Source organism: Emcibacteraceae bacterium (genome assembly GCA_041396985.1).
Classification (GTDB): domain Bacteria; phylum Pseudomonadota; class Alphaproteobacteria; order Sphingomonadales; family Emcibacteraceae; genus Pseudemcibacter.
Genome location: JAWKXO010000001.1, coordinates 692058 through 749728, shown reverse-complemented (window position 1 = coordinate 749728; position 57671 = coordinate 692058). Strand labels below are relative to the sequence as shown.

At 44.8% G+C, this 57671-nt stretch carries 53 protein-coding genes and 1 riboswitch (2 of these 54 cut by a window edge); of the genes, 28 read left to right on the top strand and 25 right to left on the bottom strand.

The genetic code is table 11. From position 1 onward, the window contains the following. On the bottom strand, positions 1–368 hold the beginning of the coding sequence (locus tag R3D86_03565; GenBank protein ID MEZ5757282.1) for a glucosaminidase domain-containing protein. The gene continues 598 nt to the left of window position 1, outside the view; the window shows 368 of its 966 coding nt (coding positions 1–368); the start codon lies at positions 366–368; its stop codon lies beyond the left edge, outside the window. 131 nt (positions 369–499) lie between these two features. On the opposite strand from R3D86_03565, the gene R3D86_03560 reads away from it, so the two are divergent. The 7 genes from R3D86_03560 (at position 500) to R3D86_03530 (ending at position 7052) form a co-directional block, all read left to right on the top strand. Further along, positions 500–1354, top strand: a complete 855-nt coding sequence (locus tag R3D86_03560) for a division plane positioning ATPase MipZ (protein MEZ5757281.1) — start codon at positions 500–502, stop codon at positions 1352–1354. Between the two features lie 89 nt (positions 1355–1443). Further along, positions 1444–1800: a hypothetical protein gene (locus tag R3D86_03555; GenBank protein ID MEZ5757280.1), complete on the top strand. Its 357-nt coding sequence runs from the start codon at positions 1444–1446 to the stop codon at positions 1798–1800. A gap of 14 nt (positions 1801–1814) precedes the next feature. Then, positions 1815–3212 carry a phosphomannomutase/phosphoglucomutase gene (locus R3D86_03550; protein ID MEZ5757279.1) on the top strand — a complete coding sequence of 466 codons (1398 nt, stop codon included), beginning with the start codon at positions 1815–1817 and terminating at the stop codon, positions 3210–3212. A gap of 179 nt (positions 3213–3391) precedes the next feature. Then, complete coding sequence (gene clpS / locus R3D86_03545; protein MEZ5757278.1) at positions 3392–3718, top strand: ATP-dependent Clp protease adapter ClpS; 327 nt, start codon at positions 3392–3394, stop codon at positions 3716–3718. Positions 3719–3733: 15 nt separating this feature from the next. Then, a complete protein-coding gene (clpA, locus tag R3D86_03540) occupies positions 3734–6052 on the top strand; it encodes an ATP-dependent Clp protease ATP-binding subunit ClpA (protein MEZ5757277.1) in 2319 nt (772 codons plus the stop codon). A gap of 92 nt (positions 6053–6144) precedes the next feature. Continuing rightward, positions 6145–6540, top strand: a complete 396-nt coding sequence (locus R3D86_03535) for a DUF6491 family protein (GenBank protein MEZ5757276.1) — start codon at positions 6145–6147, stop codon at positions 6538–6540. Positions 6541–6680: 140 nt separating this feature from the next. Further along, positions 6681–7052: a hypothetical protein gene (locus R3D86_03530; GenBank protein MEZ5757275.1), complete on the top strand. Its 372-nt coding sequence runs from the start codon at positions 6681–6683 to the stop codon at positions 7050–7052. Between the two features lie 5 nt (positions 7053–7057). On the opposite strand, the gene R3D86_03525 is transcribed toward R3D86_03530, so the two are convergent. From R3D86_03525 to R3D86_03500, 6 genes are all read right to left on the bottom strand, one after another. Beyond that, positions 7058–8200, bottom strand: a complete 1143-nt coding sequence (locus R3D86_03525) for a GNAT family N-acetyltransferase (protein ID MEZ5757274.1) — start codon at positions 8198–8200, stop codon at positions 7058–7060. Positions 8201–8204: 4 nt separating this feature from the next. Continuing rightward, positions 8205–8924 (bottom strand): glycerophosphodiester phosphodiesterase family protein, encoded by a 720-nt coding sequence (locus tag R3D86_03520; protein ID MEZ5757273.1) that lies wholly within the window; start codon positions 8922–8924, stop codon positions 8205–8207. Beyond that, a complete protein-coding gene (locus R3D86_03515; GenBank protein MEZ5757272.1) occupies positions 8921–9391 on the bottom strand; it encodes a RidA family protein in 471 nt (156 codons plus the stop codon). Before R3D86_03515 ends, R3D86_03520 begins: the two co-directional genes overlap by 4 nt. Positions 9392–9465: 74 nt before the next feature. Continuing rightward, positions 9466–10176 (bottom strand): GGDEF domain-containing protein, encoded by a 711-nt coding sequence (locus R3D86_03510; protein MEZ5757271.1) that lies wholly within the window; start codon positions 10174–10176, stop codon positions 9466–9468. A gap of 182 nt (positions 10177–10358) precedes the next feature. Next, the gene (locus R3D86_03505) at positions 10359–11642 is read right to left on the bottom strand and encodes a DNA polymerase IV (protein ID MEZ5757270.1); all 1284 of its coding nucleotides are present in this window, start codon (positions 11640–11642) and stop codon (positions 10359–10361) included. 2 nt (positions 11643–11644) lie between these two features. Beyond that, complete coding sequence (locus R3D86_03500) at positions 11645–11926, bottom strand: DUF3572 family protein (protein ID MEZ5757269.1); 282 nt, start codon at positions 11924–11926, stop codon at positions 11645–11647. A gap of 183 nt (positions 11927–12109) precedes the next feature. On the opposite strand from R3D86_03500, the gene R3D86_03495 reads away from it, so the two are divergent. Both R3D86_03495 and R3D86_03490 read left to right on the top strand, forming a co-directional pair. Then, positions 12110–12475, top strand: a complete 366-nt coding sequence (locus tag R3D86_03495; protein MEZ5757268.1) for a response regulator — start codon at positions 12110–12112, stop codon at positions 12473–12475. 9 nt (positions 12476–12484) lie between these two features. Continuing rightward, the gene (locus tag R3D86_03490) at positions 12485–13873 is read left to right on the top strand and encodes a PleD family two-component system response regulator (GenBank protein MEZ5757267.1); all 1389 of its coding nucleotides are present in this window, start codon (positions 12485–12487) and stop codon (positions 13871–13873) included. Positions 13874–13938: 65 nt separating this feature from the next. On the opposite strand, the gene rpmG is transcribed toward R3D86_03490, so the two are convergent. From rpmG to ruvX, 8 genes are all read right to left on the bottom strand, one after another. After that, positions 13939–14106 (bottom strand): 50S ribosomal protein L33, encoded by a 168-nt coding sequence (gene rpmG, locus R3D86_03485; GenBank protein MEZ5757266.1) that lies wholly within the window; start codon positions 14104–14106, stop codon positions 13939–13941. A gap of 96 nt (positions 14107–14202) precedes the next feature. Then, positions 14203–16440, bottom strand: a complete 2238-nt coding sequence (gene rnr, locus R3D86_03480) for a ribonuclease R (protein ID MEZ5757265.1) — start codon at positions 16438–16440, stop codon at positions 14203–14205. A gap of 8 nt (positions 16441–16448) precedes the next feature. Beyond that, positions 16449–19037, bottom strand: coding sequence for a type I DNA topoisomerase (gene topA / locus R3D86_03475; protein ID MEZ5757264.1), 2589 nt, complete (start codon positions 19035–19037; stop codon positions 16449–16451). A 63-nt stretch (positions 19038–19100) separates the two neighbouring features. Continuing rightward, positions 19101–20234, bottom strand: coding sequence for a DNA-processing protein DprA (gene dprA / locus R3D86_03470; protein ID MEZ5757263.1), 1134 nt, complete (start codon positions 20232–20234; stop codon positions 19101–19103). A gap of 14 nt (positions 20235–20248) precedes the next feature. Then, positions 20249–20860, bottom strand: a complete 612-nt coding sequence (gene plsY / locus R3D86_03465) for a glycerol-3-phosphate 1-O-acyltransferase PlsY (GenBank protein MEZ5757262.1) — start codon at positions 20858–20860, stop codon at positions 20249–20251. Beyond that, the gene (gene pyrC / locus R3D86_03460; GenBank protein ID MEZ5757261.1) at positions 20838–22121 is read right to left on the bottom strand and encodes a dihydroorotase; all 1284 of its coding nucleotides are present in this window, start codon (positions 22119–22121) and stop codon (positions 20838–20840) included. The genes plsY and pyrC overlap by 23 nt, the downstream gene beginning before the upstream one ends. Beyond that, positions 22118–23071 (bottom strand): aspartate carbamoyltransferase catalytic subunit, encoded by a 954-nt coding sequence (locus tag R3D86_03455; GenBank protein MEZ5757260.1) that lies wholly within the window; start codon positions 23069–23071, stop codon positions 22118–22120. Before R3D86_03455 ends, pyrC begins: the two co-directional genes overlap by 4 nt. 90 nt (positions 23072–23161) lie before the next feature. Beyond that, complete coding sequence (gene ruvX, locus R3D86_03450) at positions 23162–23623, bottom strand: Holliday junction resolvase RuvX (GenBank protein MEZ5757259.1); 462 nt, start codon at positions 23621–23623, stop codon at positions 23162–23164. Positions 23624–23703: 80 nt separating this feature from the next. Next, positions 23704–23812, top strand: a riboswitch (TPP riboswitch). Between the two features lie 55 nt (positions 23813–23867). Between ruvX and thiC the strand changes: the two genes are divergently transcribed. After that, on the top strand, positions 23868–25715 hold the full coding sequence (gene thiC / locus R3D86_03445) for a phosphomethylpyrimidine synthase ThiC (protein ID MEZ5757258.1): 1848 nt from the start codon (positions 23868–23870) through the stop codon (positions 25713–25715). Positions 25716–25827: 112 nt separating this feature from the next. Continuing rightward, positions 25828–26151: a hypothetical protein gene (locus tag R3D86_03440; protein ID MEZ5757257.1), complete on the top strand. Its 324-nt coding sequence runs from the start codon at positions 25828–25830 to the stop codon at positions 26149–26151. A 12-nt stretch (positions 26152–26163) separates the two neighbouring features. Here R3D86_03440 and R3D86_03435 read toward each other — a convergent pair whose 3' ends face one another. Next, the gene (locus R3D86_03435; protein ID MEZ5757256.1) at positions 26164–26943 is read right to left on the bottom strand and encodes a DUF817 domain-containing protein; all 780 of its coding nucleotides are present in this window, start codon (positions 26941–26943) and stop codon (positions 26164–26166) included. A 171-nt stretch (positions 26944–27114) separates the two neighbouring features. Here R3D86_03435 and R3D86_03430 point away from each other — a divergent pair, with 171 nt between their 5' ends. Then, the gene (locus R3D86_03430) at positions 27115–28065 is read left to right on the top strand and encodes a serine hydrolase (GenBank protein MEZ5757255.1); all 951 of its coding nucleotides are present in this window, start codon (positions 27115–27117) and stop codon (positions 28063–28065) included. Between the two features lie 168 nt (positions 28066–28233). Continuing rightward, positions 28234–29433 (top strand): argininosuccinate synthase, encoded by a 1200-nt coding sequence (locus tag R3D86_03425; protein ID MEZ5757254.1) that lies wholly within the window; start codon positions 28234–28236, stop codon positions 29431–29433. On the opposite strand, the gene R3D86_03420 is transcribed toward R3D86_03425, so the two are convergent. Then, positions 29434–30468: a metal-dependent hydrolase gene (locus tag R3D86_03420; GenBank protein ID MEZ5757253.1), complete on the bottom strand. Its 1035-nt coding sequence runs from the start codon at positions 30466–30468 to the stop codon at positions 29434–29436. 122 nt (positions 30469–30590) lie between these two features. Between R3D86_03420 and R3D86_03415 the strand changes: the two genes are divergently transcribed. Genes R3D86_03415 through R3D86_03400 form a run of 4 tightly spaced genes read left to right on the top strand, consistent with a single transcriptional unit; the run spans position 30591 to position 34000 of the window. Next, positions 30591–31502 (top strand): XdhC family protein, encoded by a 912-nt coding sequence (locus tag R3D86_03415; GenBank protein ID MEZ5757252.1) that lies wholly within the window; start codon positions 30591–30593, stop codon positions 31500–31502. Continuing rightward, positions 31499–32086, top strand: a complete 588-nt coding sequence (locus tag R3D86_03410) for a nucleotidyltransferase family protein (GenBank protein ID MEZ5757251.1) — start codon at positions 31499–31501, stop codon at positions 32084–32086. Before R3D86_03415 ends, R3D86_03410 begins: the two co-directional genes overlap by 4 nt. 56 nt (positions 32087–32142) lie before the next feature. Next, a complete protein-coding gene (soxC, locus tag R3D86_03405; GenBank protein MEZ5757250.1) occupies positions 32143–33444 on the top strand; it encodes a sulfite dehydrogenase in 1302 nt (433 codons plus the stop codon). Continuing rightward, a complete protein-coding gene (locus tag R3D86_03400; GenBank protein MEZ5757249.1) occupies positions 33431–34000 on the top strand; it encodes a hypothetical protein in 570 nt (189 codons plus the stop codon). The genes soxC and R3D86_03400 overlap by 14 nt, the downstream gene beginning before the upstream one ends. A 64-nt stretch (positions 34001–34064) precedes the next feature. On the opposite strand, the gene R3D86_03395 is transcribed toward R3D86_03400, so the two are convergent. Both R3D86_03395 and R3D86_03390 read right to left on the bottom strand, forming a co-directional pair. Beyond that, positions 34065–36038, bottom strand: coding sequence for a prolyl oligopeptidase family serine peptidase (locus tag R3D86_03395; GenBank protein MEZ5757248.1), 1974 nt, complete (start codon positions 36036–36038; stop codon positions 34065–34067). 84 nt (positions 36039–36122) lie between these two features. Next, a complete protein-coding gene (locus R3D86_03390) occupies positions 36123–36599 on the bottom strand; it encodes an Lrp/AsnC family transcriptional regulator (protein MEZ5757247.1) in 477 nt (158 codons plus the stop codon). A gap of 135 nt (positions 36600–36734) precedes the next feature. Between R3D86_03390 and R3D86_03385 the strand changes: the two genes are divergently transcribed. Continuing rightward, complete coding sequence (locus tag R3D86_03385) at positions 36735–40190, top strand: indolepyruvate ferredoxin oxidoreductase family protein (protein ID MEZ5757246.1); 3456 nt, start codon at positions 36735–36737, stop codon at positions 40188–40190. A gap of 17 nt (positions 40191–40207) precedes the next feature. Next, positions 40208–41269, top strand: coding sequence for a Glu/Leu/Phe/Val dehydrogenase dimerization domain-containing protein (locus R3D86_03380; GenBank protein ID MEZ5757245.1), 1062 nt, complete (start codon positions 40208–40210; stop codon positions 41267–41269). A 1-nt stretch (position 41270) separates the two neighbouring features. Here the strand turns inward: R3D86_03380 and R3D86_03375 are convergent, their stop codons facing one another. Then, a complete protein-coding gene (locus tag R3D86_03375) occupies positions 41271–42134 on the bottom strand; it encodes an alpha/beta hydrolase (GenBank protein MEZ5757244.1) in 864 nt (287 codons plus the stop codon). 107 nt (positions 42135–42241) lie between these two features. On the opposite strand from R3D86_03375, the gene kynU reads away from it, so the two are divergent. The 3 genes from kynU to R3D86_03360 all read left to right on the top strand — a co-directional run bounded on the left by kynU (position 42242) and on the right by R3D86_03360 (position 45926). Next, complete coding sequence (gene kynU / locus R3D86_03370; GenBank protein ID MEZ5757243.1) at positions 42242–43480, top strand: kynureninase; 1239 nt, start codon at positions 42242–42244, stop codon at positions 43478–43480. A 65-nt stretch (positions 43481–43545) separates the two neighbouring features. Then, positions 43546–45219, top strand: a complete 1674-nt coding sequence (locus R3D86_03365) for a hypothetical protein (GenBank protein ID MEZ5757242.1) — start codon at positions 43546–43548, stop codon at positions 45217–45219. A gap of 5 nt (positions 45220–45224) precedes the next feature. Then, the gene (locus R3D86_03360) at positions 45225–45926 is read left to right on the top strand and encodes a queuosine precursor transporter (protein ID MEZ5757241.1); all 702 of its coding nucleotides are present in this window, start codon (positions 45225–45227) and stop codon (positions 45924–45926) included. A gap of 7 nt (positions 45927–45933) precedes the next feature. On the opposite strand, the gene R3D86_03355 is transcribed toward R3D86_03360, so the two are convergent. The 3 genes from R3D86_03355 to R3D86_03345 all read right to left on the bottom strand — a co-directional run bounded on the left by R3D86_03355 (position 45934) and on the right by R3D86_03345 (position 49106). Beyond that, on the bottom strand, positions 45934–47058 hold the full coding sequence (locus R3D86_03355) for a DSD1 family PLP-dependent enzyme (protein MEZ5757240.1): 1125 nt from the start codon (positions 47056–47058) through the stop codon (positions 45934–45936). A gap of 40 nt (positions 47059–47098) precedes the next feature. Then, the gene (locus R3D86_03350) at positions 47099–48142 is read right to left on the bottom strand and encodes an acyltransferase (protein MEZ5757239.1); all 1044 of its coding nucleotides are present in this window, start codon (positions 48140–48142) and stop codon (positions 47099–47101) included. 73 nt (positions 48143–48215) lie between these two features. Next, a complete protein-coding gene (locus R3D86_03345; GenBank protein ID MEZ5757238.1) occupies positions 48216–49106 on the bottom strand; it encodes a hydrogen peroxide-inducible genes activator in 891 nt (296 codons plus the stop codon). A 115-nt stretch (positions 49107–49221) separates the two neighbouring features. On the opposite strand from R3D86_03345, the gene R3D86_03340 reads away from it, so the two are divergent. The 4 genes from R3D86_03340 to R3D86_03325 are packed head-to-tail and all read left to right on the top strand — an operon-like array spanning position 49222 to position 53510. Next, the gene (locus tag R3D86_03340; GenBank protein MEZ5757237.1) at positions 49222–49695 is read left to right on the top strand and encodes a Dps family protein; all 474 of its coding nucleotides are present in this window, start codon (positions 49222–49224) and stop codon (positions 49693–49695) included. 36 nt (positions 49696–49731) lie between these two features. Beyond that, positions 49732–51939 carry a catalase/peroxidase HPI gene (gene katG / locus R3D86_03335; GenBank protein ID MEZ5757236.1) on the top strand — a complete coding sequence of 736 codons (2208 nt, stop codon included), beginning with the start codon at positions 49732–49734 and terminating at the stop codon, positions 51937–51939. Positions 51940–51976: 37 nt separating this feature from the next. Continuing rightward, positions 51977–52606: a CGNR zinc finger domain-containing protein gene (locus R3D86_03330; protein MEZ5757235.1), complete on the top strand. Its 630-nt coding sequence runs from the start codon at positions 51977–51979 to the stop codon at positions 52604–52606. Between the two features lies 1 nt (position 52607). Beyond that, positions 52608–53510: a cyclase family protein gene (locus R3D86_03325; GenBank protein MEZ5757234.1), complete on the top strand. Its 903-nt coding sequence runs from the start codon at positions 52608–52610 to the stop codon at positions 53508–53510. Between the two features lie 2 nt (positions 53511–53512). Here the strand turns inward: R3D86_03325 and xth are convergent, their stop codons facing one another. Then, entirely contained in the window at positions 53513–54283 is a 771-nt protein-coding gene (xth, locus tag R3D86_03320) for an exodeoxyribonuclease III (protein ID MEZ5757233.1), read from the bottom strand. Positions 54284–54288: 5 nt separating this feature from the next. Further along, positions 54289–54630 (bottom strand): iron-sulfur cluster insertion protein ErpA, encoded by a 342-nt coding sequence (gene erpA / locus R3D86_03315; GenBank protein ID MEZ5757232.1) that lies wholly within the window; start codon positions 54628–54630, stop codon positions 54289–54291. Positions 54631–54767: 137 nt separating this feature from the next. On the opposite strand from erpA, the gene R3D86_03310 reads away from it, so the two are divergent. After that, positions 54768–55967, top strand: coding sequence for a deoxyguanosinetriphosphate triphosphohydrolase (locus R3D86_03310; protein MEZ5757231.1), 1200 nt, complete (start codon positions 54768–54770; stop codon positions 55965–55967). A 47-nt stretch (positions 55968–56014) separates the two neighbouring features. Next, a protein-coding gene (argS, locus tag R3D86_03305; protein ID MEZ5757230.1) for an arginine--tRNA ligase crosses the window boundary here: on the top strand, positions 56015–57671 show its 5' portion. It continues 44 nt past the right edge of the window; only the first 1657 of its 1701 coding nucleotides appear in the window; it begins with the start codon at positions 56015–56017; its stop codon lies off the right edge, out of view.

Genomic DNA, 57671 nt, shown 5'->3' with positions numbered 1-57671 from the left:
ATAAACTGATTTACTTTCAAAATTGGGGGCAAAAGTGATTCAATGAACAATCTTTTTTTATCTTTAAGGTCATCTAATTTCGTCAGTTCACGGGGCAATTTTTTCAAAAATAAATTGGGAACAGTTGATTTCCCTTTTCTAATTTCATCCAGATTATAACCATAGGCTGCGAATCTCTTTATGACATTCTCACCGTCTTCAATGTTAATTTGATCGACCAAAGAGACCGTGGAGAAGCTTTTTCTGCTCTGATTCACCTCATATACCGAAATATACACAGGTAAATAGACAAAAGCGGCAATCAAAAACAAAAAAAATAATGCTTTTTTGCCAAAAGATGAAGATTCTCGTCGTAAGCTACTAGCCATATATATCCTAAACGGGTAAATTGATGCCCTTGCGGATGTATAATAATATAGTGAGTTTCCAATTGCCAGATTTTTAGATATTTGGGATTTAGGTCTAAAAAACAATACCTGGCAGGGGAGTGGAGAAGGAAATGCCGAAAAATAATAACAGGGCACATATAATTGTTGTTGGCAATGAGAAGGGTGGCTCAGGAAAATCAACAACAGCAATGCATATAGTTGTCAGTTTGATGAAAAGAAATTTTAATGTTTCTGTTGTCGACCTTGATGCACGACAAAAATCTTTGTCGCGTTATCTGGAAAACAGATTAAATTATGCCACGAAACATGATCTGAAGTTATCAATTCCGGATGTATATATATTGTCGCGCTCAATGCAGGGCGATATTGACAATATGATGTTTGAAGATACGAAAAACTTTTCAGAACTGATGGAAGAATTGCATAAAGACTCTGATTTTATTCTTATTGATTGTCCGGGAACGGATTCTAACCTTTCACGTTTGGCCCATAGTGTCGCCGATACCCTGATTACCCCGATTAATGACAGTTTTGTCGATCTAGACCTTCTGGCAAGTGTCAACCCTGATACGTTTAAAGTCGACAAGCTTAGTCATTACAGTGAGATGGTATGGGACGCCCGTAAGCATAGGGCTATGACGGACCGGGGGACGATTGACTGGGTTGTGATGCGAAACAGAACATCATCACTGGATGCCATCAATAAAAGACGTGTTAATAATGCACTGAAAGAACTCCAAAAAAGAATTTCATTCAGATATATTCAGGGGCTTGGAGAGAGGGTTATATACCGTGAGTTGTTTCCAAGAGGCTTAACCCTTGTTGATATGCGTGATACTGATGAAAAAGTGACGATGTCTCATATAGCCGCCAGACAGGAAATAAGACGATTGATGAATGATTTGAAACTTCCTGGCTGGCAGGAAGAGGTTGTCGAGAAAAAGAGACAGGGTGTTGGGTTTTAATGCCTTATTTGATAATAATTATAGGCGCAGTTATCTTATATTTTGCGCTTTCTAATTACCTGAAGAACCAACCTGAAAAATTTAATGAAATGTTCGGCAAAATTCTTGCCATAGCATTGGGTGTTGCCGGTTTTCTTATTCTGATTAAGGGAAATATTGCCGTGGGTGGTGTATTGGCGACAGCTGCCGTTCTATCATGGCAGGGATCTTTATGGTCATATTTACGCTCGAAGGCAGATGAACAGGTTGCTGCACCGAAGCAGCCCATGAATAGTATGACCCGTCAACAAGCACTTGAAATTCTTGAACTGTCAGGTGATCCGAGCGATGAAGAAATCAAAGCAGCACATCATAGAATAATGAAAAAAATACATCCTGATCAGGGTGGATCTGGTTATTTTGCAGCGCAGCTTAATCAGGCGAAAGACTTCCTGCTGAAAAAATAAAATAAGGACGAATTATGCCAGTCAAGCATCAATTTAATAATACAATTTTACGCGAATATGACATCAGAGGTGTTGTAGGGGACACTTTAAAAGAGAGCGATGCAGAAGCTCTTGGTCGTGCATTCGGTACATTAATTATCCGTAATGGCGGACAGAAAATTTGCTTGGGCTATGATGGCAGACTGAGTTCACCAAGTATGGAAAAGGCAATTTTGAAAGGGCTTCTTTCAACGGGTCTGGATGTCATTAAAATTGGCCTTGGTCCTTCACCAATGCTTTATTTTTCTGTTTATGAGCTTGATGCAGATGGCGGCATTATGATTACCGGATCTCACAATCCACCCGATTATAATGGGTTTAAAATGATGATTGGGAAAGGGGGATGCTATGGTGAGACAATTAAGCAATTAGGGCGTCTCAGTGCAGAGGGGGACCTGGAAGAAGGACAGGGAACAGCAAAGGAAGTTGATATATTTGATCGTTATATTAATCGCATGCTCAAAGATGTCGATATGGATGCCATGAAACGGGCCAATTTAACAATCGGCTGGGATGCCGGTAATGGTGCCGCAGGCAATGTCATTGCGGCATTAACCAAAAAAATTCCGGGTAAGCATATCCTGCTGAATGAAAAGGTGGATGGGACGTTTCCGGCACATCACCCTGACCCGACCGTTGCTGAAAACCTGGTGCAGCTGCAGGAGGCGATTGCCGCAGAGAAAATGGACGCTGGGCTGGCTTTTGACGGGGATGGTGATCGGATCGGGGCACTTGATCAGGACGGTGAAATCGTATGGGGCGATCAGATGCTTGCCATATTGGCAGAAGATGTGCTTCTAGATTTGCCTGGGTCGAAAATAATTGCCGATGTAAAATGCAGCCAGGTATTGTTTGACCAGATTAAGTCTTTGGGCGGTGTTCCGGTCATGTGGAAAACTGGACATTCACTGATAAAAAGCAAAATGGTTGAGCTAAATGCCCCACTTGCCGGTGAAATGAGCGGGCATATTTTCTTCAAACACAAATATTATGGTTTTGATGATGCCGTCTATGTGGGATTAAGACTGCTGAATAAAATCGTAAATACGAAAGGTGGTCTAGGCGCGCTTAGAAGAAAGCTTCCGGCCGTTGTTAATACACCTGAGCTCAGAATTGAATGCGAAGAAGGAAGACCATTTGCCGTCGTCGCTGAAATACTGGAGCGGCTTAAGAAAACCGATGCCAATGTTAACGATCTTGATGGTGCCAGAGTGCTGACAGATGATGGATGGTGGCTGATCAGGGCGTCCAATACCCAAAGTGTCATTGTTGCCCGTTGTGAAGCAAAGGATAGTGAAGCTCTCGCGCGGGTTTTTGCGGCACTGTCTGAGCAGCTCGTTTTAAGTGGGGTTCAGCCTCCTGCATTTCCATAAACCAATATATTCACTGTTATATTTTTATTATTAATGAATTATGATATGATTAATTCAAATGGAATATACTTGGTTTTTAGAAGAAAATTTTTAAAGAAAATGTAAGGTTACCCCTTTAAAATTGAAATAAAAATTTTATCTTAAGAAGGTAAAATTATTTTAGATTATATGGCATGGAAATGAGTAAACAGGACAAGGATAATAATGGTGATGTGGACGGGGCAGTCATCACCCAGACCAGATCCAAAACCAAAAAACCGTCGATGTATAAGGTTCTCATGCTTAATGATGATTATACGCCGATGGATTTTGTTGTTCATGTCTTACAGAAATTTTTTAAAATGCCTGAACCGCAAGCAATGAGAGTTATGTTGCAGGTTCATCAGCAGGGAATTGGTGTTTGTGGTGTTTTCAGTTTTGAAATCGCTGAAAGTAAAGTTCGTCAGGTCGTTGACTATGCACGAAAATATGAACATCCGCTCCAATGTACCCTGGAAAAAGATTAAGCCAAGGAGAGTTAAGTGCCTACATTTTCGCCAAATTTGGAACATACTCTGCACCGAAGTGTAGCGGAGGCTAATAAAAGAAACCATGAGTTTGCTACTCTGGAGCATCTGCTGCTCGGCTTGCTGGATGATCAGGATGCTGTTGCCGTGCTTCGGGCATGTGATGTAAATATTGCACAACTCCGTGCCGAGCTTAAGGCGTATCTGGATCAGGAACTGGAGAATATCACGGATGACACCAGTCTTGATGCTACGCCTACCGCAGGTTTCCAGCGTGTGATCCAACGGTCCATCCTTCATGTACAAAGCAGCGGACGTGAAGAAGTCAACGGCAGTAATGTTTTGGTGGCTCTGTTTTCAGAACGTGAAAGTCATGCCGTATATTATCTGCAGCAACATGAAGTATCACGACTTGATGTTGTAAATTATATATCGCACGGGCTGGCAAAGTCGGATGCACCATCGTCAAATGAAAATAATGAGGCAGGAGCCGAGGGTGAAGAAAGTGAAGGCCGGGAAGGTGGTACTAAATCTGCCCTTGAGAAATACTGTATAAATCTTAATGAAAGAGCGCGCGAAGGAAAGATAGATCCATTGATTGGCAGAGTTTCTGAAGTTGAAAGAACAATTCAGATATTATGCCGCCGTTCAAAAAATAATCCTCTTTATGTGGGCGATCCCGGTGTTGGTAAGACAGCGATTGCCGAAGGGCTTGCCTTGCGGATTGTGAAAAAAGAAGTGCCGGAAGTTCTCCATAATGCAACAATTTACAGCCTTGAAATGGGAACTATTTTGGCGGGCACACGCTTCCGAGGTGACTTTGAGGAACGCATTAAAGCTGTGATTAAGGAAATAGAGGAGAAAGAAGGCTCCATTCTTTTCATTGATGAGCTGCATACAATTATCGGTGCAGGGGCAACCGGGGGCGGCGCAATGGATGCGTCTAACCTGTTAAAACCGGCCCTTTCCAAAGGGGCACTGCGCTGTATCGGCTCGACCACCTATAAAGAATACAGATCCTATATAGAAAAAGACCGGGCTTTGCTACGTCGTTTCCAGAAAATCGACGTTGTTGAGCCTACAGCACAGGAAACTAAGGATATTCTTAAAGGTCTTAGAAAATATTTCGAAGAGCATCATAACGTTAAATATAGTGATGAAGTGATAGAAGCGGCAGTAGATTTATCCGTGCGCCATATTAATGAAAGAAAATTGCCTGATAAAGCAATTGATGTCATTGATGAAGTTGGTGCTTCGCAGATGCTTCTTCCCGAAGCGGACAGGTCAGAAAATATTACAGTTGCCGATGTTGAAAATGTCGTCTCGAAAATGGCAAGAATACCGCCTAAAAGTGTTTCAAAAGATGACAAATCAATTCTTAAAACACTTTCAAAAGATCTGAAACGGGTAGTATTCGGTCAGGATAAGGCTATTGAAGTCCTTGCCGATGCCATTAAGTTATCCCGTGCCGGACTTCGCGAGACGGACAAACCGATTGGCTGTTATCTGTTCAGCGGCCCGACAGGCGTTGGTAAGACAGAAGTTGCCAAGCAACTTGCAAGTCTGCTGGGGGTTGAAATCGAACGATTTGATATGTCTGAATATATGGAGAGACATACTATATCCCGTCTGATTGGCGCGCCTCCAGGATATGTAGGATATGATCAGGGTGGCCTTTTGACCGACGCCATTGATAAAACACCACATTGCGTATTATTGCTTGATGAGATCGAAAAGGCTCATCAGGATATCTATAATATTCTGCTGCAGGTTATGGATCATGGAACATTAACGGACAGCAACGGTAAAAAAATTGATTTCAGAAATGTTATCCTGATTATGACAACCAATGCAGGAGCGGCAGAACTCAGCAAGGAAGTTATCGGCTTCGGGCGATCAGATCAGTCAGGTGCCGATGAAGAAGCGATTAAAAAACTTTTCACGCCTGAATTTAGAAACAGGCTGGATGCCATTGTGCCCTTTTCTTCACTTCCTCCTGCCGTTATCGAAAAAGTGGTTGAGAAATTTATACTTGAACTTGAAATGCAGCTTGAGGATCGCGGTGTTCATATCAGGATTTCTCCCGCTGCCAAAGCTTTTATCGCCGATAAGGGATATGACAAGCATTTCGGTGCAAGACCGCTTAAGCGGGTAATACAGGAAGAAATTAAGAGACCTCTGGCGGATGAGCTATTATTCGGTCGTCTGGTAGAAGGTGGTGAAGTTAAGATCGGTTTTAAAGATAAGAAAATCACCCTTGATATTGAGCCGGGAAAAAGTCTTCCTAAACCTAAAGCAAAGAAGAGTAAAAAGGAAAAACAGCCAGTAAAGTAATTATGTTTATTTAACGTATTTTCTTAAATTCAGCTTAAATTCATCTGCCCTATTGTATAATTCGTCAATAGCAATAATTTACAGGTGATAAAATGTTGAAAAAATTACTTTTTACTGGAATTGTTTTCGCGATTGGTACCTCCGTTGCCGTTTCTGAAACCAACGAAGAACGTTTCGCCAAAGAAATGGAAAAATATAAGCAGACTGGTGAATTTAAGAACTGTATAATAAATAGCCAAATTAGAAGAACCCGCGTACTTGATGATATTCACATCATTTTTGAAATGGATGGTAACAAGGTCTATTTGAATACATTGGATAGCAAATGTCCAAATCTTGGATTTGAAAGAAGTATAAAATATACTTCTCATGGTAATCAATTATGCAGCACAGATGTCATAAATGTATTGAGGCCACATGATACAGGTGCACCTTGCTTTTTGGGCAAATTTGAAACATTAGAAAAGTTGCCAAGAAAAGATGACTAAGCCATAAAACAACCATACTTTTTCTTATAATTGAAGATTGTAATAAGTGCGCAGAAAAATCATTTAGTGTGAATGATTGGTTATGGAAAACAGTTTATGTATTGCTTAGTTAAACAGGAAAGGAAAATAGCATGAAAAAAATGTTACTCCCATTAGTTACAACTTTTGTCCTGACTACTACATGGGCTTTGGCAGGTGAGATCACCGCGATTGAGGCGGCAAAAGAAAAGCTTGATAAATATATTCCGACGGGTGAGTTCGAGAAATGTATAAATCAAAGCGAAATTAAGAATGCGACAATTATTGATGACACGAGAATTCTTTTTGAACTTCGCAATAATAAAACCTATCTGAATACTTTGGATGGTGTTTGTAGTCGTCTTGGTACAAACCGTCAGTTTTCATATCCTTCTAACAGAGGGAAAATCTGCAATACAGATTTTATAACTACGGAGCGGGGTCCTTGCGGGCTGGGCGAATTTGAACTACTCAATGAAAAGCCAGCTTCCTGAGCTGACTAATCGTTCACTCTTTTAAAGGGTGTAAATTCACGTAAAAATTCTATTTCTCGGCCGACAGCTTTTCGCTCCTGGTCGAGAAATTTTTTTACGGCAACCCGGAATGATGGATTTTCGATCCAATGCATGCTGTTGGTCGGGCAAGGAATATAACCGCGGGCAATTTTATGTTCTCCTTGTGCCCCTGCTTCTACTTTTGAAAGTTTGTTTTCTATGGCAAAGTCTATTGCCTGATAATAGCAAAGCTCAAAATGTAGAAATTTGTGATATTCTGTCGCTCCCCAATAGCGGCCATAAAGTGTATTTTTTCCCATAAGGTTTAAGGCGCCAGCGATATATCTCCCATTTCTTTTGGCCATTATAAGAAGAAGATTATTTGGTATTTTTTCGCTTAGTAGTGAAAAGAATTTTCTATTGAGATATGGTCTTCCCCATTTTCTGTTCGCGGTATTCATATAAAATTCAAAATAATAGTCCCAGTGATGCTCAGCAATCTGATCGCCGCTTATCCATTCAATTTCAAGGCCGGCATCAAGCGCTTTTAGTCTTTCTTTCTGAATATTTTTGCGTTTGCGTGACGATAAGTTCGACAAAAAATCATCAAAATTTTTATAACCATCATTAAGCCAGTGAAATTGTTGATCCTGCCGATGAAGCAGCTGACGTGCCGTCATGACGTCAAAATCCACATCATTGATAAAAGTAAAGTGAATTGATGAAATATGATGATTTTGTGCATGATTAATAGCGGCATCAAGCAGCATTAATTTATGCTCGAAATTTTGACTAAGCAGGCGAGGGCCGGTAACCGGACTAAACGGGATTGAGGATTGCAGCTTGGGGTAATAATGGCCACCGGCCTGCTCAAAAGCATTGGCCCAGCCGTGGTCAAAAACATATTCCCCTTGTGAATGACTTTTAAGGTAAAGGGGCATGGTTCCGTGAATTTTGCCTTTTTCTTCCAATATTACATGCTGTGGCAGCCAACCGGTTTCGGCGGTCACACAACCACTTTTCTCCAGTGCTGAAAGAAAGCCGTGTGAGCAAAATGGGTTAAGTCCGTCATCTGCCGAGGTTGCACATCTATTCCAGTCTTTTTCTGAAACATCATTAATTGATTCAATTATTCGACTTCTCAACATCTGGCTATAATTCAAAAATGATATTGTCCGTATTGTCTTTTGCCTTGATACGCTCTTCTTCGGATCTAACCGTCCATGTGAGAACAGGAATATTATGTTCCCGACAATAACGGGTCACTTTATTGGGCAGGATACGTATATCGTAGGCAATAAAGTCAACGTCCAGGCTTTTAATCAGACGTAATTGTTTGTCTGGGTTTAAATACTCTTTTGGCAATTCCCCATCATCAATCGTTGTTGCTACCAATCCTCTTGGGACACCGGGATAATAGGCCTTAAAATATTTTATAATTTCGGGATAAAAAGACATAATGGCAATGTCATCAGGGTAGAATTTGATATCGTTCCAGACGGCTTCGGCTATTTCATGAAAATGTCCCTGATCACCTTTTATTTCAATTAGAATTCGGGTTTTGGCACCAATTTGCGAAAGCACATACTGTAATGTTAGAATGATATCATTGCTATTGGATAACTTAATTTTTGAAAGCTCATCCGCGCTATAGTCAATGGTGTTCCCGGCATGGGTTGTCAATCGGCCTAATTCAGTATCATGGAACACCATGGCAATATTATCACGGCTGAGCAGCACATCGAGTTCTATTCCAAACCCCCGTTCTGCTGCTTCTTTAAATGCAGATAAACTATTTTCCACATAACCGGTCCTAGAGCCATGGAGTCCTCTATGGGCATATGATGTTTTTGCGAGCCAGCTTTCCGTCATGAAATTTCGACAAGCGCATCAATTTCAACCGGGACGTTAAGCGGAAGGGCATTGGTGCCAACGGCGGAGCGGGAATGTTTTCCCTTATCACCGAACACTTCCACCATAAGGTCTGATGCGCCGTTAATAATAGCTGGCTGACCTGGGAAACTGTCAGTGCAATTTACGAAACCACCTAATTTTACAATACGCTTAACTCTGTTTAAATCACCACCAACAGCAGCATTAATCTGAGATATAATATTTATGGCACATAAACGGGCGGCTTTTGCCGCATCTTCTGCTGTTACTTCCTGGCCGACTTTTCCCACATAGGGAAGTTTGCCATTTCCATCAAGTGGCAATTGTCCTGAAACAGAAAGCAGGTTTCCTGCCTGTACGAATGTTACATAATTTGCAACAGGAGCCACGGGCGTTGGTAAAGTAATCCCCAGTTTTTCTAAATTTTCTTTTGGTGAAGTGCTCATAATCTCTCCGACATTTAATTAGTAATATTGACAAGAGACTACGACTTTTTGACCCATAAGAAAAGGAGATTGATTTAACTTATCCGATATTTATTCTGACTTTGACGGCGTTTGCGCTTATTTAAATACATAGCCTTGTCAGCTTTTTCCAGGACGTCTTCAAGCATACTTGTTTCATCAATTACTGAAAAACCTATACTAGCGGATGTCTGAATCTTTTCTCCGTTATGATTTACAGTAATTTTTCTTAAATTATGTCGAATATGACCCACTCGTTCCTTACCCTTTTTAATGTCACAATTGGTCAGTAATAAGCCAAATTCATCACCTGCCAGACGAGCCGCATAATCGGTTTGGCGGATTGATACATTTAGTACTTCACTAACCTGCTTCAGCATAATATCGCCTGTATTATGTCCAAATGTGTCATTAATTGATTTAAAGCGGTCCAGATCGATATAGGCAAATAGACTTTTTTCCCCATATCTTTTCGCTCTGGCAATAGCATGACTAATTTCATTTTCAAAACCGTGTCGGTTTAAAAGACCGGTCAGAAGGTCCGTGGCCGCCATAGATTCAAGATTTGAAATATATTGTTTTTGCTCGGCAATTGTTTGTTCTGCCGCTGCGGCATAATCAAGGATTTCAGAAAGTGCTTTCCAGTTTTTTAAAGTCAGTCCGTCAGCAGACTGATGAAATTTTTTGATCAGTTCTGATGCTTTTTCGCTTACCTTAAATGTTGAATGCTCAAGCTGATAGCCCTGTTTATAAGTCAATATATTCATGTTACGTCCTTTATTAATAAACTAACTTATTCACTATGAAGCAAAATTTATGCCACGATGTAACATATTGAAATATAAAGATAAAATGTCAAATTTCCTGATGATTTAATAATAGTGGAAATTCTTGCCTGCCTTTGCCGGGCAAAATAATCTGAAACATGGTAAATGAATGGTAAATGGTATCAGGTAAACTTACGGCCTTTGTTAATAATATCATTGCCAAAACGCTGCCTTATTTTATCAATGGCGCGTTCGGTTTTAATTTTATTTTCCTTAGCTGGATCAAGGAGGTCCGGAAGATCGGAAAATTCTTCATTGGCAAAGTTGGAAACACCAATTCCGATCAGTCTGTATTCAAGCCCGTTACATTCAGGCTTTAACAAATATTTCCCATGTGTATAAAGAATTTCTGCCATTTGCGTCGGAACATCCAGCGTTACTGAGCGGCTGACTGTTCTGAAATTGGCTGTTTTTAATTTCAGATGAATTGTTTTTGCTGATAAATGCTGGTTTTTCAGTCGTGCGGAGAGTTTTTCACAAAGTGACCACAGATATTTTTTAAGTATATCATAGTCAGAAATATCCTTTTCAAGCGTTGTCTCATTTGAAACGCTTTTGATTTTTTGCGATGGGGTTACAGTTCTTGTATCTTCCCCCCTAGAAAAATAATAAAGCCGTTCTCCCATCGCCCCATAGTCATTTATCAGTTTTTTCAGATCCATATTTTGTAACTGACCAATCTGGCTGATACCCGCACGATTCATTTTATTATTTAGCACCTTACCAACGCCCCAAATTTTACTTATCGGCTGTTTGGCAAGAAATGATTTTGCCTCCCTTCTGCCAATAACTGAAAAGCCGCTCGGCTTATCAAGATCGGAAGCAAGTTTAGCCAGAAATTTATTATAACTGAGCCCGACCGAAACAGTGATGCCAATTTCATCTGCTATTCTGGTTGCTGTTCTGCTTAATAATTTTGCAGCGGACAGGCCATGAAGTTTCTCAGTTCCGCCAAGATCTAGAAATGCTTCATCAATGGAAATCGGCTCAATGGCAGGAGTAAGTTCATCAAATATTTCCCTGACCTGACGGCTTACATCTGAATATTTCTTCATATTAGGGGGGAGTATAATGGCGTTTGGACAGAGTTTCTTTGCCTGAAACATTGGCATCGCGGATTTTACCCCATATGTCCTGGCTATGTAACAGCATGTTGAAACGACTCCTCTTTTGCCACCACCGATAATCAGCGGTTTGGCGCTGAGAGTAGGATCGTCCCTTTTTTCAATGCTGGCATAAAATGCATCGCAGTCTATGTGGGCAATTGTTAAATTATGAAGTTCGGAATGGGTGATAAGTCGTGGGCTTGAACATTTTGGACATTTGGTGATCTTGGCATCAATGGAAATATCGCTCAGGCAATCGCGGCAAAAGCAGGAAATTGAATTGGTGCCGGTATTGTCCATTTTTAAAACAAATCTGCCCCCGGGAATAACCTGCGTGCTTTTTGAATGTCTGTTGGGTCAACTTCGTAAACTTCGGAGAATTCAAGTAGATATTTTTCATTTTGCATCAGATAGTCGAGGACACTTCCCAAAATTGAGGGCATTTCATCAGGATTTTCAGTGTTTTTTTTGAGCTGGTAAATATCAGTACCCGTTAAGTTCAGATAGCCGGCAAGATATTTTTCATCGGCAGCAATGAACGAGAGGCAGTTAATGGCAATAATTTCGGCTCTATCTTTATCCATGCTTCTGAAATCGTTAATTATAAAAAAATGGGTATTTACTATATCAATTCTTCTCAAAAAAAGATATTGCTACATATATATAAAAATTAACCGCTTTTTCATATCCTTAAGATACAACAAATAAGGGATTATGAGCAGTGGAAGGACACATTCCATAAATTAAAACAAAATAAGAGATCATTTATGCCAAAGAAAATACTCGTTGTTGAAGATAATGACCTAAATATGAAGCTCTTCTGTGACTTACTGGATGCTCATGGCTATGAGACAGTACAGACACAGGAAGGCATGAAGGCGCTGGAACTCGCGAGAAACGAAAAACCGGACCTTATTTTGATGGATATCCAGCTTCCGGAGGTTTCCGGTCTTGAAGTGACCAAATGGATTAAAGAGGATGATGAACTAAAATCCATACCTGTCATTGCCGTTACAGCATTTGCCATGAAGGGGGATGAGGAAAAAATCAGGGAAGGTGGATGTGAAGCGTATATAGCGAAGCCAATTTCCGTTAGTCACTTTATCGAAACAGTAAGAAAATTCGTAGGATAATTTCTTAATATGACGGCCAGAGTTCTAGTAGTTGATGATGTACTTCACAACGTGAAGCTGCTTGAGGCGAAGCTTCGCAGTGAATATTTTGATGTACTTACGGCTATGAACGGTTTGGACGCACTGGAAATTATAGAGAAAGAACAGCCTGATATTATTTTGCTAGATGTTATGATGCCAGGGATGGATGGCTTTGAAGTCTGTCGTCGGGTAAAGCAAAATCCGGCTGTTGCCCATATACCGATCATAATGGTAACGGCACTCGACCAGCCTAAAGACAGGGTGATGGGCCTTGAAGCAGGAGCAGATGATTTTCTGACCAAACCAATTCAGGATCTGCCCCTGTTTGCCCGTGTAAAATCACTTGTCCGTCTGAAAGTTTTGATGGATGAGCTCCGAATGAGAAATTCAACCGGTGCTGCATTTGGCAGTGTTGGAACGAATGATATTAATACCCCACTTAAATTTGACGATTCAAAAATATTACTCATTGAAGATTATGAAAGAGTTGCCAACAGGATCATCAGTTATCTTGAAAATACTGTAGGATCCATAGATTTGGATAATGTTAGTGGTGGAAAAATTGTAACCCAGAATCTGGAACAATATGATCTGTTTATTATTAGCTTGAGTTTAAGGGAGGCAGACGGTCTTAGACTTTGTTCGTCTTTACGCTCAGCAGAGGTAACAAGGCATACGCCCATACTTGTCCTGATCGATGATGGGGATAATAAGAATTTAATACAGGCAATGGAACTTGGTGTTACAGATTATGTGACCAGACCAATTGACGGAAATGAACTTGTTGCGCGTGTTAAGTCGCAAATCAGGCACAAGAGATATGCAGATTATCTGCGCGGGAAAATGAAAAAGAATATGGAAATGGCCGTGACAGATGCCGTCACAAATCTTTATAATCGCCATTTTTTGGATACTCATCTTGAAAATATTTTCTCTGTGGCGAATGACAAACAGACGAATGTTTCCCTTCTTATGCTGGATATTGACCATTTTAAGAAAATTAATGACACATATGGCCATGCATCCGGTGATGAAGTTTTGGAAGAATTTTCTAAACGGATTTCAAGTAATATCCGCAGTATAGATCTTGCTGCCAGATATGGGGGCGAAGAGTTTGTTGTTGTTATGCCGGAAACAGATGCGGGGTTTGCACTATTTATCGCAGAACGACTACGAAAAACCATTAGTGATGAACCTTTCCGAATTTCTGGCTCTGATCATCCAATTAACGTTACAGTCAGTATCGGTGTCTCAATAGTCAGTGAAAGCTGTAACACGAAAGAAAAACTGTTCGCAGAAGCTGATAAAGGGCTATACAAGGCTAAAGAAACCGGCCGAAACAAAGTGTGTGGCCTTTCCTGTCTTGATGAAGTGTAATCTATAAAAAAGGCCGCTTAAATAGCAGCCATTCTTTATTTTAGTTAGGTCGATTAAGAGTAAAATTATTTAATTTTTGCTTCTTTAAATTCGACATGCTTGCGTGCAACCGGGTCATATTTGCGCATTACCATTTTTTCGGTAATATTGCGTGGGTTTTTCTTTGTTACATAATAAAAACCTGTGTCCGCAGTGCTGACAAGTTTAATTTTAACGCTTGCTGGTTTGGCCATCGCTAGCCTCCGTTTAAAAAATTGATAATTTACGTTTGCGGAAAATACAGGGATTATGGCTTAAGTCAAGTAAAAGTCTGTGTTTTTTCTTATAATTTATTTTCTTTTTCTTTTTCGAGGCCTTCGGCTGTTTTTCCCTGTCTTTTTTGACGCAGCATTTTTTAAAAGTCTATCATCAATCAGTTCAAAAATTAATCCACCGGAAATCGGATTCGCTTCGCGCAGTCGAACAGTGACAGAATCACCCAGCTGAAAAATTAATCCGCTATGCTCCCCTTCAATTAACTGATGATCCTTGTCATAGTGAAAATAGTCCCCGACCAAGGACGAGATCGGAATAAAACCTTCTCCCCCAGTTTCTGTCAGGCTTATAAAAAGACCGGCTTTCAGGACGCCATTAATTTTACCCTGAAATTCCTCATCAATTTTTCGGCTCATATAATGTGCAATATATCGTTCTGTAGAGTTACGCTCTGCAATCATGGAATTACGTTCGGTCGTACTGATATGATCGGCTGTTTCAAATAAGTTGTCAGAATCATACTGGCTTAATCCGTCATCCCCAAATCTTAAAGCCCTGATCAACGATCTATGAACAAGAACATCGGCATATCGTCTGATGGGGGAGGTGAAATGGGCGTATCTTGTCAGGGATAAGCCAAAATGACCATGATTTTCAGGGCTATATTTTGCCTGCATCTGTGTTCTTAATATTATGGTGTTGACGACTTCTTCATGGGGGCTTCCGGCAACGATATTAATTAAATTATTAAAAATTTTGGGCTTGATAACCTGACCTTTTGAAAATTTATAATCAAGTCCAGCCATGAAAAGCCGAAGCGTTTCTATTTTATCCAGACTGGGTTGCTCGTGAATACGGTACATGCATGGGGTATTTTTACGTTCCAGTTCTTCTGCTGCCGCGACATTGGCCTGGATCATGAATTCTTCGATCAGTTTATGGGCATCAAGACTGACTTTATTTTCAATCCGGATCACTTCACCATTATCATCTAATATAATCTTTTTTTCAGGCGCCGTAATATTCAGTGGTTCACGGTGGTTGCGCCCTTTTAATAAAACCTCGTACGCCTGATAAAGAGGATTGATCACGAGGTCGATAAGACCTGAGGTGTGTTCAGAGTTTATGCCATCCCGGGCGTTCTGGAATTCTTCGTATGACAGACTTGCATAGCTTCTCATCAGGCCGCGGACAAATTTATGTTTGATTTTTTTGCCCCTTTTATCAAACCAGATATGAACCGCCATTGTATAACGGTCTTCCCCTTCATGAAGGGAACATAGGCCATTTGAAAGTTGTTCGGGCAGCATGGGGACGACACGGTCCGGGAAATATGTTGAATTCCCGCGCTTTCTTGCTTCCCGGTCAAGGGCAGAGCCGGGCCTGACATAGTGCGCAACGTCTGCAATGGCAACGATGATGTGACAACCGCCTTCATTATTTGGATCTGTGTCCATTTCTGCCCAGATGGCATCGTCATGATCTCTGGCATCAGAAGGATCAACAGTTATGAGCGGAATATCTCTTAAATCCACTCTTTTTCCTAAAATGGGGTTTTCCGATTTTTCGGCCTCTTTAAGGGCTTCTTCCGGAAATTCTGTCGCAATCCCTTGTGACACAATTGCAATCAGGCTGATGGATTTGGCATCACTAACTGATCCGAAGCAATTTATCACTTTTGCCGGTTTTGCCTTGGCATGACGTGATATTTGGCGCCCCGGTTTTAAAGCGATCAGCACCAGCGAGCCGTCTGTCGCACCATTCCAGTCATTTTTCGCAATTAAATATCTGTTGCGATCTTTTTTATCAGTTGGATTAACAAAGGCAATATTCTCATCATCGGAATGGAAAACGCCGATTAACTGGGACGATTTCTGCTCAAGTTTTCGGATGACCTTCGCGACATAACCTGTTTCACCCTTGTTTTTATTTGGGGTCAACCGGACCAGGGCCCGATCACTTAGGCCAAGTTTATTGCGTTTGTCATAGGCAAACATTAAAATTTTTGGCGGCTCTTCAGGATAGTCCCAATCAAGGGGGCGAGCGGTTAAGTCACCCTGTCCATCAACTCCATTAATTTCGATGACAAGTACCGCTGGTAAATCGCCGGAAATATGAAGCCTGGATTTATGAGGTTTTTCAAGCTTGCCATCCAGCGCCATCTTTCGCAGCAATTTTTTCAGTTTAATTTTATCATCGCCCTTAATCTGAAAGGCACGGGTGATTTCGCGTTTGGAGGCGCGCCCCGGATTATCCCTGATGAATTCAAGAATTTGTGTTTCATCAGGGAATGGGGCATTCTTCTTTGTCATATTTTCTCTTATTTGGTTTTAGCCTTTTTGGGTTTAGCTTTTGGCTTTGCCTTGGCTTTCTTTTTTGTTACCGCTTTTGCGGAAGATTTTGTTTTCTTCCCTTTTTCCGCTCTGGCTTTAATCAGCTCCAACGCCTCTTCAAGCGTAATGTTTTTCGGGTCTTTATCTTTTGGAATAGTGGCATTTATACGATTATATTTTACATATGGACCATAACGTCCGTCCATGACAAGAATATTACTGTCACCGTCAGGATGAGGTCCAAGATCTTTAATCGGCTCAGACGTTTTGCTGCGTTTTGCGGCAGCTTCTGCCAGCAATGTGACGGCGTGGTTGGTTCCGATGTTAAAGACATCCTCAGGGTCTTTAAGGCTGGCAAAGACTCCATTATGCGACACATAAGGGCCGAAACGTCCGATTGCCGCCTTAATGATTTTACCATCCTCCGGATGAACACCAACATCACGGGGCAGGGCAAGAAGTTTTAATGCCCGCTCAAAATCAATAGATTCTGCGCTCATGCCTTTTGGGATAGACGCCCGCTTGGGTTTTTCTTTTTCCACAGGTTCGCCAAGTTGTATGTAAGGACCGAACCGTCCTGATCTTAAGGTAACTTCCATCCCTGATACAGGATCAATACCCAGCGTTTTTTGCCCATCTTCTTCAACAATAGCTTCATCATTATTCTGAATTTGACGGGTGAAATCACAGGTTGGGTAATTTTCACAACCAATAAAGGCACCGAATTTACCAGTTTTAACGCTTAATCGTCCTTCTTTACATTTTGGACAAATGCGTGGGTCTGATCCGTCTTCACGCGCCGGAAAAATAAATGGGGCGAGGGCATCAGTAATCACATCCAGCACTTCAGAGACCCGAAGGTCTTTTGTCCCTTCAATAGCGCCGCTGAAATCAAGCCAGAAATTAGCCAATACTTCTTTCCAAGGAATTTTCCCGTCAGAAATCATATCCAGTTCGGATTCCATTTCGGCCGTAAAATCATACTGGACATATTTATTGAAATAACTTTCAAGGAAAGATGTTACAACCCGGCCTTTTCCTTCCGGTACAAATCGGTTTTTATCCATAAGGACATAGTTACGTTCCCTAAGGACAGTCAGAATTGACGCGTAAGTGGATGGACGACCGATCCCCAGTTCTTCTAGCCTTTTGACAAGACTGGCTTCAGAGAATCTTGGAGGTGGCTCAGTGAAATGCTGGTTCGCTTCAATTTTTTCTTTATTTATTTTTTCACTTACAGATAGTTTGGGCAGGCGTCTTTCGTCATCATCCTGCTTGTCATCCTGTCCTTCCTGATAAAGCGTAAGAAAGCCATCAAAAATCTGGACAGTTCCGGTGGCCCGCAAAATAATTTTACCGTCTTCGGATTGGATATCGGCAGTGGTTCTTTCCATTCTCGCTTCGGCCATCTGACTGGCAATGGTTCTTTTCCAGATCAGGTCATATAGGCGCTTCTGATCATCATCCAGTTTATTCGCAACAGTTTCTGGCAGGCGGGAAAGATCAGTCGGCCTAATCGCTTCATGCGCCTCCTGAGCATTTTTGGATTTGTTTTTATATATTTTCGCTTTTGCCGGAACGTATTTTTCACCATATTTGGTTGCGATTACATTCCTGGCACTGGCAATGGCTTCATTCGCCATTGAAACACCGTCCGTACGCATATAGGTGATCAGTCCGGTTGTTTCACCGTTAATTTCAATGCCTTCATATAGTTTTTGTGCGGTGCGCATCGTACGCTGGGCATTGAAACCAAGTTTACGGGCAGCTTCCTGTTGCAATGTTGAAGTAGTAAATGGGGCTGCCGGGTGTCTTGTTGCCGGCTTGCTCTGAACATCCTTTACGGTCAGATTGGCGGCTTCAACCGCTTTCTTCGCAGCATTGGCACTTTCCTTATTTGAAAGTGAGAATTTTGTTAATTTATCACCATTAAGTACAGTAAGTTTTGCAGTAAATGGTTCTGACGCCGAATTTTTAAGATCGGCTTCAATGGTCCAGTATTCTTCCGATTTGAATTTTTCAATTTCCAGCTCACGTTCACAGATAAGTCTAAGCGCAACAGACTGGACTCGTCCCGCCGATTTTGATCCGGGCAGTTTGCGCCATAAAACCGGCGACAGGTTAAATCCGACAAGATAATCGAGCGCGCGGCGGGCCAGATAGGCTTCGACCATTTCATTATCAATATCACGGGGTTCCTGCATGGCTTTTAAAATGGCAGGTTTGGTAATTTCATTAAAAACGACCCTTTTAACGGCGACATCCTTCATGACGCCGCGGCGGGCTTTAAGAACTTCAAGCACATGCCAGGAAATGGCTTCACCTTCCCGGTCAGGGTCGGTAGCTAGGATCAGTTCTTCACTGCCCTTGGTCGCATCGGCAATCTGTTTGATACGCTTTTTGCTGTCACCATCGATTTCCCAGGTCATGGCAAAATCATTTTCGGTATCCACAGAACCGTCTTTTGACGGGAGATCACGGATATGGCCAAAACTTGCCAGAACTTTATAATCTTTACCAAGATACTTATTGATGGTTTTGGCTTTCGCCGGGGATTCAACAATTACTGTTTTCATTGCGCCTCATTTACCACTAGAATCGTCAAATATTTTATTCTTCAGGGGCTTTTACAGAATGTTTTAACAAAAAGATACCCTGTTTCCTGCATGACGGGTAATTTCTCCTGCTAATTCCAGCTCCAAAAGCACAGTCTGGATCATGGAAGTGTCTAATTCTGTTAATCTAATCAGCTCGTCAATTGATATCGCCGTATGACTTAATTTTTCCTTAATGATATTGCGTGCTTTGCCCAATTCCTTATTCAGATTGTCGTCGGCCTGTTGTGGAGTGTCAGGGAGGGTGAATAAATCATATTGTGGTTCAGACAGGCTTCGTTCATCCATAAATTTAAGGACATCCAGAATATCCTGAACGGATTCGGTGAGCTGTGCGCCCTGTCGTATCAGGCTGTTTGGCCCTTTGGACCGTGGATCAAGCGGGGAGCCGGGAACGGCAAATACTTCACGTCCCTGTTCTGAGGCGAGCCTGGCGGTGATCAGTGTACCGGACTGGTGGGTTGCTTCCACCACAAGAACACCTAGGGATAGCCCTGAAATAATTCTATTGCGTCTTGGAAAATGGCGGGCCTGAGGTTGCGTGCCAAAAGGCATTTCCGATAAAATCAGTCCGGTTTGCCTGATTTGTTCATAAAGTACACTATTTTCTCTGGGGTATATAACATCGGCACCGCCTGCCAAAACGGCAATAGTCCCTGACTCCAAAGCGCCATGATGTGCGGCGGCATCAATGCCCCGGGCCATGCCTGAACTGATTATATACCCGGCCTCTCCCAGTTTCCGGGCAAAGGAAGTCGCTATTTTTAATCCCACTGCAGAAGCATTTCTTGCGCCGACAATGGCAAAGCTCTTTTGTTGCAAAAGATGCGTATGGCCAAGTCCCATCATGACGGGCGGCGCATCTTCTGTTGCAGCGAGTGGGCGCGGATAAAGACTGTCCCCAAAAACAATTAGTGTTCCCTTTTGTTTCTCAAGTTCTTCCAGATCAGCTTCTATCATTGCTTTGCTGCAAGCGACGAGGGGCTTTTTCCGGCCGCCGCGCTTTGCAAGCTCAGGCAGCATTTCTAGGGCTTTTTCCGCTGTTTTATAGCGCTCAATAAGTTGTCTGAATGTTACGGGCCCGACATTTTCAGTGCGGATCAGGCGAAGTCGGGCAATTTTTTCCTGAAGAGATAATTGCTCTGCTGTGCTGCCCATATGACTTCCCCCTGTTATTTTTTGCCGATCCTTGGTTCTGTGCCGTTTAGGAGGCGTTTAATATTTTCCTTATGCTTAAGTAGAATAAGAATACACAATATACCCGCGAGAATAGCAAGTTTAAAATCTGAAAAATAATAACTGTAAAGTGGTGACAGGAGGGCAGCCACAAGTGCGGAAAGGGAAGAAATTCTGAAAATAAGCGCTGTAACCAGCCAGCTTAGACAACAAGCGAGGCCGGTAAGGGGGTTAAGGGCAATCATAATTCCAAGAAATGTGGCAACCCCCTTGCCACCGGTAAATTTAAGAAATATGGAATATAAATGACCAATAAAGGCCCCACCACCAGCAAAAAGGCCAAGCCCGGGATAAAAATATTCTGCAATGAAAACCGCTATTGCCCCTTTACCGATATCCAGGATCAATGTCATCAGTGCGAGAAATTTGTTGCCGGTGCGAAGTACATTTGTCGCACCAATGTTGCCGGAACCGATTTTACGGATATCGCCGTACCCGGCCAGTCGGGTGAGGACAAGACCAAAAGGAACCGAGCCTAGGACATAGCCGCCTGCAAAAATTAAAAAAATGAGAATGTATGAATAATCAACCGGCATATTGATAAACACTAACCCCACCGACAACTGTTCTGATGACCCGGCCCTGAACAGGACGGCCGTCAAAACATGTGTTTTTGGTTACACTGACCATTTTATCAGGGTCAATCCTGTAAGGGACATTTAAATCAAATATACAGAGATCAGCTGGTGCCCCCGCCTTTAGAACGCCGCTATCCAGTCCCATAATCCGGGCAGGATTACAGGTCAGCTTTGAAAGAATATCCAACAGATCAAGGCTGCCGTTATGATACATTTCAAGGGAAATATTCAAAAGGGTTTCAAGCCCGATCACACCCGCCTCGGCATGCTCAAACGGCACCCGCTTGCTTTCAGGGTCTTCCGGGTCATGTCCGCTGACGATCACATCTATAATGCCATTTTTAAGCGCATCAATGACGGCCAGCCGGTCTTCCTCTGCTCGTAGAGGCGGTGAAAGTTTGGTGAAAGTGCGATAATCCTCAATGGCATACTCGTTTAAGGCCAGATGGGGAACGGCAACCCCGGCAGTAATTTTAAGCCCCATGTCTTTGGCATTTTTAACGACCTCAATACTGTCCGCACAGGTAATCTGTGATGCATGATAGCGGCAGTTTGTTGATCTGAGCAGTCTGATATCCCGCTCCAGCACAATCGTTTCAGCCGCAGTCGGAATGCCGGGTAAGCCGAGCCTTGTTGCCAATTCACCTGCATTCATGCAGCCGTTTCTGGAAAGGCTGGGTTCGGCAAGATGCTGGATAATCTGTGCGTCAAATGCCGATGCATATTTAAAAATGCGGCTCATTAACGCGGCGCTTTCAATTGTCGCACTGCAATCGGTGAAGGTTTTATAGCCTGCCTTCGACATCAGTCCGATATCTGTCATTTCCTTGCCTTCAAGCTTCTTGGTTACCGCGGGCATGGGAATAAAATTGACCAAAGCATTTTTTGCTCTTGATGTCAGATATTCAATATTGGGAAAGCAGTCGATGATCGGATTTGAATTTGGTTGAACGCAAACTGTTGTAACTCCGCCGGCGGCGGCGGCTTCGCCCGTGTTTAAAATAGTGTCTTTATAATCGGCACCGGGAATGCCGACAAAAACACGCATATCAATAAGGCCCGGGCAAAGGCACTTACCCTTAAGATCAATTATTTCTGCATCGTCCGGTGCATCAACTTTTTTACCGAGCGCATCAATTTTACTGTTTTTGGTAAGCAGCTCACCTTTGATATCAAGCCCTGATGCTGGATCAAGCAGGCGGGCATTTTTATAGAGGACAAATTTACTCAATTGCTTACTCCTCTTTTTGTGCGTGTCAGCAGATCAAGACAGGCCATCCGGACAGCAACGCCCATTTCCACCTGTTCCTGAATGGCGCTTCGGGTCAGATCATCAGCTACGGCGGCATCAATTTCAACGCCGCGGTTCATGGGGCCAGGATGCATGATCAGCGCATCTTCCTTTGCGACGGCAAGCTTGTCATAATCAAGACCGTAAAGTGAGAAATATTCCGTGACACTGGGGAAGTATCCGCCATGCATGCGCTCGGTTTGCAGCCTTAACATCATTACGATGTCGCAGTCTTTAAGCCCTTCTTCCATGTTGTAATAAATTTCCGCCCCGAGTTTCTGTGCACCGGATGGGATCAGTGTTGGTGGCCCGATAAGACGGACACGCGCGCCCATAATATTTAAAAGATGGATGTTTGATCGCGCAACCCGGCTGTGCATCACATCGCCGCATATGGCAACGGTCAGGCGGGCTAGACGCCCTTTGCGGCGTCTGATGGTCAGGGCATCAAGAAGGGCCTGTGTCGGATGTTCATGCTTCCCATCCCCGGCATTAAGCACAGCGCAGTCCACTTTTCTTGAAAGCAGTTTAACTGCACCGGAAGAATCGTGACGAACCACCAATAAATCCGGCCTCATCGCATTTAATGTTGAGGCTGTATCTATAAGGGTTTCGCCCTTTTTGATTGATGACGTTGATGTTGACATATTGATAACATCGGCGCCAAGGCGCTTTCCGGCAAGTTCAAATGACATTCTTGTTCTGGTGGAATTTTCAAAAAACAGATTGATCTGTGTCATGCCTTCAAGCAGGTCTTTTTTCTTATTTGTCCGGCGGTTTTGGTCGACATATTTGTCGGCAAGATCGAGAATTTGTTTAATTTCAAACTCGTTCAGACCTTCAATACCAAGCAGGTGCTGGTGTGGGAACGGGGCATTGTCTGACGACATATTCAGTCCTTAAATGTGCTGTTTTATAAGGTTCTGAAAATCAAGTATATAGATGTAATCGGGTAGGGGGGCAAGTGAATTATTGAATTTCTAGCACCGGACCAGATTATCAAGAACACCCTGTAAAATATAGGAGGCGGCAATTTTGTCAACTAGCTGATCTCGCCGTTTGCGGCTTGTGTCTGCCTCCAACAAAGTACGGGTGGCTGCAACGGTGGAAAGCCGCTCATCCCAGAAACAGATGGGAATATCGGTTTTCTCGGCCATGTTTTTGGCAAACTGCCGTGTTGACTGGCAGCGCGGCCCTTCCGAGCCGTCCATGTTTTTGGGCAGGCCAAGAACCAATGCCCCAACTTTTTGTTCATTTATAATGGTGAGCAATCGTTCCGCATCAGTTGTGAATTTTTTACGGCGGATTGTTTCCATCGGTGTTGCAATGCGAAGGCCCGTATCAGAAAGGGCGATACCGATTGTTTTTGAGCCAAGGTCAAGCCCAAGTAAACGCTCACCTTTTTTTATGTGTGATTTGATTTCGCTGATCTCTATTTCCATGAAGCATCTTATACAGGGTAAAATCGGTCATTACCATCATATATTTCCCTTGTATTGGGCGGGAAAATGTTTACTCTTATAAGCATTCCTAGGGGAGTCACCGAGACTGAGATTCTATTGCAATGATGATAGTAACCCTTAGAACCTGATCCGGGTTATTCCGGCGGAGGGAAGGGATTTTAAATTCTAATACCGTTACCGCTATATCCCGGATCTCCAATTATAATGTATGGAGATCCTAGCTATGAACGTTGAAACCAAAATTGATAAAAATGCCAAGAAAATAGAAGTCACCACCGGTGCGCTCCCGGCCTCGACAAAAATTTATGTTGAAGGGTCAGATAAAAGTATTCAGGTGCCAATGCGCTCTATTAAGCTTGACCCGTCATCGGGCGAAAAAGACCTGCATGTTTATGATACATCGGGCCCCTATACAGATCCGAATGTAGAAATTGACATTGATGCCGGACTTTCAAGAGAACGTCAAAGCTGGGTGCTGGAACGTGGCGATGTTGAGCAATATGAAGGCCGGGACGTAAAACCCGAGGATAACGGCAACGCCACCGGCAAGTTCCTTGCCCGTGAGTTTCCGATTAAAAACAGGCCACTGCGCGCAAAGCCGGGAAAAATAGTGACCCAGTATCATTATGCCAAAGCGGGCATTATCACCAAAGAAATGGAATATATCGCCATTCGTGAAAATATGTCCCGTGCCGCGCTGGGTGAAGATTATAAGCCCGATCAATATGCAGAAAGTTTCGGGGCCAATATTCCCGATCAGATCACCCCTGAATTTGTGCGAAGCGAAGTGGCCGCCGGGCGCGCGATTATCCCGCGGAACATAAACCACCCGGAAGCGGAGCCGATGATAATCGGCCGCAATTTTCTGGTTAAAATCAATGCCAATATAGGGAACAGCGCCGTAACATCATCCGTCGCGGAAGAGGTTGACAAAATGGTCTGGGCGACCCGTTGGGGCGCGGACAATGTCATGGACCTGTCCACTGGCCGTAATATTCATAACACACGTGAATGGATCATCCGCAATTCTCCGGTGCCGATCGGCACCGTGCCGATTTATCAGGCACTTGAAAAAGTCGGCGGCATTGCCGAGGACCTGACCTGGGAAGTCTATCGCGACACACTGATTGAGCAGGCGGAACAGGGCGTTGATTATTTCACCATCCATGCCGGGGTGCTTCTCCGTTATGTGCCGATGACCGCCAAACGGGTCACCGGTATTGTCAGCCGTGGCGGCTCGATCATGGCGAAATGGTGCCTTGCCCATCATAAGGAAAGCTTCCTTTATACCCATTTTGAGGAAATCTGCGACATTATGGCCGCTTATGATGTGAGCTTTTCACTCGGCGATGGCCTGCGCCCGGGGTCGATCGCCGACGCCAATGACGAAGCGCAGTTTGCCGAGCTTGAAACCCTGGGGGAACTAACCAAAATCGCCTGGGCCAAGGGATGCCAGGTCATGATTGAAGGCCCCGGCCATGTGCCGATGAATAAAATCAAGATCAATATGGATAAGCAGCTTAAAGAATGCCATGAAGCACCCTTTTATACGCTTGGACCACTGACCACCGATATTGCCCCGGGTTATGATCATATCACCAGCGGGATCGGTGCTGCGATGATCGGCTGGTTCGGCTGTGCCATGCTATGTTATGTAACGCCGAAGGAACATCTGGGCCTTCCCAACCGGGACGATGTCAAAACAGGGGTCATTACCTATAAAATTGCCGCTCATGCCGCCGACCTTGCAAAAGGACATCCGGGTGCACAGGTCCGCGATGATGCCATGAGCCGGGCCCGGTTTGAATTTCGCTGGATTGATCAGTTTAATATCGGCCTTGATCCTGAAAAGGCGCGTGAATATCACGACCAGACATTGCCCAAGGAAGCCCATAAAGTGGCACATTTCTGTTCAATGTGCGGTCCGAAATTCTGTTCTATGAAAATAAGCCAGGAAGTCCGCGATTTCGCCAAGGATGGCATGGCGGAAATGAGCCAGAAATTCAAAAATGAAGGCTCCGAGCTTTATCAGACCGTTGATGCCAATAAAGCGAGTAACGAGAGCCTTTAAGCTTTAGCCATTAAATGGACAAAATTCAAAATTACCTTGCCCGAACGGGGGAAGGTAAGGCTGGATTAGTATAATTCAGCCAAAAGGAACATATAAAACTTATGGAGATACTATGTTGAAAAAAATAACCATTAAAGCAGCGATTATCATGATAACGTTGGCAGTTGCCAACACAGCATCCGCCGAAATGGGTATTGGTCTTGCACTATCACTTAATACCAAAGGTGAAATCGGTGCCGGACCCCGTATTTTTACATCAAAAAAATCAAAGGAAGTTGTTGCCAGTTTCGGGGTAAATTATAATTTCACCAGCAAGGATTTTGAGCCGCTCGTCGGTCTTGGCTATACCCTTGATAATGCCTTTGTCGGTGCGGAAGCCAGTTACCGGTTAAAAGAAAAGGATTTCAATATTAACGGAACCATCGGTATTCGTTGATCCGAATAACATTTAATCTTTCCTATTAATTCTGTTGATTGCCGTGATCAGCACGAAACTGAGCATCATCAGCAGGTACCATGACGTTAATTTTGCGGGTGGCACCATGTGCCATCCGTTATTCTGATTTGGGTATAGCCAGATATTGGCATATGTGGCGATATTTTCCGCAAACCAGATGAACAGGGAAACCAGAAACCAGCCGAGCAGCAACGGCATCTGACGATGGGTTTTTATGATTTTAAAGTGAACATTCGTTTTCCAAAAAAGCAGGGCCGTTACGAACAGCAAAACCCACCTGAAATCCATGAAAAAATGATGGCCGAAAAAATTTAAATAAATCAGTGAAACCAGGATAACGGTATAGCTGAATTTTGGATAACCGGTAAATTCAAACTGAAAAATCCGCCAGACACGGGCAATATAGCTTCCCACCGCGCTATACATAAACCCGGTGAAAAGCGGGACGTTGGCGATACCGAAAAAATATTCTTCAGGATAATGCCATGAACCGATGGCATCGGACGTTTTAAAAAGCTCCATAATGGTTGCCACAATATGAAATGTGACAATGACCAGAGCTTCCCGCTTTGTTTCAAGTTTGAATGCGAGCAGGAAAACCTGAAACAATATCGCCATAATAAAAATGAAATCATAACGGTGCAGGCTTTCAATCGGGTAATAATATTTACTGATGATCATTAGGGCGAGCAGATAGCCACCAAATATGGCGGCATTGGCCTGTTTAAGGCCGAATATCCATAATTCTTTTAAAACGATCTTAATACTCATTATACCCCTAAAATTGATTATGAATTTATAGTTATGGATTAAAGCCAAAATATGACTGGTAATCTGATTTGTATATTAAGGCACAAGAACAATACAATGCCTAATATCTTGACGTCATTGGATAATTAAAACATACTTCCCTTTATAAAATGGATAAGGGGAAGTCGTATCATGGGCAATAATAAATATTTTGTGCGTTTTTTTATTATAAATTTATTCGTTATTTTTTCCTGCGTAATAGTCTCCAATGCTATGGCGCAGGATGAACATCAAAAAATTCTTGCAAACAAATTTCAGGAAAAGCTGGACCAAATAGCCCGGGACCTGCCCGGGGTTATGGGAATTTCGGTCATTGATCTGAACAATAAACAGAAATTTGGTGTTAATGAAAAACTGACTTTCCCACAAGGCAGCGCCATTAAAGTGCCGCTACTGATCAGCCTTTATATCCGCGCGGAACGTGGCGAGCTTGATTTAAAGGAAGCTGTTCCGATTTTGGCCAAAGACCGGGTTGGCGGTTCGGGCTATATCAGTCATTTTGGTGACGGCACTTCGAGCCTTTCCCTGCATGACCTTGCCGTGATGATGATTACGGTTTCTGATAATATGGCAACCAATATCCTGATTGATAAGGTCGGGATGGATAATGTCACGAAAATTATGAAAGATCTGGGCTTTGCCAATACCAAACTGCAGCGAAAAATGATCCGCCAGATGGAAAGTGTAAAAGGAAATGAAAATCTTTCCACACCGCTTGAAGCCGCGTCAATCATGGAAAAAATATATCATTGTGATCTGCCGATCAGTGAAAATGCCTGTAAGGAAATGCAGGATATAATGGCCATTCCTCATGAAGGGGCCATTGCTACGGGGACGCCGCCGGGTATTCGCGTTCTTCAGAAAACCGGGTCCATTGACGGGGTTTATACGTCATGGGGTGCGGTTGATCTGGAAGGGCGGCCCTATACACTTGCCGCGATGGGCAATTATGGTGATACGGATGAGGCCAGAGAAGCACTGATCGAAATTGCCCGGGCATGCCACTGGTATTTTTCCCGGCTTTCAGGTGCCACGAAATATGGCACCCGCGTGCCACCTGAATTTCTGGAGGAAAGCAGGTAATTTCGGAAAATTGCAATTATTTTGAAGAAAATTCTGTTTTCAGGCAAAATAAATCGACTTTTAATGGTGAAGACCAATATCCGCCCTTGCACGACAAGTAGTTTTCCCTATACTGCGCCGCGAATGCAGAATCGTCTGTGGCAATGAATTTCGATAAGGAAAAATGTGATGTCTATCAATAAAGTTGTACTTGCCTATTCGGGTGGTTTGGATACCTCCATTATCTTAAAATGGCTTCAGGATGTATACCAGTGTGAAGTGGTGACCTTTACCGCTGACCTTGGTCAGGGTGAAGAACTGGAACCGGCCCGTAAAAAAGCGGAAATGTTCGGGATCAAGGAAATTTTTATTGAAGACCTGCGTGAAGAATTTGTCCGCGATTATGTTTTTCCAATGTTCCGTGCCAACGCCCTTTATGAAGGAACGTATCTTTTGGGCACCTCAATCGCCCGCCCGCTTATTGCCAAACGCCAGATTGAAATTGCGGCAAAGGTTGGTGCAGAAGCCGTCTGTCATGGTGCAACCGGTAAAGGAAACGACCAGATCAGGTTCGAGCTGGGCTATTATGCCTTAAACCCGCATATTAAGGTTATTGCCCCATGGCGCGAATGGGATCTGAACAGTCGGGAAAAGCTGATTGATTATGCTGAAAAGAACCAAATTCCAATCGCCAAGGATAAACGGGGCGAGGCACCATTTTCCATTGATGCCAACCTTCTTCACACATCTTCGGAAGGTAAGCTTCTGGAAGATCCGTGGGTGGAAGCACCGGAATATGTTTATAACCGCATCAATTCACCGGAAAGTGCACCGGACGAGCCGACATATATTGAGATTGAATTTGAAAAGGGTGATGCGGTGGCGATTGACGGCGTGCGCATGTCCCCGGCCACTATTCTCACCAAACTTAATGAACTTGGTAAAATAAACGGTATCGGCCGTCTTGATTTGCTGGAAAACCGCTATATAGGAATGAAATCGCGCGGAATTTACGAAACACCGGGTGGAACCATTCTATCTGTTGCGCACCGCGGCATGGAAAGCATTACCATTGACCGTGGGGCCATGCATTTAAAAGACGATATTATGCCGAAATATGCCGAAGCCATTTATAATGGTTTCTGGTTCTCGCCGGAACGTGAAATGATGCAGGCGCTGATTGATAAGTCGCAGGAAGATGTTTACGGCACAGTGCGCCTTAAACTTTATAAAGGGAACGCAACACTGGTCGGCCGTAAGTCACCAAGATCCCTATATTCCATGGAACATGTCACCTTTGAGGAAGACGAGGTTTACGATCAGCGCGACGCCGAAGGCTTTATCAAGCTGAATGCGCTGCGTCTGCGTCTTCGCAATATGCGTGGCTGATTAAAAGTCCGGCTCTGCGGGGGCGGGTTCATATGTCCCCATCAGCATTGACCATGTCACATTAAGCGCCCGCCCATTTGGGCGGGTGTAGCTTATATAATCCACATGATTTTCCGGCTTGTCCGGATGAACTCGAATGCCCCAGATCGGCTGAATTTTATGGGGTTCCGCACTATAACGAAGGTCAGCAATCGTCCCGTCATATTTAAAAAGGTAACTTTCCGCAAAATAGTCAAAACGGCGAATATCATTTCTGCCCATACTATTGGGTCCCAGTTCCGGATAAATGCTTTCCGGGTCGAGCATGGGAACGGACGCTCCCTCAATCACGGTTGGCGGGGAAAAGGGCTGGGCGATTACCGCGTTGACATAATAATTGCCACCGGACTGGTATATCGCCCGCCAGACGATCAGATTGCCAAGGGTCGGGTTTAATTTAATGCGGCTGATTTTATGGCCACGCGCAGCAGCAATCTGTTCCACTTTTTGGGTGACCCGGTAATTCTGCCAAAACCCAAGCGCCAGATAGCCGATGAAGCAGGCCATGCCGACCTGCGCCAGTGTTCTTGAATGTCTGCGATAGCTGAGAACCACAAAAATTGTGATGATTATCGTGGGGAGCGGGTCAATGACGGCGACCGTATCCCATGCCACCCTTTCGTTGGACAGTGGCCAGAAAAGCCGCGTACCATAACTGGTGCAGGCATCAAGCGTCGCATGTGTCGCATAGCCAAGTGTCGAGAAAATTGCCAGCGATTTAAAGTCGCATTCTTTAACTTTGAATAGTTTAAAAAAAACCAGCCACATCGCCATCGCCACCAGCAGACTGCCAATGGGTATAAACCAGATCGAATGAGTAAAGTGGCGGTGAAATTCAATGGCGAGAAGCGGATCAGTTGATGATCTGATAAAAATGTCAAGATCCGCTGCCATGCCACCAAGCGCCCCTGCCAGACAGGCCACCGGAATTTTCTTTCTTCTGGCAAAGCTTTGCGAGAAGGCGGCCCCAAGGACACCCTGCGTGAATGGATCCATCAATATACCCTAAATTGTTACTTTTCTATTTTATAGCAGCAAATAACGGCGGCCCAAAATATTTTGTTATTCTATTACGTTTAAAGGTGATTTTTATAAATGAATTTGATACTGTCCGCGCCATGAGCACTGATTGGAGACATATCTGGCAAACCATCCGTGATTGGGATGCGGAAGGACGAAAAATGGTACTGGCCACCGTGGTAAAAACATGGGGATCATCGCCGCGTCCTGTCGGCAGTCATCTGATTATTGATGCTGACGGGCATATGGAAGGGTCCGTTTCAGGCGGATGTGTTGACGGGGTTGTGGTGACAACGGCGCAGGACTGTTTTAAAAGCGGTAAAGGCGAGCTTCTTAAATTTGAAGTGGCGACCGATCAGGCCTGGGAAGTGGGGCTTAGTTGCGGTGGTGAGGTTCATATTCTGGTTGAACCGATTATCAATATTCAGGAAAGAGCCGCTTACCTTCTGGACGGGGACCCGAATATTACACGCGAGCTTAAAAGCGATACGGAAATTGCCTCGGGCAAATATTTTACCCATGAATATAAACCGGCCTTAAAGATGATTGTGGTTGGCGCCGTCCATATTTCACAAGGGTTGGTCAGCATGGCAAAAACCCTTGGAATTGATGTGATCCTGATTGATCCGCGTACGGCCTATGCCTCCGATGAGCGCTTCCCGGGGACAACATTTATGACCGACTGGCCGGATGAGGCAATTGAAAAAATAGGGATAAATTCCAGCACGGCAATTGTTACCTTAAGCCATGATCCGAAAATTGATGATCCGGCACTTGAATTGGCGATGCGTTCGGACGCCTTTTATATTGCCGCCCTCGGTAGTCGAAAAACCCAGCAGCAACGCAGAAACAGACTACGGGAAAAAGGGTTCAGCAAAGCGGAAATTGACCGAATTCATGGCCCGGCCGGGCTTGATATCGGCAGTCTTGAACCTGCGGAAATTGCCCTTTCCATCCTTGCGGAGCTGATCTCCGTCCGCCGTGCTGAAAATATTAAGGGTATCGCGTGAGTGCGCGTATCACAGCCATTGTCCTTGCTGCGGGCAAATCAAGCCGTATGGGCGCGGACAATAAACTGCTTCTGACATTCAATGATAAAACTATGGTCAGCCATGTGATTGATCAGCTCATGGCAAGCAATCTTAATGATATTATTGTCGTCACCGGCCATGAATATGAAATGGTAACAGCGGGGATTAGCCAGCCTGTGAAATTCACCCATAACGCCGATTATGGCATGGGATTAAGTTCATCCATAAAAGCGGGTATGGCGGCACTTCATAAGGACTGCGACGGGGTGATGATCTGCCTTGGTGATATGCCCTATATTTCGGCGGACAATTATAACCGGCTGATCGCTGAATTTAAAACGGGTAAGATTATTGCGCCCACCCGCCACGGCAAAATTGGTAATCCGATCATATTTTCCAAAGAATTTTTCCCTGAATTTGACACCCTGCAAGGGGACAAGGGCGCTAGAAAGCTGCTTCAGAAATATCAGGATGATGTGATAGCCGTTGATCTGAAAACCGATGCCATTCTCCATGACATTGACACGCCGGATTCCTATAACCGGATCATGGAACAATTTTAGCCCCCTTGTTTTTCTGTGAGTTCTGGATATAGTATTTATCTGAAGGGGAGAGAAACATGACACAATCAAAGACGAAAACATTGGTCGTTGATGCGACCGATCAGGCTGCCGGGAACGGCCTGATGAGCCGCCGTTTTTTTATTAATTCGGCATTAGCAACCGGGGCAACGCTGGCCAGCGGCGCCCCCGCCATAGCACAGGACGCCATCGTGGGCGAGGGGCAGGAGGACTGGACCCTATATCCTGGTGATGACCTGCCGCTTTATGGCGATGTCAGCCAGTTTGAAAAGGGACGCGTACAGCGCTTTGTTGCGCCGCCATCGGGCGGTCGGACCGCGTCATCATCCGGCCGCACACCACATCATTTGTTGCAGGGAACCATCACGCCAAGCGGCCTTCATTTTGAAGTGACCCACCACGGTATTCCGGATATTGACCCGGCAAAACACAAGGTCGTCATTCACGGTATGGTCAAGCAGCCGCTTAAATGGGATATTGAGGCGCTTGAAAATTATCCGACAGTGACCAGAAAATATTTCATGGAATGCTCCGGCAACAGCCGGGTTTGCTGGTCGGAAAATCCGGACCAGAATTTCATGTATATGACCCATGGCCTTGTTTCGGGCAGCGAATGGACCGGTATACCGCTTTCAACCCTGCTTGATGAAGTGGGCATATCGGCGGATGCCAAATGGATTATCGCCGAAGGCGGCGACAGCGGGTCCTTAAGCCGCAGCATCCCGATTGATAAGGCGCTTGATGATACCATAATCGCCATTTACCAGAACGGGGAACGCATCCGCCCGAGTCAGGGTTACCCGATGCGGCTTTTAAATCCGGGGTTTGAAGGGAACACAAGTGTTAAATGGCTGCGATCATTATATGTGACCGATAAACCGGTGATGTCACGCTTTGAAACATCAAAATATACCGACAAACTTTATGACGGCAAAGCGCTGCAATTCTCGCTCGAAATGGACGTGAAATCAATGATTACGCGGCCCTCAAGCGCCATAAGCCTCAAGAAAAAAGGGCTATATGAAATAACCGGGCTTGCCTGGTCGGGGCGCGGCAAAATCGCCAAGGTTGAGGTTTCCGCTGACGGCGGCAAAACCTGGGCCGAAGCCGCCCTTGAAGGGCCGATTTATGATAAAATGCTGACCCGCTTCAGAATTCCATGGATGTGGGATGGAAGCCCCGCAATCCTGCAAAGCCGCGCCACCGATGAAGCCGGACGTCTTCAGCCAACCCGTGAAGAGCTGCTCGCCGCCCGCGGCAAGGACGCCTTTTATCATTATCACGCCATCCATAGCTGGAGCGTCAATGCAATGGGGGCGATCAGACATGTCTATGCATAAAATCCTTATTGCTGCCCTGATGATTAGTGGCGCACAGACCGTTGTGGCACAGCAAAGCCGCTTTGGCGAACCGGCGACACAGGCCGATATTGATAAGCGCTTCTGGTCCGTTTTCCCGGACGGGGAAAATCTGCCCGACGGGCAGGGCACCGCCGTGGAGGGCGCGGAACTATTCGAAAATAACTGTCATATTTGCCATATGAACCCGCCCGACAAGCTGACCGATTATGAGCCGGAAGACCCGGCAGATACGTTGTTCGGCGGGCGAGGAACAATCGGCACCGATCATATGGTCGCCACCATCGGCAGCTACTGGCCATACCCGACAACTGTGTTTAATTACATCCGCAAGGCTATGCCCTATACATCGCCGATGTCGCTGACCAACAGCGAATATTATGCGCTGACCGCCTTTCTGCTTAGCGAGAACGGTATCATCGGTGAAAATGATGTGATTAATAAGGACACATTGCCGAAAGTGGTCATGCCCAATCATGACAATTTCATCAATGCCTATCCGGAAGTGCCAAAAAAATACCGCACCAAAAACGAATAATTTAATTAAGTTCCGCCATGTTTACACTAAGCATGGCGGCTTTATTCTCTAATCCAGATATTCATCAGTAAAAATTATCAATCGTGATTTCCGGCAGGTCGCCAGCCGGGGTAAAGCCGAGGATTTTACCGTAAAAGACCAGCTCTGCTTCCAGGCTATGAATGATATTTTCCTTTTTGACGAAGCCGTGATATTCGCCCTCATATGGATAGTAAGCCACTGGTACGCCTTTATCGCGGAGCGCTTTCACAATCAGTTCCGACTGGTTCGGCGGGACAACCGGGTCGGCGAGCCCCTGAAATACAATAAGCGGTTTGGTAAAACCGTCGAGATGATTGATCGGCGACCGTTCCTTATAAATATCAATGTCTTCCGGATAACGACCGATCAGGCTGTCCAAAAAGCGGCTTTCATATTTATGGGTGTCACGGGCCAGGATTTCCAGATCGCTGATGCCGTAATAATTGGCGCCGGCGGCAAAAATATCCGTGGTGCTAAGGGCTACCAGAACGCTGTATCCACCGGCGCTGCCGCCGCGGATCAACAGTTTTTTGCGGTCGGCCAGCCCTTCGTCCACCAGGTAATCAAGCGCAGCAATGGTGTCATTGATATCAACCACGCCCCATTGCCCGCGCAGCCGTTCGCGGTAAGCGCGGCCATAACCGGTGCTGCCGCCGTAATTAATATCGATGATGGCAAAACCCCGCGATGTCCAGAACTGGTTCCCTGCGCTGAAAGCGGAGCTGGTCGCGCCGACCGGGCCACCATGAAGGCGGACAATGGTTGGTGGAAGTGCGCCTTCGGGGGCGACGAAATCCTTATTTTTCGGCGCGTAGTAAAAAGCGTGGGTCGGCTCCCCCAATAAATTGGAAAAGGTAATCGCCTCCGGCTCCGAGATATAATCTTCATCAACAATCGGTTCCTGGCTTTTTTTGATGGTGATAAAATCGCCATTATCATATTCGGCAATTTCGGCAGCTGTCGTGGTGGTCGCGCCGATCAGGTATATTTTGCCCGCATGTGCATAAACATTTGAAATACTGACATATGGGGTTTTAATCTCATCAACATCGCCGTCTGTCAGATCAATGGTTGCCAGATGCGATACACCGTCCTGATCATAGGCGGCGACGGCGGTTTCATTATCAAGATAGGCATATGAATGGGCGCCCAGCGAACTGAAACTGCCGAATTCCGCATCCTCTTCGGTAACGGGGGCGCTTTCACCATCATTATAGCGTTGCAGGTTTTCCCAGCCGTCGGGGTCGGAAATATAATATAGCTTTCCGTCATCGGTCCAGCGTGGTTCCTGCACCGACAGGCTGGCGCGGCTGACCACGGTTTTGGTCCCTGACAGGCTGCCCTGCGGGGTGAGGGACGCCATCCACATTTTTGTATCGTCCCAGTTCATATTGGGATGATCCCATGTGATCCAGGCAATGGTTTTGCCGTCCGGGCTGATGGCGGGGCTGGAGACAAAATCAGTGCCGCTGAATAAGGTTCTGACCTTTACACCGCCCTCAAGACTGACGGAAACAAGGGTATTGACCGGCTCGCCCTCGTGGCTGTGGTCTTCCTGCACGCAGATCAGCTGGTTATGACCAGCGTCCATTACACAGTCGGCATAGCGGTAGCCATCGGCGGTCAGCGCCTGCGGTTCGCCGCTACCGCTATAACGGTAAAGTTTCTGGTCACTATGGTTGGAAAAATAAATGGTGCCGTCCCAGACATTATAGGATCCGCCGCCATATTCATGAACGCGTGTTCGGCTGCTGAACCCTTGCGGTATGGCGTCGCTGACATTGCCGTCCTTGTCGCGCTTTACGATGACGCGGCGGCCACCTTCATCGGGGCGCCCTTCGATCCAGTAAATATCATCACCGTCAAAACGCACGCTTCTTAAGCTGACCGCATTGCGGGTGGTCAGTTCCGCCGTGATCGGTGATGCCCAGGACCCATAGGGCGCTTCGGTGACATCATCACCGCAGCCGGTCAGAAGGGTAAGCGAGCCAAGGACAACAGATATTTTTTTGATCATTTTTCCACCATTATTTTGTTCGGCTTCAAGGATAGTGCCTGAGCACCAAAAATAAAAGTGAAATTGCCGTCATTTATTTGTGGCTTAATCGGAAAGCTTAAGCGGCACGGCGGTGGTATATTTGACCTGTGTTACGGCGAAATGGGTATTAATCTCGCTGACCATGGGAAGGCGAAGCAGTTTCTGCCTCAGGAATTTTTCATATGACTGCATATTTTCCGTAACAATGCGCAGCAGAAAATCCATAGACCCGCTGATGGTATAGCATTCGGTCACTTCGTCAAATTTGATCACTTCCTTTTCAAATTTTTCAAGCGCATCTTCCTGAATATGGGAAAGTTTGACATTGGCAAAAGCAATGATGTTAAGGCCGAGTGCTTTGGGATCAAGCAGCCCGACCCTTTTAGAAATGATACCCATTTCCTCAAGCTTTTTTATGCGTCGCCAGCATGGCGCAGCCGACAGCCCGACCAGATCGGCCAGCTCATTATTGGTGATGCTGCTGTCCCGCTGAATGGTCTTTAAAATCTTCCTGTCAATATCACTTAATTTAACCAGCATTATTTTACCCTAAAAAGTCATAAATATGATATATTCTTTCGCAATATAAGGAAAATTGCCCAAAATAGAAAGGTAATTTCCCAAAAAATGTGCAATTATTATCCTTTATCTATTATGGGCATTGGAGCGCTTGCCATGGGTATTGAAATTTCACTGAATGATAAATATGAACTGGCCGAAGGTCGAGCCTTCATGACGGCGACACAGGCCCTTGTCCGTATTCCTATTGTGCAACACTGGCGTGATAAGGCAGCCGGGCTTAATACGGCCGGGTTTATTTCCGGTTATCGCGGCTCACCGCTTGGCGGATATGATGCGGCCCTTCATAAAGCCGAAAAATATTTAAGGGCGGAAAATATTTATTTCCAGGAAGGTATTAATGAAGAGCTTGGGGCCACCGCCGTCTGGGGCACCCAACAGGTTAATATGTATAAGGGCGCGAAATATGACGGTGTGTTCGGTATCTGGTACGGTAAAGGTCCCGGCGTTGACCGCAGCTGCGATGTGTTTAGGCATGCCAATGCCGCCGGGACGTCGCCTTACGGCGGCGTGCTGGCGATTGCCGGTGATGATCATGCCTGTAAATCATCAACTATCCCACATCAATCTGATCACAGTTTTTATTCAACCATGCTGCCGATGCTTTATCCGGCCAATATGCAGGAATTTGTTGAATATGGTCTTCTTGGTATTGCCATGTCACGTTATAGCGGTTGCTGGACGGCATTTAAAGTGACGAGCGAAACGGCGGAAAGCACGGGTGTCGTTGATCTCGACCGGGAACACCGAAAAATCCTGATCCCCGGCGATGATGAATTTGAAATGCCGGAAGGCGGCGTCCATATCCGCCCGGCTGATGTCTGGCGCGAACAGGATTTCAGATTGCAGCGTTATAAGCTTTTTGCCGCTTTGGCGTTTGGCAAGAAAAACAAACTTGATTATGTCGTGATGGACAGCAGCAAGCCGCGCTTTGGCATCATCACCAGCGGAAAAACCTACGGCGATGTGCGTCAGGCGCTTTATGAGCTGGGCATTGATGAAAAGGTAGCCGAAAAAATCGGCCTTCGCCTTTATAAGGTCGGTATGCCCTGGCCGCTTGAGCCGGAAGGAGTGCGGAAATTCTGTGAAGGGCTTGAAGAAATCCTGATTGTTGAGGAAAAACGGGAGCTTATTGAAAACCAGCTTAAGCAGCAGCTCTTTAACTGGCATGCCGACAAACGCCCGAAAGTGGTCGGAAAATATGATGAAAAGGGCCGTTGGCTGCTGCCGCCGGAAAATGACTTATCTGTGGGACTGATCACCCATGTGATTGCCGACCGGATTTCTCATTTTTATAAAGGAAAGATGGTTGAATTTGCCCGCCGCTATTTTAACCGCCGCGAAGCGATGCAGGCAGAATACCAGTCCCCACTGATCAGAAAACCTTTTTTCTGCTCCGGTTGCCCGCATAACACGTCGACCAAAGTGCCGGAAGGAAGCCGGGCAACGGCCGGGATCGGCTGCCATATCATGGCAATGTGGATGGACCGGAAAACCGATACCTTCACGCAAATGGGCGGGGAAGGTGTACCCTGGATCGGTCAGTCGCCCTTTACTGACGAAAAGCATATCTTTACCAATCTGGGGGATGGCACCTATCAGCATTCCGGCATTCTTGCGATCCGCGCTTCGATCGCGGCAGGGGTTAATATCACCTATAAAATTCTTTATAATGACGCTGTCGCCATGACCGGCGGTCAACCGGTGGAAGGGGCACTGACGGTCGAAAAAATCGCCCAGCAAATGCGCGGTGAAGGTGCCAGAAAAATCTGGATTCTGACAGAGGATCTGGAGCGTTATAAATCCCGCGGGGCAATTCCGGGGGATATCCCCATTCTTTACCGGGATCAGCTAGAGGCCATAATGCTTGAAGCGCGGGAGACAGATGGTTGCACCATTATAATTTATGATCAGACCTGTGCCGCGGAAAAACGCCGCCGCCGTAAACGCGGAAAATTTCCTGACCCGGACCGGCGGGTGTTTATCAATGATGCGGTCTGCGAAGGATGCGGGGATTGTTCGGTTAAATCAAACTGTGTGTCGGTTGAGCCGCTTGAAACAGAATATGGCCGCAAGCGCACAATCAATCAGTCCAGCTGTAATAAAGATTATAGCTGTGTTGAGGGCTTCTGCCCGTCATTTGTCAGTGTAATTGGCGGCAAGCTTAAAAAACCACAAGTCACCGGGCTTGATGCACTTCTGGAAAATATTCCTCTTCCCAAAGTGAGCGAAGTGGAAAGCGAATATAACATATTGGTGACCGGTGTCGGTGGCACCGGGGTCCTGACCATTGGCGGTATTCTGGGGATGGCAGCCCATATTGATGGTCTGGCCAGTAATCTGCTGGATATGACCGGGCTGGCGCAAAAGGGTGGTGCTGTGCTTACTCACGTAAGGCTGGGTAAGGATATTGATGTGCTTAGAACCCCCCATATTTTAACGGGCTGTGCTGATTTATTGCTCGCCTGTGATCTGGTGGTCGGGGCAAGCCCCGAGGCAATTGAATGTGTCAGAAGTGACCGGGCCAGTGCCGTGATCAATTCCCATAATTCACCGGTTTCGGCCTTCGTGGAAAATAACGCCATTGATTTTAAACAGGAACAATTAAAAAAATCTGTTGAAGCCCACACCCGTGATGACAGTCGCCATTATATTGAAGCAACAAAACTGGCAACAATCCTGTTGGGCGACAGCATTGCCACCAATGTGTTTATGATGGGATATGCCTGGCAGAAAGGGCTTATCCCCTTATCCCTTGATGCCATACTGAAAGCGATAGACCTTAACGGTGTCTCCGTGGAAAAAAATAAACAGACCTTTTCCTGTGGCCGGATGGCTGCTCATAATCTTGAGCGCTTGCAGGCATTTATCGCGCCGATGGTTAAAGGTGCTGAGGGGCAAAAAATTTCAACCAATGTCACCGATATGATTGAAAAACGGACAATTATGCTTGAGCAATATCAGGACGGGGCGCTTGCGGAAAAATATCTTAAGTTCATGGAAAAAGTGAGAAAAACAGATAAAGGTGCCATTTATGAAGCAGTGGCAAAAAGCTATCATAAACTGCTCGCTATCAAGGATGAATATGAAGTCGCACGACTTTATACAAACGGTGATTTTATTAAGAAACTGGAAACCCAGTTTGATGGCAATTATAAACTGAAATTTCATATGGCCCCGCCGATTTTTGAGAAAAAAGACCCGGTTACCGGAAAAATCAAAAAGCGTGAGTTTGGCCCGTGGATGATGGCAGCACTAAAAATTGTGGCCAGATTAAAATTCCTGCGCGGTGGACCGTTTGATATTTTTGGTTATTCAGCAGAACGTAAAATGGAACGGGCTTTGATCAGGGAATATGAAGATCTTGTTCAATTTATTCTCGACAAACTGAACAAAGACAATTACGAGTTGTGCCTTAAAATTCTTGAACTGCCCTTATCCTATAAGGGATATGGGCATGTTAAGGATAAAAATATTCAAAAAGCCAAAATTGAACTGAAGCGGCTTTTGAATGAGCTTGAGAATAAAACACCAATGAAGCAGGCTTCCTGAGCGGGAAGAAGAATAAAATGATCGATAAAAATCAATTCCGGGGCCATGAGCAACTCGCTTACTTAAATGATAAAGACACCGGCTTAAAAGCCTTTATTGCTGTGCATGATACGTCACTCGGCCCCGCGGCCGGGGGTTGCCGCATGTGGCCATATGAAAATGAAATGGATGCCCTGAATGATGTGCTGCGGCTTGCCCGCGGGATGAGCTATAAAAACGCCATGGCCGGTTTGCCGCTCGGCGGTGGAAAGGCGGTCATAATCGGGGATGCTAAAACCGATAAATCGGAAGCGATTTTTAAAGCACTAGGCCGCTTTGTTGATAGCCTGGACGGCACTTATATTACGGCTGAAGATGTCGGCATGACAACCGAGGATATGATGACGATTGCCACAGAAACCAACTATGTCGCCGGATTGCCGCAGGGGGATCATGCCAGTGGTGATCCGTCCCCCTTTACTGCAAAAGGCATTTATAACGGCATCAAAGCAGCCGTGAAATATAAACTGGGCAGGGACACACTTGATGGACTGACCGTTGCGGTTCAGGGGGTTGGACATGTGGGACAATATCTTTGTGAATATCTTCATTCTGATGGGGTAAAGCTGCTGGTCAGTGATATTGTTGCTGAAAATCTGGTAATGGCTGTGGAAAAATTCGGGGCGACTATTGTGCCGGCTGAGGAAATTTTGGCAGTAAAGGCAGATGTGCTATCCCCATGCGCACTGGGGGCAATTTTAAATGATGAAACGATCCCCAATATCAAAGCATCCATTATTGCCGGTGGGGCAAATAATCAGTTGGCCAATGACAGTCATGGTGTGCGTCTTATGGACAGGGGCATTTTATTTGCCCCTGATTATGTAATTAATGCCGGTGGCATAATCAACGTATCCGGGGAAACAAGCGGTAATTATGATCTCGACTGGGTGAACCGGAAAGTCGATAATATCTATAATACGCTGATCCATATTTTTGAGCGCGCCGATAAAGAACAGCGCCCGACCAATGTGGTTGCCGATGAAATGGCTGAAGAAATACTGGCCGCAGCAAGGCTGAAGAAAAAATCAGCTGCTTAGTTTATGCTTCAATCTGATGCAGGACAGCCTGAAACAATGGGCTGTCCTTTTCATTTAAATCAAAAACAATATCAAAATGATTGACCGCAGGCATATCCAGATAGGCACACTCAATCCCCCGGCGAAGACATTCATCCATATATTCATGGGTTTGGCGTTTAAATTCGGACGTTTCATTCTCGCCGTAGGTAAATATAATCGGGCAGCAGTCATTTGGAATATGATGAAGCGGACTGGCGGCGCGGGCATCTTCTATGCTCATTTTAAGTGGTTCATTGACATAGGTTTTTACCAAGGGTTCCAGATCAAAAACCCCACTGATGGCAAGGGCTCCTTTTAACGGGCAGCGATCATATCCGTAAGCTTTCCAATCGGTACTGAGCACTTCCGCGACAAGATGACCACCGGCGGAACTGCCGGATATGGTGATATTGTCGGGATCGCCATTAAAAGACGGCGCATTTTTTAATATGGCGATTATGCCGCGCCTTGTCTGATCAATAATTTCTTGAATATTTGCCTGTGGGGCCAAGGTATAATCAAGGGCAATGAAAATAATTTTATGATCAATAAAGTTTTTGGCGGCAAAGCAGCTTTCATTTTTGGAGAGCTGCTGCCAGTATCCGCCGTGGATAAAAACTTGAACGGGGAAGGGACCGGTACCGTCCGGCACAAAAATATCCATATGGGATCGTTCTTCAATTCCATATTTTATATCTGGCCGGATTTGCTCTTGAAGCACTGCTCTCGCTTCCACGCTGCGTTTTTCATACTGATTTATATAAACCATAATATCGTCAATACAGCTGCTTGGACTATATTCACGTTCCAGTGTTTCATGGTCCATAGTTTCGTATGGTTTCAATGATTTGCCCCTTATCATTATTTTGTTATAGTCAGGCTCATATTTTTACATAGCCGCACTCATTGAACAATGATAATGTGCTTTTTTATCAAATTGGACCATAGGATATGACACTGACCCGCGATGATTTTATTGCCCTGGATAATGAGGATCCATTAGCCCCCTTTGCTGAAGAATTCAATATTCCGGAAGGGATGATCTATTTTGACGGCAATAGCCTTGGTGCCATGCCAAAAGCGGCTATGGCACGGGCCAAAGACGTTATTGAACTGGAATGGGGTACTGATCTGATTAAAAGCTGGAACAAGGCGGGCTGGTTTACGCTTGTTCAGAAGCTTGGCAATAAAGTGGCGAAACTGATAGGTGCTGATGAAGGTGAAGTCATTTATGCCGATGCAACGGGACTTAATGTTTATAAACTGGTGGCGGCGGCGCTGGAGCAGCGCCCTGACCGAAAAATAATCGTGATGGAAGGAAGCAATTTTCCAACTGATAATTATATGGTTCAGGGACTTATTAAACAGCTTGGCCGGGGCCATGAGATCCGTTTTGCCGAAGACGGTGAAATTATGGATGCCATCCGTGATGATGTGGCCGTAGTCTGTCTTACCCATGTACATTATAAAACCGGACATCTCCATGACATGGCAGCTATAACCAGAAAAGCACATGATGTTGGGGCATTGACCATATGGGATCTTTGCCACAGTGCCGGGGCACTTCCTGTTGATCTGAACGGCTCAAATGTGGATTTCGCCCTTGGATGCACATATAAATATCTGAATGGCGGGCCAGGATCACAGTCTTTTATGTTCGTTGCAAAACGTCATCAGGGCAAGGCGGTTCAACCGCTGACCGGCTGGTGGGGGCATGATAAGCCGTTTGGTTTTGAACGTGATTATCGGCCACGCAAGGATATTTGGCAGTTCAGCACGGGTACACAGCCGATTGTATCCCTTGCCCTTTCAGCAGTGGGGCTTGATATTTTTATGCACGCGGACATGAATGAAATTAGAAAAAAATCATTAAAATTATGCGATCTTTTCATTGCGCTTATAGATGAGCGCCTGAAAGGATATGATTTTAAAATTGTCACTCCGCGCGACCATGCCCGCCGCGGCAGTCAGGTTTCTATTTCGTGTGAAAATGGTTTTGCCATTATGCAGGCACTTATTGCTGACAATGTCATTGGTGATTTCAGGGCACCGGATATTATGCGCTTTGGCTTTACGCCGCTCTATGTTTCCTATGTCAATGTCTGGGATGCGGTAGAAAAACTTAAAAAAATCATGGAGGAAGGCCGTTGGAACAGACCGGAATTTAAACAGGTTGGCGCAGTAACCTAAAAAACTCCATTTTCAATCCAACTTATGATATATTCAAAACACAATCTTTTTCATGGAGGGGTATCATGATCAAAAAAATTCTCGCAAGTGCCATATGCCTTGCGTCATTATCATCTTTTTCCGGGGCTCAGGTGTTTGACCCGACGGCATTAAATGCTGATCCAAAAACGGCAACCGGGCCCTTATCGCCAAAATTAAGTGGTCTTGGCAATTACAGTTTTACGGTAAGCACGTCCAATCCGGACTCCCAATATTTCTTTGATCAGGGATATCGACTTGTTGTCGGCTTCAATCATTCGGAAGCCATGCGCTCTTTTAAGGAAGCGATCCGGCTGGACCCGAATAATGCCATGGCCTATTGGGGCTGGGCCTTAACTTTAGGTCGTAACTTAAATCTGCCGATGCTGGTGAATTCCATGGAACAGGCCAATTATGCCATCGGTATGGCTTTGTCCCTGAAAGACAAAGTCAGCAAACGTGAAGCCGATTATATCGATGCCCTTGCCGCCAGATATAGCACTGATCTGTCTATTCCACGTGAAGAACTCGATGAAGCCTATGCGGTCGCAGCAGAAAAACTGATGAATAAATATCCGGATGATCCGGATGCAGCCGTACTTTTTGCCGCCGCCGCGATGAATGTTCAGCCATGGGATTACTGGAATGCGGATGGATCACCGAAAGGGCGGACGGAGCAGATTATTTCGGTTCTTGAAAAAGTCATTGCCAAATATCCCGATCATGCAGCAGCCCTTCATTATCATATCCATGTTGCTGAAAGTATGCGTCCTGAAATAGCAGAGGAAAGCGCGGATCATCTGGCGCCGATAATGCCGGGGGCCGGGCACCTGGTTCATATGCCATCCCATATTTTTATGCGGGTCGGCCGCTATCAGGATGCCTATGACACCAATGTGATTGCCGCCATGGTGGACGAGGATTATATTGCCCAGTGTAATGCACAAGGTTTATATCCGCTTGCCTATTACCCGCATAACCTTCACTTCCTTGCCTGGTCGTCAATGTATACAGGGCGCAGTGCCCAGTCTCTTGAGGCGGCATGGAAGGTCAAAAATAGAATTGAGGCAGGCTCAAGGACCAATACCTGGGGTTTAAACGAAACATTCAGATCACAGCCGGTATTTGTCATGACCCGGTTTGGCAAATGGGATGATCTATTGAAAGTGGAAAGACCCTTTGTTAAAGCGCAGTTTATGACCGGGGTCTGGCATTATGGCCGCAGTCTGGCTTATTTAAATAAAGGCAATATGGCAGAGGCGGAAAAGGAACTTGACGCGCTGAAAAGCCTTGTAGAGAAGCTTAATGAAGGGCAGCCCGGATATAAGAATTTTGAGGACGTCGGTGGATTATTGACGATCGCTTACGAGGTTGCGGCGGGTGAAATGGAAAATAAAAAAGGCAATTTTGAAATGGCCATTTATCATCTTGGCCGCGCTGTACGCATGGAAGACAGTCTTGCCTATAACGAACCGCCATCATGGTATTTCCCGACCCGCCATATTCTAGGTGCCATCCTGCTTGATGCCGGTCAGCCGGTTGAGGCGGAAGTGGTCTATTGGGAGGATCTTGAGCATAACCCTGAAAACGCTTATTCGCTATTCGGGATGTATCAGGCCTTAACTGCGCAGGGAAAGAATGACCAGGCCGCTGAATTTAAAGCGCGTTATGATGCCATGTGGGCGAATTCTGATGTGAAGCTGAGCAGTTCAAGGTTCTAGGTGAATTGGACGTAACGCAACACAGGTTTAAATATTATGATCTGATGATGGCCGCCTTTGTGGTGGTCCTCATCTGTTCAAATATTATTGGCCCTGCCAAAATTGCCACTATTACGGTTTTTGGTGAAAGCTTAGTTTATGGCGCCGGTGTGCTATTTTTCCCGCTTTCCTATGTATTCGGTGATGTACTGACTGAAGTGTACGGTTATGCGCGGGCAAGAAAAGTGATCTGGGTTGGGTTTGCCGGTGTTTTTTTCGCCAGCATCATGAGTGCCGTAATTGTCGCTTTACCCCCGGCGCCAGGGTGGGAAGGACAGGACGCCTATGTCATGATTTTCGGTCAGGTGCCCCGCATTGTGTTGGCGTCACTTCTGGCGTTTTTTGTCGGTGAAATTATTAATGCCTATGTTATGGCACGAATGAAACTTCTGACCCGGGGAAAATATCTCTGGACCCGGACGATCGGTTCCACCATTGTCGGTCAGGGGGCAGACAGTCTCATTTTTTACCCTGTTGCTTTTTTTGGTATCTGGAATAATGATGTATTGATTACGGTAATGTTTTCCAATTTCCTGATTAAGGTCTCTTGGGAAGCGATCCTGACCCCTGTTACCTATAAAATAGTCGGCTTTCTTAAAAAAGTTGAGGGCGTGGAAATTTTTGACGATAAGACCGACTTCACACCCTTTAAAATTACGACAGATTAATTATAGATCAGGATAAAGCTCCCCGCGCGGAAACAGACCAGAGCTTTTCTACTTTGCCGTTTCTGACCCCAACGATCCAGTCATAAAGATTTATGGTCGGATCACAATGTCCGGTAATCAGCATCAGCTTTTCGCCCAATTCAAATCGTTCTTTTCCTGAAACGGTTATGCAGCCATGCTCATCAGACGTCATTCTATATGTTAAATGCTCGTGTCCGACAATGGTCGGATTTCCGGAATCCGATGCTATGGCTTTAAGCCCGGCGTCTGCAACTACAATTTCCGGCTGGTTGACGCTCATAATGACGGTGCGGACAAAAAACGCATGTTCAAATCCGGTGCCAAACTGATCATCATTCAGTTTGTTTTTCGCATAATCAGCATCCATAAAGGCGTATGAACCACATTGAAGCTCATCCCATTCCGCATAATTTATATCATGCATTAAGGTCCCGGTGCCGCCACCGGTAACGATGTCACAGTCAATGCCGGATGATGCAAGCAGGTTTTTGGTTTCACGGATTATATCTGCTGCGCCGCTTACCGCTTCCGATCTTTCCTGGTGGGTTCGTTTATGTTGTGCTGAGCCGTGATAAGCCTGCAAGCCGCCAAAGTTAAGATGAGATAGGGACTTAATCAGTTTCGCAAGCTCCAGTGCGTCTGCTGGGCTGGTGACGCCGCAGCGATGTCCGCCTACATCAATTTCAACCAGAGCACGGACATTGGCTTTCTCATGGGCGCAGGCATCATTTAAGGCCCGTGTCGCCCCGGCATCATCAACGCAGATGCCTATTTTAGCCTGTTTGGCTAGGCTTGCCACCCGCGCCAATTTAGCAGGGCTGACAATTTCATTGGTGATAAGAACGTCATTAATGCCGCCTTCAACCAAAATTTCCGCTTCAGATATTTTCTGGCAGCAGACACCGACAGCACCGCGTTTAATCTGATCTTGGGCTACAGCGGGTGATTTATGCATTTTGGCATGAGGTCTTAACATTTTCCCCGCATCTTTGACAAGCTTGGCCATTTTTTCCAGATTGCGTTCATAAATATCCAGATCGACAACCAGGGCCGGTGTGTCAATTTCATCTAAACTCATACCAATTTCTGCCGGTGGTCGTTGCACCATCATTTTTCTCCCAGGATATCTAATTCTCAGATGCTTTTTCGTTTTATTCTGCCAGAGCAAAGCGGCCAAGTAATATATTTTTAAGCTTGCTTAAACGTCCGTTTTGCTCAACGAAATCATAACTCAATTTGGAAATCATAAGCAATGCCAGCGTCATTGCAATCAGAATTATAATCTCCTGCGTGGAGGATAGCGGATCATGAAAGAAATGAAAGACGATCCCTAAAATGATGGTGTGGGCTAGGTAAGTGGAAAAGGAATAATCACCAAGTTTGATCAGAAAATTGGCAATCATATTTTTTTCATGAATATAACGGTTAAATAATACGGCGCTGAGTACAATGAAACCTGCCGCAAAAAGCCGGAAGATGTCATGCACGTGATAATATTTCCAAAGAGCCAGGCCGACAAGGCCCGTGACAACAGCGGCGATAAATCGTGCTTTGAAAATAATCTTAAAAAAATTGGTGGAGATTAAATAGGCGATAGTGAAGCCGGCTAGAAATTCATAGAGAAGACTATTACCAAGTACGGCCGAAAAAAGTGTGTTTTTAGGCCAGATAATGGGCAGGGAGGCGACAATCAGAAAACATAAAATTCTGGCATATTTTTGTGATATTGCCAGACTTATTGAAAGAATTGTGTAAAAAGCCATTTCGAAATTAAGGGTCCAGCCGACGGTAAGCAGTGGAGAAGGCATCCAGCCAGAAGGATTGTCATGGGGGATAAAGAGCAACGATAATACTAAAGATTGAGCGGTATAATCCGTATATGAAAAACCGATCGGAAATAACGCGAGACAAAAAATGACCATAAACGTATAAAACCAGTATGCCGGAACAACCCTGAATACCCGTTTTATAAAAAAGCTGAAACTTTTTGCGCTGTCTGGCTTTGCCGAAAAATACATCACAAATCCGCTCAGCACAAAAAATATATCAACACCAAATTCCCCATATTCCGAGAAGGCATAACCAAGAATGTTATCCGTCTCAAATCGATGAAACTGCATCATGAAATGATAATAAAACACCATCCATGCGGCAAAGGCTCTTAAAATCTGTAATGTATGATATCTTTCTGTCATGGAGCCCAATAATTTCTTTTTACTCTTTTATAACCTGCCACTTTAAAGTTAATATTTAATGGATTTGCATAACTCAAAGATTTTTAAGGACATCCGCCAGCAGTTTAAATTCGGCGGCGCGTGGCGATGATGCTCTCCAGACCAGTCCGATTTTACGTGAGGCCGGTGTTTTAAGAGGGATTAATTTTATTTTGCCCTTCGGAAAAGTCATGGTATCCGCTGCCATTTCAGGAATTAGGGTTACGCCGATACCTTCCGCGACCATCTGAACAAGGGTATTAAGACTGGTGGCTTCAAACTGAACACGGGCGGAAGAGCTTTGAATCCGGCAGGCATCGAGGGCATGGTCACGAAGACAATGTCCATCTTCAAGCAGTAAAAGGGGTTGATCGTTAAGATCATCAATAGCAATTGATTTGCGTGTGGCATAGGGATGATCAATATGACAGGCAAAAAAGAACGTATCATCAAAAAGATCGGACACTGTGAAGCTGCCGGTATCATAGGGTAGAGCAATTAATATAATATCAAGCTCTCCTTCACTTAACCTCTTCAGAAGTTTAGCCGTTTGTTCCTCACGAAGGTATAATTTTAGCTTCGGATATTCTTTTTCCAGTGCCGGTAATATTTTGGGAAGCAGGAATGGCCCGATAGTCGGAATTACGCCGAATTTGATGTTACCTGTCATGGGATCACGCTCAGAAGAAGCCAAAATCATGATATCTTCAGCATCACGAAGTAATTGACGTGCCCGGGCGGCTATTTCATGACCGATGGGTGTAATGATAACGGTGCGTTTTGTACGTTCAGCAACGCTGACACCCAAAATATCTTCCAGATCACGAATTCCGGCGCTGAGCGTAGATGGTGTCACATTACAAAGATCAGAGGCATGTGAAAAATGGCGGGTTTGTGCCAATGCCGTTAGATATTCCAGTTGTTTGAGGCTGGGAAGGAATTTCATATAATGCTCCGTAAATATTCGGTTTATACGAATAATATAACGATTTTATATCGTTTTTCAATTTTATTATAGTCGGTTACATTAATTCCATTAAACAAAGGAAAGGATAATTAAAATGAATACGAAAATTGACATAGGGATCGTAGAAAAAGACCGTCAGGATATCGCAAACGGACTATCACGCCTTTTAGCAGATACATATACACTTTATCTGAAGACACATAATTTTCATTGGAATGTGACGGGTCCGATGTTCAACACATTACATACAATGTTTGAAACCCAGTACACGGAACTGGCTATTGCAGTTGATGATATTGCGGAACGCATTCGTGCGCTTGGTTTTGTGGCGCCCGGGTCTTACGCTCAATTTGCAGCGCTTACAAGCATCAAGGAAGAAACCTCAACACCGGCCGCGGAAGAAATGATCAGGCAACTTGTTAAAGATCAGGAAACTGTTGTGCGAACAGCAAGAAGCATTTTCCCGGCCGCCGACAAAGCCAGTGATGAGCCAACCGCAGATTTACTGACCCAAAGAATGCAGACACACGAAAAGACAGCCTGGATGCTGCGTTCAATGATTAGCTGACATGAATGATAAACGAGAAATTTAAAGGAGAAGACTATGACAAAATCAACTGAAACTGGTGCAGGAAAATGTCCGGTAATGCACGGCAAACAGGATTATACCGCCGGAAGTGGCACATCAAATCAGGACTGGTGGCCGCAGCAACTAAAATTGAACATATTGCGCCAGCATTCGTCCAAATCAAACCCGATGGATGAAAATTATAACTATGCAGAAGAATTCAAATCACTGGATCTTGATGCCGTTAAAAAAGATATTTTTGATCTGATGACAACTTCGCAGGATTGGTGGCCGGCAGATTATGGTCATTATGGGCCGCTATTTATCCGGATGGCATGGCACAGTGCCGGAACATATCGTACCGGTGATGGCCGCGGGGGTGCCGGGACCGGCAACCAGCGTTTTGCACCCGTAAACAGCTGGCCGGATAACGGAAATCTGGATAAAGCCCGTTTATTGCTTTGGCCGATTAAGCAAAAATACGGCAGAAAAATTTCCTGGGCTGACCTTATGATACTGGCCGGCAACTGCGCGCTGGAATCAATGGGCTTTAAAACATTCGGTTATGCAGGGGGTCGTGAAGATATCTGGCAACCGGAAGAAGATATCTATTGGGGTGCTGAAGCAGAATGGCTTGGCGATAAACGCTATAGCGGTGATCGTGAGCTTGAAAATCCTCTTGCTGCCGTACAGATGGGGCTTATTTATGTAAACCCGGAAGGTCCTAATGGTAATCCTGATCCCGGTGCATCAGGCAAGGATATCAGGGAAACATTTGCCCGTATGGCGATGAATGACGAAGAAACGGTCGCACTGGTTGCCGGGGGACATACTTTTGGTAAAGCCCACGGTGCCGGTGATGCTGCACTAGTTGGTCCTGAACCGGAAGCCGCACCCATTGAAGCGCAAGGAAAAGGCTGGCTTAGCAGTTATGCCAGCGGCAAGGGCGTTGATACCATTACCAGCGGTATTGAAGGCGCCTGGACCCCAACCCCGATAAAATGGGATATGAGCTATTTTGATGTGCTGTTTGGTTATGAATGGGAACTGACAAAGAGCCCTGCCGGTGCCCACCAGTGGAAAGCAAAAGATCTTGCAGAAAAAGATCATGCCCCGGAAGTGGACGGTTCAGGTAAAAAAGTGCCAATTATGATGACAATGGCGGATATGGCCATGCGGATGGACCCTGCTTATGAAAAAATATCCCGTCATTTTCAGAACAATCCTGACGAATTTGCCGATGCGTTTGCCCGTGCCTGGTTTAAACTTACCCACCGTGATATGGGTCCGCGTGCCCGTTATCTTGGCAAGGAAGTGCCTGCGGAAGAACTGATCTGGCAGGATCCGGTACCCGCTGTTGACCACAAGCTGGTGGATGATCGTGATGTAGAGCTTTTGAAAGCAAAAATCATTGATTCCGGACTTTCAGTTTCCCAGCTTGTTGCTACTGCCTGGGCGTCAGCCTCAACTTTCCGTGGGTCTGATATGCGCGGTGGAGCCAATGGAGCCCGAATCCGTCTGGCACCACAGAAAGACTGGGAAGTAAACAGACAGTCGAATGTTGCCTATGTTGTTGACGCTCTTGATAATATTCGCAGCGAATTTAATAGCGCGCAAAAAGATGGTAAAAAAATATCACTTGCGGACATGATCGTTCTTGCCGGAACGGCCGCTGTTGAACAGGCCGCCCGAAATGCCGGGTCAGATATTAAGGCGCCATTTATTCCGGGGCGTACTGATGCATCGCAGCAACAGACTGATGTTGAAGCTTTTGAGGTTCTGGAACCTATTGCAGATGGTTTTAGAAACTATAGTAAGGCTAAATACGCTATCCCGGGTGAAAAATTGTTGCTGGATAAAGCGCAGCTCTTAACCCTGACCGCACCTGAAATGACTGTGCTGGTCGGCGGGATGCGTGCTCTTAATACAAATAGTGACGGCAGTGCGAATGGTATATTCACTGATCGCCCGGGTGTTTTAAGCAATGATTTCTTCAAAAATCTGCTCGATATGAGCATTACTTGGAAATCTGTGTCTGACGATGACGAACTTTTTGAAGGTCGCATAAGAGCAACGGGTAAAGCAAAGTGGACCGGCACAAGGGTTGATCTGATCTTTGGCTCAAATTCCGAACTGCGGGCACTTGCCGAAGTTTATGCAACAGAAGACTCAAAGGATAAATTTATCAGGGATTTTGTGGCGGCCTGGACAAAAGTAATGAACCTTGATCGGTTTGATCTTTAAACCATAAATGATTAAAAACTGAATTGGGCGGGTCTTTGTGGCTCGCCCAATTTGCATTATGCCTTTCTTTGAGTTTTTATTTGACGACGCTTATGTAACTAGTTATACAGGTTACATGAAAAAAAGAAATTTTGAATATACCGCAGGCTCGTTAGCACTGAATTTTATTGATACAGTTTCCGGTCGTGAACAGGAGCCAATTGAGTTATTAACTTCCGTTTCAGATTTTAAAGTCTGGTTGAAGGGAGCTGGTATAACCATTGGGAACTCATTTGATTTATCAGAGAATGAACTTGATTTCGCAAAAAAACTGAGAGAAGCGATCTACCGAATAATAAAATCCACTTTAACAAAAAGTGATTTAAACCCAGAATACATGGAGTTATTGAATAAAAGTGCAGCAATGCCAACTGCTCGGCCCCAACTGAATAATGGTGTTGTAATATACCATTCAACAGATCCATTCCGTGCCATTATGTCTGAAATTGCTGAAGATGCAATCGTCTCAATTTCTCAATCCGGATCAAAAAAACTAAGACAGTGCCCTGACTGCAAAATGATATTCAAGGATAATTCCAGGCCGCAAAAAAGAATATGGTGTTCTTCATCATCCGGGTGTGGAAACAGGGCAAAAGTACGTCGTCATAGATCGATTAAAGAGAATTAATATGATAGAAAAAAGAGTAAGTTTTGACTTTGAAATAGAGTTTTCAAACGGGGGTGGTATTCAGGGACAGGGATTTCGCCTTGATATTCTGGGTGAAGATATAGAGGATGATGCGCTTGCCGACTATATAATAAAGGATATGCGTTTATTGATGGTCGGTGAGGTCCGAATTTTAAACAAGAAAATAATCCTGGAACAGCATAAAAGGTCAAAATCAAATCCCAACAATGAGATAGAACCAGGGTCAGTTAAAAAATATATAGATCTCAGTCATATAATTAGTAATGAAATGATTACCTATAAAGGGTTACCCGCCCCCATCATTTGTGATCATTTGTCGCACGCTCAATCCCGTGAAATGTATGACGAAGGGACAGAATTTCAGTTTGGACGTATAAATATGGTTGGCAATACGGGAACATATCTTGATACCCCATATCATCGTTATCCCGATGGTCACGATTTATCGAAACTTTTACTTGATAAAGTATCAAATATTCCAGGAGTTGTCGTTCGAATAGGGGATATCAATAAACGCGCGATCGACTGGACAAATTTTGCGAGCATCAACGTAAATGGAATGGCCGTTTTAATAGAAACCGGGTGGGCACAGCATTGGGGAAGCGATCAGTATTTTGAAGGTCATCCATATCTGACCGAAAAAGCAGCTATTTATCTGCGTGATCAGGGCGCTACATTGGTTGGAATAGATTCTCTTAACATTGACGATACATCAACTGGTTCAAGACCTGTGCATTCCATTTTATTGAGAGAAGAAATTCCAATTGTGGAGCATCTTTGTAATCTTCACTTATTGCCGCCTAGTGGATTTCACTTCAGCGCAATTCCGCCAAAAATAGAAAAGATTGGAACGTTTCCTGTTCGGGCTCACGCTATTATTTGAATTTAAATACTTAACTCACACCAGACCGGGGTATGGTCGGATGGTTTTTCCTTGCCCCTTGGGGTGCGGTCAATATCGCAGTTAAGCAGTTTATCAGCAGCCGTCGGACTAAGCAGCAGATGATCAATCCGAACACCATTGTCTTTTTGCCAGGCGCCCGCCTGATAATCCCAATAGGTAAAATGATGACCACTCGGATGGAATGCGCGCAGTGCATCCGTCAGTCCAAGATTAAGAAGTGTAAAATACTTGTCTCTGGATTCCGGCTGGACAAGGGCGTCGTTGGCAAATAGATGCATATCATAACAGTCTTCATCTTTTGGACAGACATTATAATCTCCCCCCAAAACCAGATCTTCTTCTAGGGTAAGAAGTTCTTTGGCACGCTCAACCAGTCTTTCCATCCAGCTAATTTTATAATCAAATTTGGGACCTGGGAAAGGATTACCGTTTGGCAGATAAATACTGGCAACGCGTACATTTTTTATTGTGGCCTCAATATATCGGGCCTGATCATCGTCATCATCACCGGGCAAGCCAATCATCACGTCTTCAATCGGGTGTTTGGAAAGGATGGCAACGCCATTATAAGATTTCTGGCCGTGGGTCACGATGTTATAGCCAAGGTCCTCAATTTCCATTGCCGGAAAATTTTCATCAAGGCATTTAAGTTCCTGAAGCAGGGCCACATCGGGTTTAAACTCGGCAAGCCAGTCCGTGACCCGGGGAAGTCTGGCTTTGATCGAGTTTACGTTCCAGGAAGCAATTTTCATAAACTTTAAACCGCGAATGATGAACCGCAACCACACGACGCCGTGGCATTTGGATTTTTTACAACGAACATTGAACCGGCAAGTTCTTCGGTAAAATCAACTTCGGACCCCATAAGATACATGATCGAAAGGCCATCAACCAGCATAGTGGCGCCATCACGCTTAACCACAAGGTCATCATCTTTCGTATCTTCCACAAGGGCAAAATCATACTGAAAGCCGCTACAGCCGCCGCCATTAATAGTAATACGGAATTTAAGATTATCGTTACCCTTGCTTTTAACAAGCGTATTAATGCGTTTGGCCGCATTTGCGCTAAGGGTTACGGGTGAATTATCGTTTGTCATTCTTTATATCCTGAGTATTTGTTCTTACCTGAACATTTTATTATATGTATGTTACCCTAATGAATTGTCAATAGTAACAATAAATGCGTATGATAGAAAAAAGTTATATTATTTAATATATAGAATATGTGAAATTTATGTCTGATTTTGAAATTTTTTCTCCTGTACCACATTTTGCCCCATATGCCTTAAACCCGGAAAATGCCCGAGAAAGGTTATACCCGGAAGAGGAGGCAACCACCCGGTCGGCATTTCAAAGGGATCGGGACAGGATAATTCATTCTGGTGCCTTTCGCCGGCTAATGCATAAAACACAGGTTTTTGTGCATCATGTCGGCGATTATTACCGGACACGGCTAACCCATTCCATTGAAGTGGCGCAGATCGCACGAAGTATTTCAAGGGCATTGGGGCTAAACGAGGATGTAACGGAAGCACTGGCCCTGGCACATGATTTTGGTCATACCCCGTTTGGTCATGCCGGGGAAGATGCACTCGATGATGCCATGAAACCATATGCCGGTTTTGATCATAATGCACAGTCGCTCAGGGTGGTAACAAAACTTGAAAACAGATATGCTGAATTTCCCGGCCTTAATCTGACCTGGGATGTTCTTGAAGGACTTGCAAAACATAATGGTCCCTTATGTCAAAAGGGTGATTATTCAAAAATCCATGTCAATTTCATTGAATATAATAATTTACATGATCTTGAACTTCATACATATGCCAGTCTGGAAGCGCAGGTCGCCGCTATATCAGATGACATTGCCTATAACAGTCATGATGTTGCCGATGGTGTCCGGGCAGGGCTTCTTAGTTTTGAGCAGTTTGAAGAAGTCCCACTTGTCCAAAATCATGTGCGCGAAGTCAGGGATAAATATGGCAGGCTTGATCCAAGCCGGGAACAGCACGAAATAACCCGCAGAATAATCAGCCAGCTCATCAATGATGTCATAGAAACCACTCGGGAAAATCTGAATGATCTTAAACCAATGTCGGTTGATGATATCCGAAACGCTGGAAAAACAATTGCAGATTTTTCTGAAGAGATGAGAAATCAAGATAAAACATTGAAAAAATTTCTAATGAAGAATATGTATCGTCATTATAAAGTGAACCGGATGTCAAGTAAGGCGAGAAGGGTTGTGAATGAGCTCTTTACTCTTTACTTAAATGAGCCGGATTGTTTGCCAACGGACTGGCGGCAAGCAACGGAAGGAAAAGAAGAAATTGAAAAAGCCAGATTGGTTGCAGATTTCATCGCCGGAATGACGGATCGGTTTGCATTACTTGAACATAAAAGATTATATGATACATCGACATTTGAATTATGAATATATTTAAAGATTTCCAGAAAAAAATTGAGGGTATAATTCTATCCTTGAGCGAAAGCGGACAATTACCAAAAGGTATGGACCTTGGGAATATAACTGCTGAAGCACCACGCGATGCCAGCCATGGTGATATAGCGACCAATGCTGCAATGGTGCTGGTAAAACAGGCCAGCATGAAGCCCCGCGATATTGCAGAGCTTATCGCTTCATCACTCCGTGAAATTGATGATGTCGACAGTGTCGAAATAGCCGGTCCCGGTTTTATCAATATACGCCTCAATAACGCTTTTATTCAAAATCAGGTATCCAGCATTATTGAGCAGGGTATTGATTATGGCCGAAGCGACTATGGTAAAGGCGAAAAAGTCAATGTTGAATATGTGTCCGTTAATCCGACCGGTCCGCTGCATGTTGGACATTGCCGGGGGGCAGTATTCGGGGATGCCTTGGCGACCTTGCTGGACCATGTTGGCTATGATGTGACAAAAGAATATTACATTAATGATGCCGGTGGTCAGATCGATGTGTTGGCCCGCTCAGCATATATCCGGTATCTGGAAGCACTTGGTGAAAAAATTGATGAAATTCCAGAAGGGCTTTATCCGGGAAAATATCTGATCCCGGTTGGCCAGGCCCTGGCTGAAAAATATGGCGACAAATGGAAGGGAAAAGATGAAAGTGAGTGGCTCAATACAATAAGGGCGTTTGCAACCAATGCCATGATGGATCTGATCCGTGAGGATCTGGAAACGCTTGGAATTCGCCATGAAATATTCTTCTCAGAACTGACACTCCATGAAAATGGTGGCATAGAAAAAGCCCTGAAACAGCTGCAAGAAAAAGGCCTGATTTATACAGGTGTGCTAGAGCCGCCAAAAGGAAAACTGCCGGATGATTGGGAAGAGCGCCCACAGACATTGTTCAAATCGACATTGTTTGGCGATGATGTTGACCGTGCCCTTAAAAAATCAGATGGGTCATGGACATATTTTGCTGCTGATGTTGCCTATCATAGCGATAAAGTAGACCGTGGATTTTATAAAATGATCGACGTGTGGGGCGCGGATCATGGTGGTTATGTCAAGCGTGTTCAGTCAGCGGTAAAGGCGCTAAGTGACGGAAAAGCTGAACTGGATGTGAGGCTTTGTCAGATGGTTAAACTGCTACGCAGCGGTGATCCAGCGAAAATGTCGAAACGGTCAGGAAATTTTGTCACCCTTCGAGATATTGTGGAAGAAGTTGGCAAAGATGTCGTGCGCTTTATCATGCTCACCCGTAAAAATGACGCTTCACTTGATTTTGATTTCGCCAAGGTGACGGAGCAATCAAAAGATAACCCTGTCTTTTATGTACAGTATGGCCATGCCCGCGTCTATTCAGTTCTCAATAAGGCGGCAGAGGCTTTTTCGGGAATGGATGTATCTGACACCGCATTGAAGAATGCTGATCTGAGCCTGCTATCTGATGAAAGTGAGCTGCAGCTGATTAAAACCATGGCCAATTGGCCGCGTATCGTTGAAAGCGCGGCAATCGCTCATGAACCACACAGGATTTCCTACTATCTTTATGATCTGGCATCAGAGTTTCATACGCTTTGGAGTAAAGGGAATGACAGGCTTGATCTGCGCTTTATTATTGATGATAATGAGGCACTTACGCATAGCCGACTGGCAATGATTAAAGCATTTTCAAAAATTATTGCAG

Excerpts from the sequence above, each read along its gene's own strand:
- R3D86_03560 (MEZ5757281.1), top strand. The coding sequence starts at position 500 with ATGCCGAAAAATAATAACAGGGCACATATAATTGTTGTTGGCAATGAG.
- R3D86_03555 (MEZ5757280.1), top strand. The coding sequence starts at position 1,444 with ATGTTCGGCAAAATTCTTGCCATAGCATTGGGTGTTGCCGGTTTTCTT.
- R3D86_03550 (MEZ5757279.1), top strand. The coding sequence starts at position 1,815 with ATGCCAGTCAAGCATCAATTTAATAATACAATTTTACGCGAATATGAC.
- clpS (MEZ5757278.1), top strand. The coding sequence starts at position 3,392 with ATGAGTAAACAGGACAAGGATAATAATGGTGATGTGGACGGGGCAGTC.
- R3D86_03535 (MEZ5757276.1), top strand. The coding sequence starts at position 6,145 with ATGTTGAAAAAATTACTTTTTACTGGAATTGTTTTCGCGATTGGTACC.
- R3D86_03530 (MEZ5757275.1), top strand. The coding sequence starts at position 6,681 with ATGTTACTCCCATTAGTTACAACTTTTGTCCTGACTACTACATGGGCT.
- R3D86_03525 (MEZ5757274.1), bottom strand. The coding sequence starts at position 8,200 with ATGTTGAGAAGTCGAATAATTGAATCAATTAATGATGTTTCAGAAAAA.
- R3D86_03520 (MEZ5757273.1), bottom strand. The coding sequence starts at position 8,924 with ATGACGGAAAGCTGGCTCGCAAAAACATCATATGCCCATAGAGGACTC.
- R3D86_03515 (MEZ5757272.1), bottom strand. The coding sequence starts at position 9,391 with ATGAGCACTTCACCAAAAGAAAATTTAGAAAAACTGGGGATTACTTTA.
- R3D86_03510 (MEZ5757271.1), bottom strand. The coding sequence starts at position 10,176 with ATGAATATATTGACTTATAAACAGGGCTATCAGCTTGAGCATTCAACA.
- R3D86_03505 (MEZ5757270.1), bottom strand. The coding sequence starts at position 11,642 with ATGGACAATACCGGCACCAATTCAATTTCCTGCTTTTGCCGCGATTGC.
- R3D86_03500 (MEZ5757269.1), bottom strand. The coding sequence starts at position 11,926 with ATGGATAAAGATAGAGCCGAAATTATTGCCATTAACTGCCTCTCGTTC.
- R3D86_03495 (MEZ5757268.1), top strand. The coding sequence starts at position 12,110 with ATGCCAAAGAAAATACTCGTTGTTGAAGATAATGACCTAAATATGAAG.
- R3D86_03490 (MEZ5757267.1), top strand. The coding sequence starts at position 12,485 with ATGACGGCCAGAGTTCTAGTAGTTGATGATGTACTTCACAACGTGAAG.
- rpmG (MEZ5757266.1), bottom strand. The coding sequence starts at position 14,106 with ATGGCCAAACCAGCAAGCGTTAAAATTAAACTTGTCAGCACTGCGGAC.
- rnr (MEZ5757265.1), bottom strand. The coding sequence starts at position 16,440 with ATGACAAAGAAGAATGCCCCATTCCCTGATGAAACACAAATTCTTGAA.
- topA (MEZ5757264.1), bottom strand. The coding sequence starts at position 19,037 with ATGAAAACAGTAATTGTTGAATCCCCGGCGAAAGCCAAAACCATCAAT.
- dprA (MEZ5757263.1), bottom strand. The coding sequence starts at position 20,234 with ATGGGCAGCACAGCAGAGCAATTATCTCTTCAGGAAAAAATTGCCCGA.
- R3D86_03455 (MEZ5757260.1), bottom strand. The coding sequence starts at position 23,071 with ATGTCGTCAGACAATGCCCCGTTCCCACACCAGCACCTGCTTGGTATT.
- ruvX (MEZ5757259.1), bottom strand. The coding sequence starts at position 23,623 with ATGGAAATAGAGATCAGCGAAATCAAATCACACATAAAAAAAGGTGAG.
- thiC (MEZ5757258.1), top strand. The coding sequence starts at position 23,868 with ATGAACGTTGAAACCAAAATTGATAAAAATGCCAAGAAAATAGAAGTC.
- R3D86_03440 (MEZ5757257.1), top strand. The coding sequence starts at position 25,828 with ATGTTGAAAAAAATAACCATTAAAGCAGCGATTATCATGATAACGTTG.
- R3D86_03435 (MEZ5757256.1), bottom strand. The coding sequence starts at position 26,943 with ATGAGTATTAAGATCGTTTTAAAAGAATTATGGATATTCGGCCTTAAA.
- R3D86_03430 (MEZ5757255.1), top strand. The coding sequence starts at position 27,115 with ATGGGCAATAATAAATATTTTGTGCGTTTTTTTATTATAAATTTATTC.
- R3D86_03425 (MEZ5757254.1), top strand. The coding sequence starts at position 28,234 with ATGTCTATCAATAAAGTTGTACTTGCCTATTCGGGTGGTTTGGATACC.
- R3D86_03420 (MEZ5757253.1), bottom strand. The coding sequence starts at position 30,468 with ATGGATCCATTCACGCAGGGTGTCCTTGGGGCCGCCTTCTCGCAAAGC.
- R3D86_03415 (MEZ5757252.1), top strand. The coding sequence starts at position 30,591 with ATGAGCACTGATTGGAGACATATCTGGCAAACCATCCGTGATTGGGAT.
- soxC (MEZ5757250.1), top strand. The coding sequence starts at position 32,143 with ATGACACAATCAAAGACGAAAACATTGGTCGTTGATGCGACCGATCAG.
- R3D86_03400 (MEZ5757249.1), top strand. The coding sequence starts at position 33,431 with ATGTCTATGCATAAAATCCTTATTGCTGCCCTGATGATTAGTGGCGCA.
- R3D86_03395 (MEZ5757248.1), bottom strand. The coding sequence starts at position 36,038 with ATGATCAAAAAAATATCTGTTGTCCTTGGCTCGCTTACCCTTCTGACC.
- R3D86_03390 (MEZ5757247.1), bottom strand. The coding sequence starts at position 36,599 with ATGCTGGTTAAATTAAGTGATATTGACAGGAAGATTTTAAAGACCATT.
- R3D86_03385 (MEZ5757246.1), top strand. The coding sequence starts at position 36,735 with ATGGGTATTGAAATTTCACTGAATGATAAATATGAACTGGCCGAAGGT.
- R3D86_03380 (MEZ5757245.1), top strand. The coding sequence starts at position 40,208 with ATGATCGATAAAAATCAATTCCGGGGCCATGAGCAACTCGCTTACTTA.
- kynU (MEZ5757243.1), top strand. The coding sequence starts at position 42,242 with ATGACACTGACCCGCGATGATTTTATTGCCCTGGATAATGAGGATCCA.
- R3D86_03365 (MEZ5757242.1), top strand. The coding sequence starts at position 43,546 with ATGATCAAAAAAATTCTCGCAAGTGCCATATGCCTTGCGTCATTATCA.
- R3D86_03355 (MEZ5757240.1), bottom strand. The coding sequence starts at position 47,058 with ATGATGGTGCAACGACCACCGGCAGAAATTGGTATGAGTTTAGATGAA.
- R3D86_03350 (MEZ5757239.1), bottom strand. The coding sequence starts at position 48,142 with ATGACAGAAAGATATCATACATTACAGATTTTAAGAGCCTTTGCCGCA.
- R3D86_03345 (MEZ5757238.1), bottom strand. The coding sequence starts at position 49,106 with ATGAAATTCCTTCCCAGCCTCAAACAACTGGAATATCTAACGGCATTG.
- R3D86_03340 (MEZ5757237.1), top strand. The coding sequence starts at position 49,222 with ATGAATACGAAAATTGACATAGGGATCGTAGAAAAAGACCGTCAGGAT.
- katG (MEZ5757236.1), top strand. The coding sequence starts at position 49,732 with ATGACAAAATCAACTGAAACTGGTGCAGGAAAATGTCCGGTAATGCAC.
- R3D86_03325 (MEZ5757234.1), top strand. The coding sequence starts at position 52,608 with ATGATAGAAAAAAGAGTAAGTTTTGACTTTGAAATAGAGTTTTCAAAC.
- xth (MEZ5757233.1), bottom strand. The coding sequence starts at position 54,283 with ATGAAAATTGCTTCCTGGAACGTAAACTCGATCAAAGCCAGACTTCCC.
- erpA (MEZ5757232.1), bottom strand. The coding sequence starts at position 54,630 with ATGACAAACGATAATTCACCCGTAACCCTTAGCGCAAATGCGGCCAAA.
- R3D86_03310 (MEZ5757231.1), top strand. The coding sequence starts at position 54,768 with ATGTCTGATTTTGAAATTTTTTCTCCTGTACCACATTTTGCCCCATAT.